Source organism: Xanthomonas sp. 4461 (genome assembly GCF_024806475.1).
In the GTDB taxonomy this organism is placed as follows: Bacteria; Pseudomonadota; Gammaproteobacteria; order Xanthomonadales; family Xanthomonadaceae; genus Xanthomonas; species Xanthomonas arboricola_F.
On record NZ_JANTYV010000002.1, the window covers coordinates 789,868 to 847,538 of the forward strand.

A 57,671-nucleotide genomic window follows, 5' to 3' on the forward strand; every position below is an offset into this window, starting at 1 on the left:
GCACGCAAGCCGGCATCGTCCACGCGCCCCAGGGTGTCGGCGTGCAGCCGGTTCGATCCGATCGCCGCCTCTACCCGCGCCACGATCGTGGACGCGGCCTTGCCGCTCAGTTGCTGGAACAGGATGGCACGCGCCAATGCGTCTACCGGGTCGAACGGTTTGCGCCAGCCCGGCTGCGGCGCGATGGGGCCGATACGCTTCATCCATGCGCCCAGCGCGCGGTCGCGCCGGCTCAACTGCGCGAACGCCGCCTCCACATCGAATCCGCGGATATGACGTGGCATCTCAGCGCCGCAACGCGCCGATCGCCAGCACCACCCAGCCCAGCATCAGACTGATGCCGCCGATCGGTGCCAGGCCGGTCGGCCAGTGCAGCAAGGCACCACCGACCAGGCTGCCGGCAAACAGCAACGTACCGAGCAGCAACAGGTACAAGCCGACCCGTCCGAACGCACGTGTCTCGGTGGCACCCAGCACAACCAGCACGGCGCCATGACCGAAGGCGTACAGCGACGCCAGTTGCAGCCGCGACTGCACCAGCGCGTCGGTTACGCCATGCGAGGCATAGGCCGACAACCCCACGGCGACGGCGGCCAGCAAGCCGCCAAGAAAGGCCAGCAACGAGGGATGTTTCTTGCGACGATCGAGCAAAGACATACGGGCAACTTCCTGGCAGCGCCGTGGCGCAAAAAAAAACGCGCCGCAAGACTGCGGCGCGTTTTCGTCTGGATCACATCATCGTAGTAAAGCGATTACTTGATGGCCCAGTAGACGTCGTAGGTACCGTCCTGCGTAAACGACTTGTCCACGCCGCCCTTCCACGACTCGTACGGACGCTCGGTCACGTCGTTGCCGCTGGTGGCAGCCCAGGCACGCAGGGAACTACGCACTGCGTCCAGGCCGGCCATGTGACCTGCGTAGGTTGCAAATGCCGAACGGTGCGCCTTGGTGCGCTCGTACTTCACCGGCGCTTCGGACGGGATGTTGAGCTTGAGCTCTTCGCCCGTTGCGGCAACCGGCGTCGCGTCGACCGGCGCAGCAGCAGCGGCGTCGTCCTTCTTGGCATCGGTCTTGGCGGTGTCGGTCTTGGCATCGGCCTTCGGCGCACCACCGGCACGCTTGCGGACCGGCTGCACGACGTCGAACGCGTACTTGTCGGTGGCAAAGTCGGTGGTGACGATCCGGACCGGACCAGCAGCTTCCAGGCCGTTGGCGTCCATCACGCGCTTGATCCACTCCTGGTTGTCCTTGATCGACTTCTTGATCGTCTCGTTGTCACGATCGATGTTGCCTGCGGTGACGACCAACAGGTCCTCGGCCGGCACATCGACGAGCTTGAGATCGCTCAACACCGGCTTGCCGTCCAGCTGCGCGCGGTAGTCGAAGTTCGGCACGGTGGCCAGTGCGGTGGCCAGACGCGACAGACCCAGCTTCAGGTCGTCGCCCACGTGGCGGCTGACATACAGGCCGGCATAACGACCGAACAGGTTCCAGCCGTACTTGACGCTGTAATCCTGGGTGATCTTGACGTTCTTGTTGTTCTTGCCGGTCGGAGCCAGGGTGAAATTGGTGACCTTGTCGTAGCCCTTGGTGGGATCTTCGATCGCGATCTCAACACGCTCGTTCTTGACGGTGTTTTTGATTTCCCAGCTGCCGTTGCCGATATAGCCCTCGGTGGAGCTGTATTCGACGCGTGCACCCTTGCCCTCTTCCGGGCCGGCCAGCTTCAGCTGGATCTTCGGGTCACGCAGCACAAGCGGGTTCCAATCCTTGAAACGACGGAAGCTGTTCACGGTGTCGTAAACAATCGTCATTCTGCGGTTGGTCTCAACACTCTCGGACATCTGCCGCTCCGAGGGCAACACCAAGCCCACCACGACAAACAAGCCAGCCACGATCCCCAAGGCGATCAGGAACTCGATAATACGGGTCATTCAGGAGGTCTCCGGGGCCGATCCCACGGCCGGGTTGAGTGAAGCGAAGCCACCATCCTAGCAGGCTTCGAGAAAGATGTTCAGTTGTGCGACGGGTAGCGCGGTCTTGCGGTGTCATCCAGCGCGCGCAACGCCGTTGCGAAACTGCGCAATCCCAGCCTGCGCAAGGGTTTGCGCCGATCGCGCGCAGTCATCATGCACATCGTGCGCTGCGTGCGTGTGATGCCGCATCAGTCAGAGGTACGAACGGCCGTATCGCCGTGCGCCCGGCGCGGCGCAATCGCGTCACGAGGATCTAGGACCGCGACGCCACGTCAGGCCGCAATCTCCTTGAACGTCAGCGCATTGCGACGGCCCGGCCGTCAGACCAGCTGCAGCTCGAACGCCTTCAGCACCGCGCGTGTACGGTCGCGCACGCCGAGCTTGGACAGGATGTTGGACACATGATTCTTGATGGTGCCCTCGGCCACGCCCAGCGAATTGGCGATCTCCTTGTTGGAGAAGCCGCTGGCCATCAGCCGCAGGATCTCGGTCTCACGATCGGTCAGCGGATCGGGCCGGTCCAGGCTGACGAATTCGTTACGCATGTGCTCCAGGCCCGACAGCAGGCGCTGGGTGACCGCCGGCTGCACCAGCGAGCCGCCGTCGGCCACGGTGCGGATCGCGCCGACCAGCTGTTCCAGCGAGACATCCTTGAGCAGGTAGCCCTTGGCGCCGGCCTTGAGCCCGGCCAGCACCAGCTGGTCGTCGTCGAAGGTTGTCAGGATGATGGTCGGCGGCAGCGTGCCGTTGCGCGACAGCATCTGCAGGGCTTCCAGACCGGACATCACCGGCATGCGCATGTCCATCAGCACCACATCCGGCTGGATCTGCGGAATCTGCTCCACCGCCTGCTTGCCGTCCGAGGCCTCGGCCACCACCTCGATGCCGTTATCCAGCGCCAGCAGCGAGCGGATCCCCTGGCGCACCAGGGTTTGGTCGTCGACCAGGCAGACACGGATCATCTAGAACACTCCTTGGGTAACGGCCGCAGGCATCAGTGCCGGCGCGCCTGGAACGCAGATGCGCAGGCCGAAGCCGTCGCCGCGCCGGGTTTGGATTTCCAGCTTCCCACCATACTGGCTGAGCCGCTCACGCATGCCGCGCAGGCCGTTGCCGGGCGCCACCGCATCGGCGCCATGGCCGTCGTCGCGGGCGTCGATCAGCACGGTGTCCGCGTCGCGCCGCACCTGAATCCACAGATTGCGCGCGCCGGCGTGGCGCACCGCGTTGGTGATGATTTCCTGGGTGCAGCGCAACAGCACATGCGCCCGCTCGGGGTCGTCCAGGGTCAACGGCTGGGCGATATCCAGGTGGATGTCCAGCGAGGGAACCTGGGTCACCAGCGGGCGCAGCGCTGCCTCCAGATCGATGGCCCCGCTGTCGCGCAAATGGCTGACCGCCTCGCGCACGTCGGTGAGCAGCAGCTTGGCCAGGGTGTGGGCCTGGCGCACGTGCTCCTGCGCCTGGCCTTCGGTGATGTGACCGGCCACCTCCAGGTTGAGGCTGAGCGCGGTGAGATGGTGGCCGAGCAGATCGTGCAGCTCGCGCGAGATGCGGGTGCGCTCGTTGATACGCGCGCTTTCGGCCAACAGCGCGCGGGTCGCGCGCAGTTCGGCGTTGAGCCGGCGCTGTTCTTCGCGTGCTTCGGTCTGTTGCCGGGCGACCAGGCTGGTGACGAAGATGAACATCGAAAACCCGCCATACAGCAGCGACTGCATCAGGGCGCCGGAGACCGGGAACCCGAGCAGCAGATGGTAGACCGGCAGCACCGCCAACTGGCTCAGCACCAGCCACACCACGCCCACACGGAGCGGCAGCAGCCAGGGGATCACCCCGGCAGCCACCATCATCAAAATACTGCCGAGGCCGGTTCGGGTGAGATAGCTGACCGCCAGCGCGCAGACCGTGAGCAGCAGCAGGATCAGCCGGTCGTACCAATGCGCATGGCCGCCGCTGCTCAAGCCGCGCGTCAGCCAGAAATAGCTGCCCCCAAAGCCGACGAAGAACGCCGACATCGTGGCCGCCTCCAGCACGCTGCGGTGATCGCCCTCTTCGGCGGGCGCCCAGTAGATGAACACCAAGGGCATGGCGATCATCGCCCAGGTGAACAGGCCGGCGAAGCGCAGGACGCGCGTATGACTGAGGTATCCCAACATGCTGGCATCTTAGGCCCAAGCGCCGGCGTTGCCCTCTTGCCGGAAGTCATGCATGCACGTGTGCGCCTGCACGCGCCTGCCGGCAAGGCCGGGTTTGCGCCTGCGCGCCGCCTTGGCGCGCTTGGCGCGAAGGCGACTTGCCCGCCGTGGTCACGCGGCGGGTCGCCGCTTCAGGCCACGCATGCAATAATCCGACGCAGATCCGATTTCGGGTCGAGAGCGTTACCCCACGGAGTCCCAATGTCGATCGTCATCCGCGACGTGCGCGAGCACGAGCTCGATTCCGTCCTGGCCCTGAACAACAATGCCGGACTGGCGATCCTGCCGCTGGATTCAAACAAGCTGCAACGCTTCTACGAGCATGCCGAATATTTCCGCGTCGCCGAGCGCGACGGCAACCTGGCCGGTTTCCTGGTCGGGTTCGGCAGTGGCAGTGCCCATGACAGCAGCAATTTCGCCTGGTTCCGGGACCGTCACCCGGAATTTTTCTATATCGACCGCATCGTGGTCGCCAGCCGCCGTCGCGGCGGCGGCGTCGGGCGGGCGTTCTATGCCGATGTACAGAGCTACACCGAGCTGCGCTACCCGCAGCTGGCCTGCGAAGTGTTCCTGGACCATGGCGCCGATGCGGCGCTGCTGTTCCATGGCAGCTTCGGCTTCCGCGAAGTGGGCCAGAACACCATGCCCGACGTGGAGGTGCGCGCGAGCATGCTGATGAAGGACATGAGCAGCTATCCGTGGGTCAAGGAGACCTATGGCGGCAAGTTGCCCGAGCACTTGCCGTGGGTCGGCCGGCCGCGGCATGCCGCCGCCACCGACAATCCATCGACGGGGGCCTGAGCGTGTCGAGTGTGAATGTGGATTTTGAACAGGCCGGCGAACTGAAGATCGGTCAGGTGGGCATCGCCAACCTGCGCGTGCGCACCCTGGATGTGCCGCGCCTGGTGCAGGAAATGCGCGAGCGCGTGACCCGGGCGCCCAAGCTGTTCGGGCGGGCGGCAGTGATCCTGGATTTCGGCGGCCTGTCGCAGGTGCCGGACGTGAGCACCGCCAAGGCGCTGCTGGATGGCCTGCGCGCTGCGGGTGTGCTGCCGGTGGCGCTGGCCTACGGCACCAGCGAGATCGACCTGCTCTCCCAGCAGCTCGGCGTGCCATTGCTGGCCAAGTTCCGCGCGCAATACGAACCGACTGCGGTCAGCCCGCCACCTCCGCCGCCGCCGGCACGCGCCGAACCCGCAGCGCCGGTCGCGCGCCCGGCGCCGGGTCGCATGCAACGCAACGCGGTGCGCTCGGGCCAGCAGCTGTATGCGGAAAACTGCGACCTGACCGTACTCAATACGGTCGGCGCCGGGGCGGAGGTCATCGCCGACGGCAGCATCCATATCTACGGTACCCTGCGTGGCCGCGCGTTGGCCGGCGCCCAGGGCAACCCTGACGCGCGCATCTTCTGCCGCGACTTCCACGCCGAACTGGTTGCCATCGCTGGCCACTACAAGGTGCTGGACGATGTTCCCATGGACCTGCGTGGCAAGGCCGTCCAGGTCTGGCTGGAGCAGGATCAGATCAAGATCGCTGCGCTGGATTGACGCAGCCCAACCACAGAAATATTTCGGAGAAATCCTTTGGCTGAAATCATCGTAGTCACCTCCGGCAAGGGCGGCGTTGGCAAGACCACCACCAGCGCGAGCCTGGCCTGCGGGCTGGCGCGGCGCGGCAAGAAGGTCGCCGTCATCGACTTCGACGTCGGTCTGCGCAACCTGGACCTGATCATGGGCTGCGAGCGGCGCGTGGTGTACGACTTCGTCAACGTCGTGCACGGCGAAGCCACGCTCAAGCAGTCGCTGATCAAGGACAAGCGCTTCGACAACCTGTACGTGCTGGCCGCCTCGCAGACCCGCGACAAGGATGCGCTGACCCAGGACGGCGTGGAGAAGGTGCTCAAGGACCTGGCCGCCGACGGCTTCGAATACATCGTGTGCGACTCGCCGGCCGGTATCGAAAAGGGCGCGTTCCTGTCGATGTACTTCGCCGACCGCGCCGTCGTGGTGGTGAACCCGGAAGTGTCTTCGGTGCGCGACTCCGACCGCATCATCGGCCTGCTCGATTCCAAGACCCGCAAGGCCGAGGAAGGCAAGACGGTGCCGGCGTTCCTGCTGCTTACCCGCTACAGCCCGGGCCGCGTGGAAGGCGGCGAGATGCTCAGCATCACCGACGTGGAAGAAGTGCTGGGGCTCAAGGCCATCGGCGTGATTCCCGAATCCGGCGACGTGCTCAACGCCTCAAACAAGGGCGAGCCGGTGATCCTGGATGCCGAGTCCCCGGCCGGCCAGGCCTACGACGACGCGGTCGCCCGCATCATGGGCGAAGAGCGCCCGATGCGATTCACATCCGTGGAGAAGAAAGGCTTCTTCAGCAAGCTGTTCGGAGGCTAAGCATGGGCCTGCTCGATTTTCTCAAGAGCAAGAAGAACACCGCCGAGACGGCCAAGAACCGCCTGCAGATCATCATTGCGCAGGAGCGCAACCACCGTGGCGGGCCGGATTACCTGCCGCTGCTGCAGCGCGAATTGCTGGAAGTGATCAAGAAGTACGTCAACATCGACGCCGATGCGGTGCGGGTTGATCTGGTCAAGGACGGCGAGCACGACGTGCTGGATATTTCTGTCGCCCTGCCGGAAGACGGCGACAAGTAACGCGGTCGTTGCCGCCAGCGTGCAGGCCATCGACGCTCGCGCGCTGTGTGGCGATGGCCGCACCATCATTACGACGGTACCGTGTTCGCACGGTACCGTTTTGGTATCTACCCCATGGCGCGCCCTGTAGCGCGCCCGACCGCGAGCGACTGCGCGTGACTTCTCATCCTGCTTCCCCATCCGATGCGTCCGCGGTGCTGTGCGTAGCCGATATCGGCCTGGACGCCCCGGCCGCCCTGCTGGGCCGGTATGGCCTGCGCCTGCATCGCGTGGACGCGGGCGCTGCGATCCCTGGCAGCTTCTGGGGCGAACCGGAGGCGGGCATCATCGGCTGCGATGTCTATGTGCGCGACGACACGCCGGTACACTCGATGCTGCACGAGGCCGGGCATCTGATCGTGCTGCCCGCCGACAAACGCGCCGCCGTGCATACCGATGCCACCGATTCGGTGGATGAGGAAGACGCCACCTGCTACCTGCAGATTCTGCTGGCCGAGCAGCTGCCGGGCGTGGGCAGCGCGCGGCTGATGGCCGACATGGATGCCTGGGGCTATACCTACCGATTGGGATCCACCCGCGCCTGGTTCGAGCAGGATGCCGAGAACGCACGCAACTGGCTGAGCGAACGCGGACTGCTGCCGGCCTGAGTTGGCCGCTGGTTGCCCTGGATGGCAAGGCAATGGCTTGCCTGATGCCAACCGGGATGCGCAGCGTCTGTACGGCCGCGTGGCGCACGTCGACGGGCTGCGCCTGCGCTGCGCTAGGCGTGTGTCGGCTCGATTGCTGTCGTGGCACCGACCAGATCCAGCGTTGCGACCGTGCCCTGCCCTGCATCGGATTCCAGGCTGAGCTTCCAGCCCAGGTGTTCGCAAAGACGCCCGATCAGCTCCAGGCCGATGCCATTGCCCTGCCGTGCATCGCCGCGCGCCAGGCGCGCATAGATCGCGCTGATTTCTTCCGGCGTCATGCCGTGGCCCGGGTCGGAAATGCGCACCATGCCCGGCGCCGATAGCGCGATGCGGATGATGCCGCGGTCGCTGTTTTCGATCGCATTGCGCAGCAGATTGCCGATGGCGGTCTGCACGATGGCGACCGGCGCGGCGAGGCTGCACGGCGGCAACGGCTCGATGACCAGCTGCAGATCCTTGTCTGCGCACAGGTGCGCGTGGTCGGCGACGATATCCGGAATCAGATGGTCCAGCCGCACTGTGTCGCTGCTGCGTACCAATCGGCCGGGATCTTTCGCCAGTACCAGCAACAAGGCGATCAGTTGCTCCACCGCCGCGCTGGTCTGTGCGATGCGCTGCAACTGATGGCGCACCGCCGGCGGCGTGCCGGGCTGCTCCAACGCCAGCTCCACCGCATTGCCGATCACCGCGATCGGCGTGCGCAGCTCGTGACTGGCGCTGTCGATGAAGGCGCGTTCGCGCTCGACGAACTGGCCGTTGCGCTCCAGGTAATCGTTGAGCGCATCGGCGATGACGTACAGCTCGGCGCTGCCCTGCGCCCCCACCGCAACCTGTTGCGCGCGCCGTTCCGGACGCAGCGCGCCGATATCGCGGGCCAGCTCCACCAACGGGCTCACCAGTCGGGCCATGGCATAGGCGCCCATCAGCAAGGTGATGCCGATCAGGGCCACGCCGGCGGCCAACATCCAGCGAGTGAGGAATTTCTCCAGCGCTTCGAAATCGGTGATATCCAGCACCAGCGCCAGACGACCGGCCTGCGCGGTGTCGCGCACCATCACCGCACTCGGGCGGCCATCGACGTCATGCTCATGCAGGCCGGGATGCAGCGTTCGCAATACCGGCGGTACGGCCTTGCCGCCGTCCAGGCGATACAGCCGCAAGGTGTCCGAATCCTGCCAATGGTAGCCGGGACTTTGCGCGCTGCTGTCCAGGATGCTGTCCAGTTCCGAGTTGAGCAGCGAGCGCCATACGCCATGCTCGGCGCGCTCGTGCAGGTATTGCGCGGTGCCGAACACCGCCAACGTCATCAGCAAGGTGTAGCCGAACAACCACACCATGACCCGACGTCCCAGCGGGCGCGGCTTAGCCATCGGCGCAATCGCTGCTCGTCGGTTCGCTGGCGCCTTCGAGTTCTGCCAGACGGTAGCCAAGCCGCGGCAGGGTATGGATCAGCTTCTGCGCGAACGGGCCGTCCACGCTGCGACGCAGCTCGTAGATATGCGAGCGCAGCATGTCGCCATCGGGCGGGTCGTCGCCCCACAGCGATTGCTCCAGGCGCTGCCGGGTGACGGCGGCAGGGCTTGCCTGCATCAGCACTTCCAGCAACTTGCGGCAGGCCGGATACAGGTGCAGCACCTGGCCGGCGCGGGTGGCCTCCAGGGTGGACAGATCCAGGCGCAGGTCGGCCACCTGCAGCAGCTTGCCGCGGCGGCGGCCGTGCGCGCGCGCAAGCAAGGCCTCGATACGCACCTCGAGCTCGGGCAGCGCGAACGGCTTGGTCAGGTAATCGTCCGCACCGGCGCGGAAGCCGGCGATCTTGTCCGGCAATTCGTCGCGTGCGGTGAGCATGATCACCGGCAGCTCGGAGTGGTGCTGCTCGCGCAGGCGGCGCAACACCTCCGGCCCGTCCATGCGCGGCATCATCCAGTCCAGCACCAGCACGTCGTATTGCTGGGTGGTGGCCAGATGCAGGCCGGTGACGCCATCGGGCGCCGCATCCAGGGTATGCCCGCGCGCTTCGAAATAGTCGAACAGGTTGGCGACCATATTGCGGTTGTCTTCGATGACCAGCAGCCGCATGGGGCGGTTTCCAGAGCGGCCCGACAGGGACGGTGTGCGCATCCTAACCGAGGCGAGCCGAGCCCGACCGCTCCCGGCGGCTTTGCGCGCATTCCGACAAAATTCCGACCTGCTTGCCGGCTATGGTTCTGCCCCTTTGACCGGGGCATGCACGTGTCGCCTGCCAGCTCTGCCTCTCTCTCCCGTCGGCGCGCGCTGCTTGCCGCGTTGCTGCTGATCGTTGTCAGCCTGCTGGCCGGGCTCGGGCTGCGCCAACCCAATCCGCCGGACGAGCCGCGCTTCGTGCTGGCCGCACGCACCATGGTCGAAAGCGGGCATTGGCTGCTGCCGCACCGTGGCAGCGAGTTGTACGCGGAAAAGCCGCCGGTGTTCATGTGGCTGCAGGCGGCGAGCTACGCGCTGGTGCCGCAATGGGCGGTCGCGTTCCTGCTGCCCTCGCTGCTGGCCGCGCTGGCAACGCTGTGGCTGACCTGGGACATGACGCGCCGGCTGTGGAACCGGCGCGTGGCCGGCTACGCGGTGCTGGCGTTGTTTGCGGTGCTGCAGTTCGGCCTGATGGCCAAACGCGCGCAGATCGACATGGTGCTGGTGGCGCTGACCACGCTGTCGCTGTGGGGGCTGCTGCGGCATGTGTTGCGCGGGCCGGATTGGCGGGCGTGGACGCTGGGGGTGTTTGCCGCCGGCGTCGGCACGGTGACCAAAGGCGTTGGTTTCCTGCCGCTGCTGCTGTTGCTGCCGTGGATGGCGCTGCCGCGCCGGCACTGGAGCGTGCTGCCGGCACGTGCGCAAGCCGGGCGCAGTTGGCTGCTGGTGCTGCCGGCCTTTCTGGCGGGCACTGCGGTGTGGTTGGGGCCGCTGGGTATCGCGCTGCTGCATGGCGATAACCCGCAATTGCACGCCTACGCGCACGAGTTGTTGTTCAAGCAGACCGGCACGCGCTATGCGCACGCCTGGCACCACGTCAAACCGTTCTGGTACTACCTGCAGGTGATCGCCACGCTGTGGCTGCCAGGCTGCCTGTTGCTGCCGTGGCTGCTGCCGGCATGGTGGCGCCGGCTGCGCCGCGGCGACCCGCGCTATGTGCTGCTGCTGGCGTGGAGCGTGCTGGTGCTGCTGTTCTTCAGTGCCAGCCCGGGCAAACGCGAGGTCTACATCTTCCCGATGCTGCCAACGCTGTGCATGGCGGCGGCGCCGTTGCTGGCCGGGCTGCTGCGCCGTCGCGGTGTGCGTGCGCTGCTCACCGGCTATGTGTTGCTGCTTGCGCTCGCCGGCCTGAGTCTGGGTGGCGGCATTGCGCTGCATCTGCATTGGGCCGAAAACACCGCGCTGAAACGCGGCATGGAGCTGGCGTCGTTGCAGTCGGTGGGGTTCTGGCTGATCGGCCTTGGCATCGTCGGCCTTGCCGTGGTGGCCTGGTCGCGCGGCCGGCGTGCGGGCACCGCAGTAGTGGTCATGACGGCGGCGCTGTGGATCGTTTACGGCCTTGGCTTGATGCCGGCACTGGATCCTTACAGTTCGTCCGCGCGGCTGATGCAGCGCGTTGGCCAGCGGATCGGCCCGGACGCCGAGTTGGGCATGCTGGCCTGGCGCGAGCAGAACCTGCTGCAGGCCGACCGCGCGGTGACCGACTTCGGCTTCAAGGCGAGTTGGCAGCAGCAATGGGACAAGGCAGGCCCGTGGCTTGCGCAGGAGCCGGAAAAACGCTGGCTGTTCGTGCTCAAGCAGGCTGTACCGACATGCATCGATCAGGCACAACGCATCGATATCGGCGAATCCAATCGCAACCAATGGCAACTGGTGCCGGGCACCGCGTGGCATGCCGGTTGCACCGCCACTGCGTCCGACACCGAACAAACCGGTAGCGACGGCGATCCAGACTGAATGCTCGGTGTCGATTAACGGCTGGGCAACTCCGGTCCGACCGCTCTCCGACATCCGGGTTTCGAAGATGCCGGGCAATGACACAGGCCGACATCCCGATGAGCACGCTTCCCGTCCATGCGCCCGTCCTGGCGCACACCGCCCCCGATGTGCGGGCGCGATTTCTTGCGCGCCATCTGTGGATGCCGCTGACGGGTGTGCTGCTGCTCAGCGCGTTGTTGATGGGTGCCGGCGGCGACCAATGGATCGCCGATGTGCTGTACCGGCTGGAAGGCGGGCACTGGCTGCTGAAGGACCACTGGTTCACCAGTGGCGTGATTCATCGCATCGGCAGAGGGCTGAGCACGGCGGCGGGTGTCAGCGTCGTGATTCTGGCAGTGGCTGCCTGGTGCAGGCCACGCCTGCGCAAACTGCGCTGGCCGCTCACCTATCTGGCCGCATCGGTCGCCTTGTCGACCTCGCTGGTGTCGTTGCTCAAGTCGTGGACGGCGATGGATTGCCCTTGGGATTTGAGCCGGTATGGCGGCACCCAGGCAATGATCGGGCTATTCGAATCGCGCCAGGGCGTTGCCGCGTCCGGTTGTTTTCCGGCCGGCCATGCCAGTGCCGGATATGCGTGGGTTGCGCTGTATTTCTGCGCGTTGTCGCTGCGTCCTGCGTGGCGCGTCCCAGGTTTGTTGACCGGGTTGCTGGCAGGTCTCGTTTTCGGCATTGCGCAGCAACTGCGTGGCGCGCATTTTCTCTCGCACGATGTATGGTCGTTGGCAGTGTGCTGGCTGACGGCACTGGCGTTGTACTGCGTGATGCTGGCACGGCCGCATCGCGCGTCTGAGTCGATGTTGCCATCGGGGGATGCAGCATGAGCACCTGGTTACCGGAACCGCGCGGGCGCACCAGTGCGCGCGTGCTGACATGGAGTACCCGGCCGACCGTGTCGACCGAAGCGCTGGTATTGCTGTCGAGCCTGTTTTTCGCGTTGGTGTGCAATCAGTTGTTCTGGCGCACGGCGATGGCCACCCACCCGGGCAGTGTCGGGTTTGCGATTTCGTTGATGGCGCTGCTGGTCGCCGTGCACGCGCTGTTATTGGGTCTGCTGGTGTGGCGCTGGAACGCCAAGCCGCTGCTGACCCTGCTGCTGTTCACCACCGCGCTGGCTGCGCACTACATGGACAGCTACAACGTCTATCTGGATGCGGACATGCTGCGCAACGTGCTGCATACCGACCACAAGGAATCGCGCGAGCTGCTGACGCCGGGGCTGATCTTTCCGCTGCTGTGCTACTTCATGATTCCCACCATACTGCTGTGGCGTACGCGCCTGCGTGCGCGCAGTGTCGGCAAGTCGCTGCTGGTACGGCTGGGATTCCTGCTGGCGGTGGCGGTGGTGGGCGCCGCCGGCACCATGTTGTCGTCGCAGGACATTTCGGCGCTGATGCGCAATCACCGCGAAGTGCGTTACCTGGCCACGCCGATCAACTACATCGTCGCATTGCGCCAGAACCTCAAGTCCGAGTCGCCGATCAAGCGCGCACCCAAGCAGCCGATCGAACACGATGCCAGCGCGACGCCGCGCGCTGCCGGCAGCCGCCCACGCCTGTTGCTGCTGGTGCTGGGTGAGACCGCACGCGCGCAGAACTGGGGCCTCAACGGCTATGCGCGCCAGACCACGCCGGAGCTGGCGCAGGCAGGGGTGATCAATTTCCCGGACATGCATTCGTGCGGCACCAGCACCGAAGTGTCGGTGCCCTGCATGTTCTCGCCGTTCGGCCGCCGCGATTACAACGAAGACATGATCCGCGGCCACCAGTCGTTCCTGCACGTGCTTGAACATGCCGGTATTTCCACGCTGTGGCGCGACAATCAGTCCGGCTGCAAGGGCGTGTGCGAGGGGCTGAACATGCAGAAGCTGGACGATGCCACCACGCCAGGCCTGTGCGCCGATGGCCGTTGCATGGACGAAATCCTGCTGCGCGACCTGGCGGCGCAAGTGCGTGCCAGGCCCGGCGACCGCGTGGTGGTACTGCATCAACTCGGCAGCCACGGCCCCAGTTACTTCGAACGCTACCCGGCGCAGTTCGAGCGCTTCAAGCCGATGTGCAGGACCGCCGACCTGGGCAGCTGCAGCCGCCAGGACATCGTCAACGCCTACGACAACTCCATCAGCTATACCGATCACTTCCTCAATCAGGCCATCCATGCATTGCGCGGCTTGTCCGACTACGACACCGCCATGATCTATCTCTCCGATCATGGCGAATCGTTGGGCGAGAAGGGCCTGTATCTGCATGGCGTGCCGTATGCCATCGCGCCGAAGGAGCAGACCCACGTGCCGATGGTGATGTGGTTCTCGCCGGAATTCGCGCGCGACCGCGGCCTGGACGAGGCCTGCCTGCGCCACCGCGCCGGGCAATACACCGACCAGGATGCGCTGTTCCCGTCGGTGCTGGGCCTGATGCAGGTCAAGACCAGCGCGTATGCGCGCGAACGCGATGTCTTTGCGCAGTGCACGGGGAAAGGCTGAGCGTTTTGGCACCGCCAGCGGCGGGATCGGCCGCCGCTGCGTGGTGTCGGCGGCGGCACCGTTTGCCGTGAAGCACTGCTTGCCCTGAAGCCCCGCGCGCTCTAGCCTTCGCCGGACTTCACCGCAAGGACCACCCGTGAATCCTCGTCTGCTGTTGCTGGCACTGGCTGTCGCCGGCACGTTATCGCTGTCGGCCTGCCGCAAGGACGCCGCGCCGCCGGCCACACCGGCCGCGACCAAGGCCGCGCCTGCCGAAAGCGCCGACCAATTCGTTGCGCGCATCAGCGCCGAGTACAAGGCCGCCTACCCGGAAGTCACCGCCGCGCAGTGGCTGTCCTCGACCTATATCAACGGCGACTCGCAGCTGCTGGCGGCCAAGGCCAACGAGCGTTCGCTGGCGCAGCTGGATCGCTGGATCGAACAATCCAAGCGCTACGCCGGCACGCCGATGTCGGCCGACAGCGCACGCGCACTGCAGCTGCTCAAGCTGATGAGCGCCCTGCCGGCACCGCGCGACCCGGCCAAGCTTGCCGAACTCACCCGCATCGCCGCCAAGATGGAAGGCGACTACGGCGCAGGAAGCTACTGCGTGGGCGATGGCGAACAACGCCGTTGCCGCCAGCTCGGCGAGCTGGAACAGGTGCTGGCCAGCAGCCGCGACTACAACGAACAACTCGATGCCTGGCAGGGCTGGCATGGCACCGCCCAGCCGATGCGCAAGGATTACCAGCGCTTTGTCGAGCTGGCCAACGAAGGTGCGCGCGGCAATGGCTTTGCCGATGTCGGGGTGATGTGGCGCAGCGGCTACGACATGCCGCCGGCACAACTGGCCAGCGAGACCGACCGGTTGTGGGAGCAGGTCAAGCCGCTGTATGCGCAGCTGCAGTGCTACGCGCGCGGCAAGCTGGATACGCAATACGGCAAGGACAAGGGCGAGCTGGCCGGCGGCCTGTTGCCCGCGCATCTGATGGGCAATATGTGGCAGCAGGACTGGAGCAATCTGTGGGATTTGCTGCAGCCCTACCCCGGCGCCGGCGATCTGGACATCACTTCTGCGCTGGAAAAACAGTACCAGGGCAACCTGAGCGCGGTGCTGGCGCGCAACACCGGTGGCGACGGCGGGACGGCCGCACGCTTCAATGCCGAGCGCGAGGCGCAACTGCGCACGGCCCGACAGATGACCGAGCGCGCGCAGGATTTCTACACGTCGCTGGGCATGCCCAAGCTGCCCGACACCTATTGGCAACGCTCGCAGTTCATCAAGCCCCTGGACCGCGATGTGGTCTGTCATGCCAGCGCATGGGACATGAACATGGGCGGCGAACCGAACCAGAACATCGGTGCCGATGTGCGTACCAAGATGTGCATCAAGCCCACCGAAGAAGACTTCACCACCATCTATCACGAGCTCGGCCACATCTATTACGACCTGGCCTACAACCCGCTGCCGCCGCTGTTCCAGAACGGCGCCAACGACGGCTTCCACGAAGCGATCGGCGACACCATCGTCTTGGCGATGACGCCCAGGTATCTGCAGTCGATCGGCATGGTCGGCGAACAGCAGGCCGGGCGCGAAGCTTTGATCAATTCGCAGATGCGCATGGCCTTGAGCAAGGTCGCCTTCCTGCCGTTCGGTTTGATGATCGACCGCTGGCGCTGGGGCGTGTTCGATGGATCGATTCCGCCCGAGCGCTACAACCAGGCCTGGTGGGAACTGAAAGCCAAATACCAGGGCGTGGCGCCGGTCACCCCGCGCGGCGAAGAGTTCTTCGATGCCGGCGCCAAATACCACGTGCCGGGCAATACGCCGTACACGCGCTATTTTCTGGCGCATATCCTGCAGTTCCAGTTTTACAAGGGCCTGTGCGATGCGGCCGGGCAGCAAGGCCCGTTGTACGAGTGCAGCTTCTACGGCAACAAGGACGCCGGACAGAAATTCTGGTCGATGTTGCAACGTGGATCGAGCCAGCCCTGGCAGACCACGCTGAAGGAACTCACCGGCAACGAAAAACTCGACGCCGGCCCGATGCTGGAATATTTCGCACCGATGAGCGAATGGCTCAAGCAGCAAAATCAAGGCCAATTGTGCGGCTGGCAGGCAAGCGCGCCCATCAACGCCGATGCAACTGACCTGACCGATAAACACTGATCTTTTGCCGCGCTTTGCGTGCGGCCACTCTGTCCCGCAGCAGCACGATCATGCGCTCGCGGCGGACCTTCGTCTTTCGCCGGCCCCGCCCGAGATTACGCATGAAAGATCTGCTTCAAGGCACTGCAGATGGACATCGCAAGCTCTTCCTGCTGCTGGATACCGAAGGCAATGGAGCGGTCGAAATGCCTGGACCACATGATCCTGCGCAACGAAGAGTCGACAATCCGGATCGATGCCCGAATCCGTTCGGCATCGATCCGTAAGCTACCCTCGATCGAATGTTGCACCTGCGCGCGCGCGTGGAGCTCCACCGATGAGACCAGTGGCACGGTGAAGACTTCACCGAACGCCTGGAACAATTGATCGAGCAACTCTTCGTAAAGACCATCGGCGAACGCCTGCCCCTCATCGCGCTCCGCAATGTAGTGAATTGGCTGGATTATGAGACGGCTACTGGCCACACAAGGAGCTGCATTCTGCCGAACGACCACTGGCATATAGCGACCCACAGGAATCTTAATCACCAGCGCAGCGCCCGCACCCTGCATGCAGTAATAAGCAGCTAGGCGCTGGCGCAGACGTCCGACCTGCACCCTCACCACGGGATCCTCCGCCGGCAGATACTGCGCGGGATCGCGATCGAAGACCTCGATTCCGATGGCGTACTCGTTGGTATTTCGCACGTCACCAGAAATGAATTGCTCGACCAGATACCGGAGAAGTCGCCCCATCCGCGGAGCTTTGAGGAATGCATCACTCTTGAGCAGGGCCTCACAAGCAGATCGAATTTCCTGCGCATCAATTCCATCGCCCCCCTCGATCACGGCACGCCCTCGTCATTCCCAGTTACTCCTATCACGAAGTCCGCGATCAGCAGTCCCAATGCAATGGCCCTTCGGCAACCACAAGCACCGATGCAGCTTGATTACGCGCCACCTATATCACGGCGACACCTGGACACCGCAGAAATCCAGCGACCAGTAACCGGCCCGGGACATGCCCATAGAATCCGAAGCCACCTCATGAAAACACCCTTTAAGCAAGCACATCTGCTTCAGACTGAAGTAAATCCGCAAGCAAACCCCGTCAATTTGGCTCAAACGTCTGGAAAAAAACTCCCGGACCAGCCGTATGACAGATGTGACCGATATCGCGAATTGAGGCGGTGTTACTGGCGAAGATACTGCAAAGCTACGGTAACGATACTTGTTTACCTGCCAGACGGCGACCTAGGATTGGCCCATCGCATCGCACACCACAGCCGCAGAAAATCGCGTTCATTATGGAGAGCTAAATGGCTGACTCACTCCCCGCAGACATCATCCAGGCCATCGCCATATCGAATGCGAAATCCATCGGCGAGCAGCCGGCGGTGTTGGCCAATCTCGCGCTTGCCCAACAGATCTTCAATCAGAACATGCAGCAGCAGATCTCGCTCAGTCAGCAGCAGGCGATGAATCAGGTGCAGATGGCCGCCGCAGCCAGATGTGTCGCCATGATCGAGCGCGCTGACGATTGCAAGAATCAGACAACCATCGACCAGATGGTCAAGGACATTGAAAGGCTCATCAAGGATATGGGTGCCATACAGACGGTACGCGACGCTGTTCAATAAGAGTCAGCCAGCGCGCGAGTGCATCCATCACGCATGCAGCTCATCCGGGACAATCGATCCTGCGATGAAGGCATCCTCCCCAAACCGGGGCTGCGGTAGGCAAGCCGCTTCCACCCTCGTCCATTCCCTGCTAGGAGAATCACCATGCCTTTACCCGATGAAGTCGTGAGCGCCGTCGCAATCGGTAACCTGAAAGCGATCTCGGAACAGCCCGCAATGCTGTCCAACCTGGCCTATTCCAATACCGTAGCCAACACCAATCTGTCCCAGCAGAACGCAGTGGCCAACCAGCAGGCAATGAACGAGCTTGGCATCTCCATCGTAGCCAAGGCGTCCAACACCATCAGCAACCTGGGACCGCTGGAAGCGCGCTCGGCAGTGGACATTCTCACCAATGACGAACTCGCACAGACCATCGCCGATATGAAGGCCACGCTGCAGGCGTTCGGCGCACGCTCGTAAGGGCTGGTTTGGTCATAGAACGGAGCACGGACCATGCTAGAAGAAGAGGTAGTGAGCGCAGTGGCAATCGGCAACTTGAAGGCGATCTCTGAACAGCCTGCAATGCTGTCCAATCTCGCCTATTCAAACGTACTGGCCAGCAACAACCTCGGGCAGCAGAATGCCGTTTCCAATCAGCAGGCTGTCACCGAACTTGGCATACCTGTCGTTGCCAAGGCCACCAACAGCATCAGCAACATCGGCCCACTCGAAGCCCGCTCTGCAGTTGACATCCTGACTTCAAACGAGCTCTCGCAGACCATTGCCGATCTGAAAGCGACAATCGCCGCGTTCAGTAAGTCAAACGGAGGGAAGCTGCCTTCCGGTTGGTGGCAGAAGTTGATGGCGTTGCTGGAAATGAAACTGAGTGTCGACCCGCAAGGACGGCTGGTCATTCCACCGCCGGTACCTGCGATTTTCATCCCCGGAAGCTTTGCCAAGGAAGACATCCAGATCAACCTCGATAGTGGTGGCGTCACCATCAAGGTCTCTTCATCGAGACGATGAAAGCGTAGTGGCAAGGGTGGCGGCACTTGCACGTGTCTCCACCCCCTCTTCGGGTGAAAAATCATGCAGATCGATATCACAGTAACCGACAAAACGTCCCAATCAGATCCGATCATCTCCTCACTCGCATTGACCGGATTGGCTGCATCGCAACAAGCTTCCCTGTTCTCCAATCTGGCCTATTCCAATCAGGTCGCCAGCAACAACCTGGCAGCGAAAGCCCAGTTGTCCCATCAGGACGCGTCGAATCGACTGCGCCAGTCCATCCTGGCAAATGCAGTCAGGAGCATGCAAAGCACCAATCCGTCTACCGCCAGATCCGCCGTCGCGTTATTGACCTCCAATGCAGTAGCAGAGAACATCGCCGACCTCAACGCGGCAGTGGCACGTGCGCAAGCTCCACGGGAAGTGGCGGTGCAAGCATGAGCAACGATCCGGCCGTTATCGGCACTCCCATGGAGCAGCACAACATCCAGGTACTGGCGTTGCTGGAAAGCCGCTTGATCAGCGGCATGCAAGCGGCACTGCAGTCCTGCGAGTACTACGTGATCCGGCACCAAGAAACCGGCGTCATCGCCACCACCGCCTCGACCACGGTCGGCAATGCGCAGGAGGTAGTGTTCGGCCCCGGCACATTTCCTGCATGCAACGCGTATATCAATTCGGCAATCGTCACCCAGCTGGCTCATACCAGCCCGAAGTTCCACACGCACCAACCGCCCACGACAGCATCGCCATCAGAAGGAGCACTCACATGAGCCAAAAGGAATCCATCGAGCAACTTGGGCAGACCGTGACCGAGATCGCGGATTCGATGACCAAGGTCGCCACCAACGTCGCACTGCTGGGCGTTGATGGAAATGCAGACGAACAGATGCGCATCATCACCGAGGAAAACAACAAGGTCTTGAACCGTATTCGCCAGCTCTACAACCTGCCGCCAGTGCCGGAGAAATAGCGTGGCCGCGAACGGTTCGATCGTGACAGCTCCGCTCGCGGCTGCCGCTGCGCTGAATGCCGCCGCGATCCCGAGCGCGCAGGCAGCCTATGCACTGATGACCCAAGTGCTGCAGGACGAACCATCGCCGTTGATCTTTGGCTCTCTGGCCTTGAGCGCAGGTGCGATCGTGCTTGGACTGCAGGCGTACGAGGCAACCAACGCAGCAGCTGTCGAGGTCGGGCTCGCACATGGAGCGATCGAACAGTAGGAGTCGGCCATTGCCGGCACAGGTGCTGGTGGTGGCTTTCCCGACCGCATACAAGCAGTACCCGCAATCGCAGCCAGCGGACACGCACTGTTTTTTTCTTGTCCAGGCAAACGCCACGCAGGTCCGGATTGCCTCTTACGACACCCGATGGTTGTCGCTCGAGGATCCGTCACCGATCGCGACGGGCCTGACCAAGATCAACTACCGGGCAACCGACAATACATTGGCGCGCCGCCAAGTAACGGTTCCGATCCAGGTGAATGGAACGCCCTACGAAGTGGAATTCGTGCAACAGGCCGGGGAGTTGCTGCAGATCCAGATGGTCCAGGTATTGAACTGCCCATTGAATCTGGAATGCCTGATTGCCGTTATTTTTATCGCGAACCTGATCAAGAAGATTCCACTGCTTCCGATCAAGTTACTGGTCGCCTTGATCGCAGCGCTGGCGCTTGCGGCGCTGGGCGTGATCATTGCCCTGATTAGACACAGCTTCGTCGACGTGCCGGAACCAAGGCCTTTGTCTACTGACACCAATGGAATTCCCATTGTGCTGCTCCCCGGCATGTCATTGTCGCATGGGCTTCCACTCCAGGCCATGCGTGCGGAAAGCCAGACCATCGCATTGCAGACCATCAAGGAAATTTACTGGTTGGTCAAACATGTTTCCGACGCCTGAAAACCGATTCGGTCATCGCACCGTCAACAGCGCGATGACCTACCACCGCCTCCCACAAGGGGAGTTCTTACTGCATTCCGGAGCACACACCATGGAACTCAATGAAATCCTCATGCAGCAATCGACATGGACCTGGAACGTCATGGCAGGATCGGCGCATCTGGGGGAGATGATTCGCGAAGATGCGCTGACCTCGGTCAACCTCACCACGATCAATCAGCTTGCCCGCGAAAACAACATCCCGCTGCAGACAGTCAGTTTCCAGGGCGCTCATCTAGAGCGGGAGTATGGCGCCGACTGGATGTGGCGCTATCGCGAAGGCAATGCGTGCCTGATCCAGGCCAAACGCCTGGATGTGGTGCGCCGTCTCGACCTGATGTCGTATACCTTCGACATGCAGCAGATGGCGGAACTGATCGACTGCGCCAACATCCTCGGTACCACCCACAACATCGATGCGATCCCCTACTACGTGCTCTACAACTCGATGATCCCTGGCATGGAAACGCGGGAAAAGTTCATCGGCTGTACCTGCGTCAATGCCTACCTGCTGTTTTCCTATATCGAAGGCAGCGGTCTGCGTACCGGGCAGAAGGAAAAGACCATCTCGTTTCAATCCTTGATGACAAGGAAAGAGCTGAACATCGGGCCCTGGCTCGGCATGTTTCCCTGATAACACCCCACCGACCGCTTACCACTGCACCGGCCGCTGGGCGGGCGCAGCCGGCACCATGGAGGCTCGTGCCTCTCCTCTGCGCGCCCTGGCAACGGCAAGCTGTACGTTGCGCCCGCTCCAGCTCGGGCGGGGCCGCGCGCAGTGCCGGTAGTGCGCGCATCAATTGAGCTTCGCGCCGCCCTGCAAGCGTTCGCTCAACCTGGCCTTGAACTGCTCGAACTCCATGCCACCGGCCTGGGCCTCCGCATGCGCGGCATCCTTGAGCGCGTCCGAATAGGTCAGGCGCACGGGAGTGCCCTGGCGCTCGTGCAGTTCGGCGGCGCGCATGATCAGCGTCAACACCTGCGCGGCGCTGGTGCTCTCGCCAGCGATGCGGCCGTCCATGCCCAGCACCCATTCGCCGTCGCGGCGGACGATGCCGGCCAGCAGCGTGCGTTGCTGGTCGCGCAGTTCGGCATGCGCCTCGATCGGCGATTCGGCCGGGGCCTTGGCGGCGGCCTGGTTGCGCTGGCGCTCGGCGGCACGCTTGCGGGCATCGCGGCGCAACTTGGAATCGGTGGACATGCGGGCTCCTGTATAAGGTCAAAGATGGTCGGCCGGCTCCAGCGGCACTGCCTCGGTGGCCTGGCGGTGCCGCAGACGGCGGCCGCTGCGGCGCTCCCAGCGCCAGAATAGCCAGCCCAGCAGGAAAAAACCGGTCATACCGATCGCCAGATGCCGCGGGTGTTCACTCAGCAGCGGCGACAGCACCCCGGCCACCACCGTATTGGTCATGAGCTGGGTAAAGGCCTGCAGCGACGAGGCCAGGCCGCGCTGCTGCGGGTACATGTCGAGCACCGCCAGCGCCAGGATCGGGAAGATCAACGCCATGCCGACACCGGCCAGGAAGATCGGCAGCACCGCCCACGGCAGCGCGATCTGCGCCGCCGCCAGGGTGTAGCCCAGGTTGGCCAGCGCCGCCACGCCGCAGCAGATGAAGCCGATGCGGATCTGCCGCACCGGGTTCATCTGGCCGGCCATGCGCCCGGACAAAAACGAACCCAGCGTCATTCCGCCGATGGTGGGAATGAACAACCAGGCAAAGTCGCCTTCGCCCAGATGCAGGTGCTGCATGATCAACACCGGCGCGGAGGCGATGTACAGGAAGATGCCGGCGAAATTGAACGCACCGGCCGCCGCCAGGCGCTGGAAGCGCGGGTTGAAGCCGATCCGTACGTAGTCGTGCAGCAAGCGCTTGAGCTGCAGCGGCGTGCGCGCCTCCACCGGGTGGGTCTCCGGCAGCCAGGTCATCGTCGCGATCAGCAGCACCAGTCCAAACACCACCAGAAACCAGAAAATCAGCGGCCAGCCAGCGCCGCTGAGCAGGATCCAGCCGCCGATGATCGGCGCGATCGCCGGCGCGATGCCGAAGATCATCGAGACCTGGCTCATCAGCCGCTGCGCATCCGGGCCATGGAACAGGTCGCGGATCACTGCCCGCCCGACGATCATCCCCACGCCGGCCGACAGGCCTTGCAGCGCGCGGAATGCCAGCAGCGTAGGCAGATCCTGCGACAGGGCGCAGCCGATCGAGCCGGCGATGAACAGCACCAGCCCGCCCAGGATCACCCGCTTGCGGCCCCAGGCATCTGACAGCGGCCCGTGCGCGATGCTCATCACCCCGTAGGCCAGCAGGTAGATGCTGATGGTCTGCTGGATCGCCACCTGGTCCACCGCCAGGCTGCGGCTGAGCCGCGAGAACGCCGGGAAGATGGTGTCGATGGAAAACGGACCGAACATCGCCAGCCCGGCGAGCAGCAGCGCCATGCGACGGGTGGAAGGCGTGGTGGGGGTCATGCAGGGATCCGAAACGTGGTGCATCGGGGGACGCACGCCGGCGCTGGCCTGGGGCCAGTGTCGGGATGGGCACAAGGGCGTCGATGATAGGCGCTCGCCGTTGCAAGGTTAAGCGAACGCAAGTGCGGCAGCCTGCGCAGGCCTGGCCCGCTGGATGCGCCGGCGGCATGCACCCACGCTATAATCGCCCCGGCAACACGGTGGGAGAAGCGGCACTGCCGCTGCCGAAGGCGCAACAGCCCGTAATCGCTCAGGCCCGATACCATCCGCAGTACAACTCTGGAGAGACCGGCCGATGCCGGCGCCGAAGGGGCACGGAACGCAGGCAGGCCCAGCGCCATGCCGCATTCTTAAACTCTCAGGCAAAAGGACAGAGGGGCGCGAGGAAGACTGTCGCTGCGACAGGAGGTGATGCGCTGCGCGCGTCACCCCGGTTCGGTGGCTGTCGACCATTCGTCTGCCCCCTGCCCCGGATGCCCGCCATGTCCCAGACCACGTCTTCCCTGCGCGACCTCGAACACCACAGTGCGTTCGTCGAACGCCATATCGGCCCCAACGACGTAGAAATCGCACAGATGCTGGGCGTGGTCGGCCACGCCTCGCTGGATGCGCTGACCGACGCCATCGTGCCCGGCAACATCAAGTCGCCTGAGGCGCTGGCGCTGCCCGAGGCGATCACCGAAGAAGAGGCGCTGGCCAAGATCCGCGCCATCGCCAGCAAGAACCAGGTGCAGCGGACGTTTATCGGCCAGGGCTACTACGGCACGCATACGCCCAAGGTGATTCTGCGCAACATCCTGGAAAACCCGGCGTGGTACACCGCGTATACGCCGTACCAGGCGGAAATTTCGCAGGGCCGCATGGAAGCGCTGATCAACTTCCAGACCCTGTGCGCCGACCTCACCGGCATGCAGATCGCCAACGCCTCGCTGCTGGACGAAGCCACTGCCGCGGCCGAAGCGATGACGCTGGCCAAGCGCTCGGCCAAGTCGAAGTCGGAGACCTTCTTCGTGCACGACGCGGTGCACCCGCAAACGCTGGAACTGCTGCGCACCCGCGCCGAGCCGCTGGGCATCGTGCTGCGCGTCGGCACGCCGGAGGAAGCGCTGCAGGCCGAGTGCTTCGGCGTGCTGCTGCAGTACCCGGACAGCTTCGGACACATCGGCGATCACGCCGCGCTGGCCGATGCGGTGCACGCGCAAGGCGGGCTGGTCGCGGTCGCGACCGACCTGCTGGCGCTGACCCTGATCGCCGCACCCGGCGAATGGGGCGCGGACATCGTGGTCGGCAATTCGCAGCGCTTCGGCGTGCCGTTCGGTTTCGGCGGCCCGCATGCGGCCTTCATGGCCTGCCGCGATGCCTACAAGCGCTCGATGCCGGGCCGGCTGATCGGCGTGTCGATCGATGCCGCCGGCAACCCGGCCTATCGCCTCACCCTGCAGACGCGCGAACAACATATCCGCCGCGAGAAGGCCACCTCCAACATCTGCACCGCGCAGGTGCTGCTGGCGGTGATGGCCTCGATGTACGCGGTCTACCACGGCCCCGGGGGCCTGACCCGCATCGCGCGGCGTACCCATCGTCTTGCCGCGATCCTAGCCGCCGCGCTACGCGGCGCCGGCGTCACTGTGGGCGAGCGTTTCTTCGACACCTTGCACGTCAAGGCGGTCGATGCCGATGCCATCCACGCCAAAGCACGTGCGGCCGGCATCAACCTGCGCGCGATCGACAGCGAAGCGGTCGGCATCAGCCTGGATGAAACCAGCACGCGCGCCGACGTGGTCGCACTGGCCGCGCTGTTCGGCGCGCAGGCGGATGTGGACGCGCTCGATGCCGCCACCGCCGACGCATTGCCGCAAGGCCTGCTGCGCAGCAGCGCGTTCCTGACCCATCCGGTGTTCAACACCCACCACAGCGAACACGAACTGCTGCGCTACATGCGCTCGCTGGCCGACAAGGACCTGGCGATGGATCGCACCATGATCCCGCTGGGAAGCTGCACGATGAAGCTCAACGCCACTGCCGAAATGATCCCGGTGACCTGGCCGGAATTCGGCGCGATCCATCCGCTGGCGCCGGCCGAGCAGTCGGCCGGTTACGCGCAGTTGATCGACGAGCTGGAAGCGATGCTGGTCGAATGCACCGGCTACGACGCGGTGAGCCTGCAGCCCAACTCCGGCGCGCAGGGCGAATACGCCGGCCTGCTGGCGATCCGCGCCTATCACCGCTCGCGCGGTGAGGCGCACCGCGATATCTGCCTGATTCCCGAATCGGCGCACGGCACCAATCCGGCCTCGGCGCAGATGTGCGGCATGACCGTGGTCGTGACCAAGTGCGATGCCAACGGCAACGTGGACGTGGACGACATCCGCGCCAAGGCAGAGAAGTACTCAGAGCGTCTGGCCGCGTTGATGATCACCTACCCGTCCACGCACGGCGTGTTCGAAGAGGACGTGGTGGCGATCTGCGAAGCCGTGCATGCGCATGGCGGCCAGGTCTACACCGACGGCGCCAACATGAATGCCCTGGTCGGCGTGGCCAAGCCCGGCAAGTGGGGCTCGGACGTGTCGCATCTGAACCTGCACAAGACCTTCTGCATTCCGCATGGCGGCGGTGGCCCGGGCGTGGGCCCGTGCGCGGTGAAGTCGCACCTGGCGCCGTTTTTACCGCGCACGCTGGGCGGCGAAGGCGACGTCGGCATGGTCAGCGCGGCCAGCTACGGCTCGGCCTCGATCCTGCCGATCAGCTGGATGTACGTGACCATGATGGGCAGCGCCGGCCTGCGCAAGGCGACCCAGGTGGCCCTGCTCAACGCCAACTACATCGCCAAGCGCCTGGCGCCGCACTACAAGACGCTGTACACCGGCCGCAACGGCCTGGTGGCGCACGAGTGCATCCTCGACATCCGCCCGCTGGAGAAGACCAGCGGCATCGGCGCCGAAGATGTCGCCAAGCGCCTGATCGACTTCGGTTTCCACGCACCGACGTTGAGCTTCCCGGTCGCCGGCACCTTGATGGTGGAACCGACCGAAAGCGAATCGCAGCACGAGCTGGACCGCTTCATCGACGCGATGATCCAGATCCGCGAGGAAATCCGCGCCATCGAAGACGGCCGTCTGGACCGCGACGACAACCCGCTCAAGCACGCCCCGCATACCGCCACGCAGGTGTCGGCCAGCGAGTGGACCCACGCCTACCCGCGCGAACTGGCCGCCTTCCCGCTGCCCAGCCTGAAGCAGCAGAAGTACTGGCCGCCGGTGGCACGCGTGGACAACGTCTACGGCGACAAGAACGTGATGTGCGCCTGCATCCCGGTGGATGCGTACAAGGAAGACGCCGAGGCCTGACTGACAGACCAGAGACGGTCACCATCGAACCCGGCTGGTGAGACAGCCGGGTTTTTTGTTGCGTCATGCGATGCGAGCCACAGTCGCGAGAGGGCGACATCGACGGCCACCGAACGCCGGTGGCAGCACCACCACCGAACGCGCTGCAGCGACATGCTGGCAGCGACACGGTCGCTACCAGAACCGCCGCTGCAGCGGCCAGCATGTATCGACATCGCATTTGCAGAGGGTGTGCGCCTGCACTGGCTTGTTTCAGAGCCATCGCAGAACGCGGCTCCCAACGCATGCCGCGCACGCACGGCGCGTGCGTTTGCCTCGCCTACACGTGCGATGGGCATGATGGCCAACGCCCTCCCCACATGGCAGATCCCTGCACATGCCTGCACTGAAACATCTCGGCACCTTGCTGTTGGCAACCGGCCTGCTGATCGGCTGCGCACCGCGCCGCCCCGGCGAAGTGCCGGCACTGGTGCATGCGCCCGATGCGCGTGCCGAGCTGGTGCGCACCGATGCGGGCGTGGTGCGCGGTGCGGCCAGCGCACAAGGCAAGGCATTTCTGGGCGTGCCGTTCGCCGCGCCGCCGGTGGGCGCGTTGCGCTTTCGCGCGCCGCAGCCGGCAACGGCCTGGAAGGATGTACGCGAGGCAACACAAGCCGGACCAGCCTGCCTGTCGCGCTATCGCTTCGGGCAAAAGAACCTCTCCGAAGACTGCCTCACCTTGAACATCTACGCCCCGCCCGGCCCGGCGCCGGCACATCCGCGCGCAGTGATGGTGTGGATCTACGGCGGCGCGCTGGAGCTGGGCAGCAATGTCGACTACGACCTGAGTGCACTGGCGGCGCGGCAGGACGTCATCGTGGTGGCGCCCAACTACCGGCTGGGGGTCTTCGGATTCTTCGCGCATCCGGGTCTGCGCGAAGAAGGCGAAGGGGCATATGCATTGCTCGATCAACAGGCCGCATTGCGCTGGGTGCAACGCAATATCGCCGCCTTCGGAGGCGACCCGCACAACGTCACCGTCTTCGGTGAATCCGCCGGCGCATGGAGCATCTGTTACCAGCTCGCCTCGCCGGGCGCGCGCGGCCTGTTTCAGCGCGCGATCCTGCAGAGCGGCAGCTGCCTGGCCGCCGATTCGAGCGTGGCACGCCAGCAGGCCGAAAGCGGCGGCACCCGCATGGCGCACGCGCTGGGATGCACAGATGACACAGATGCTGCAGCCTGCCTGCGCGGGCTTCCTGCCGACGCATTGGCCGATGCAACACCGCAACGCCGCGGCCTGACCGGCAGCGACGCCTGGGCGCCGATGGCAGGCGGCGATGTGCTGCCGCTGGCGCCCGCCGAGGCGATTGCCGGTGCGCAGCATGTGCAGGTCCCGGTACTGCTCGGCAACAACCGCGATGAGGGGCGTCTGTTCGCCCAACTGCTGTCCTACATCGGCAAGCTGACGCTGCGCAGCGGCTATGAGGCGCGCATCCAGCGCATGTATGCGGCACCGGCGCCGATCATGGCGCACTATGCGGATGTCGCGGCGCAATCGCGCTGGGAGGCCTTTGCCGACATCGTCACCGACGGCGGCTTCGCCTGCCCCACGCGGCGCCTCGGGCAAGCGTTGCGCACGCATGTGGCGGTGTATGCGTATGAGTTCGACGACCCACAGGCGCCATACGGCCTGTGGCGCCTGCCGTTCTCGCGCCCATTGGGCGCGTATCACGCCTCCGAGCTGGTGTACCTGTTCCAGCGCCCCTGGGTGCTCAGTGGCGACCCGCAGTTCAGTGCCGCGCAACAGGCGTTTTCCAACACGTTCCAGGACTATTGGGGTGCGTTCGCCCGCACTGGCGATCCCAACGGTGGCGGACGACCGCTGTGGCCGCGCCTGGAGGGCGACATGCCGTTGACACTGTCCCCGCGCAGGATCGGCACCACACCCGACTTCGTACAGCGGCACCGCTGCGCGTTCTGGGATGCACATGCACAGGCTGCTGCACTCCCGCTACCGTCGCGTATGCAACAGCATCAGCCGGACCTCACAGGCGATGGTCAACGATGAGGGTCTCGTCGCCGCAGCGAAATGCGTCGGCGACGCAGATGCGGGTGTCGCAGTGTCGGCGTCGCTCAGTTGCCTGCAACCAACGTTACGGGAGTGTTCCATGTCCACATCCATCTCATCCCCCTGCCCCGAGGTGCTGCTGCGCACCGGGCGTCGTGTCCCTGCACTTGGCCTGGGCTCGTGGAATCTGGGCCAGGGCCGGCATCCGCCACAACAGGAGATCGAGGCGTTGCGGACCGGCCAGCAGCTTGGCATGCGCTTGATCGACACCGCCGAGATGTACGGCAACGGCCGTTCCGAGCAGTTGATCGGCCAGGCCATCGACAGCGCACAGGCACCGTATCTGGTGTCCAAGGTGCTGCCGGGCAATGCGAGCGCGCGCGGCATCGCACGCGCCTGCGAAGCCAGCCTGCAGCGGCTTGGCGTACGTACGCTGGATCTGTACCTGCTGCACTGGCGCGGCGGCAGCGATCTTGCCGAGGTGGTCGCGGCGTTTGAAGCCTTGCGCGACGCCGGCAAGATCCGCGATTGGGGCGTGTCGAATTTCGATGTGGACGATATGCAGGATCTGTGGCGCATCGATGGCGGACAGCGCTGCCTGGTCAATCAAGTGCTGTATCACGCCGGCAGCCGCGGGATCGAATTCGATCTGCTGCCGTGGTGCGCCGACCATGAGGTGACGGTCATGGCGTACTCGCCGCTGGGTAGCCGCGCCTTGCTCGGTCATCCGGTGCTGCATGCCATCGGCGCACGACGTGGCGTGGCAGCCACCGCAGTGGCATTGGCGTGGGCGATCCGCAGCGGCCAGGTGATCGCCATCCCCGAATCGGGCACGCCCGCGCATGTGCGTGAAAACGCCGCGGCGTGCACCTTGCAGCTGGATGCGCAGGATCTTGCCGCCCTGGATAGCGCGTTCCCGCCACCCACGCGCAAACAGCCGCTGGATCTGTTGTAGATCCGCACGCTGGGTCGTGCATCGCGTGGATGTGGCGGCGTTCGCATCACGCACGTGGCCCGCCTGGCACTGCACAACGCGCGGTCGCGCACGCTTGGCCATGCATAGCGTGCGCGTGTGAGTGTTTGCTCGCATGTAGACACATCCGTTTAACAGCGCCACTCCCAGGCTCGGTTGGATAGCCCGCATCCTCAAGCCCGCCAACGTGGAGTCCCCCATGGCCAGATCCCCAAGCAAATCCGCACAGGTTCCTTCTGTCGGTAGTTCCGCCAACGCGCACGAGTTGCGCGGCACCGGCGACGAACTGCATCAGAAAGCCGGCGGCTCGCATCCGCAGTTGACCACCAACCAGGGCATTCCGGTTGGCGACAACCAGAATTCGCTGCGCGCCACACCACGCGGGCCGACGTTGCTGGAAGACTTCATCCTGCGCGAGAAGATCACCCACTTCGATCACGAGCGCATTCCCGAGCGCATCGTGCATGCACGCGGCAGCGCGGCGCACGGCTATTTCGAGCTGACCAAGTCGCTGAGCCAGTACACCACCGCCAAGATCTTTACCGAGGTTGGCGAAAAGACGCCGTTGTTCACGCGTTTTTCCACCGTTGCCGGTGGCGCCGGCTCGGTGGACACGCCGCGCGACGTGCGCGGGTTCGCGGTCAAGTTCTATACCAAGGAAGGCAACTGGGATCTGGTGGGCAACAACATCCCGGTGTTCTTCATCCAGGATTCGATGAAGTTCCCGGACCTGATCCATGCAGTGAAGATGGAACCGGACCGCGGCTTCCCGCAGGCAGCCAGCGCGCATGACACGTTCTGGGATTTCATCTCGCTCACCCCCGAATCGATGCACATGATCATGTGGGCGATGAGCGACCGCACCATCCCGCGCTCGCTGCGCATGATCGAAGGCTTTGGCATCCACAGCTTCCGCTTCCTCAACGAAGCCGGCGAGAGCACCTTCGTCAAGTTCCATTGGCGCCCCAAGCTGGGCCTGCAGTCGACCATCTGGGACGAAGCAGTGAAGCTGGCCGGCGCCGATCCCGACTTTCAGCGACGCGATCTGTTCGAGTCGATTCAAAACGGCGACTTCCCGGAGTGGGAACTTGGCGTACAGCTGTTCACCGAGGCCGAAGCCGAGGCATTCCCGTTCGACCATCTGGATTCGACCAAGGTCATTCCCGAGGAACTGGTGCCGCTGCAGATCGTCGGCCGCATGGTGCTGGACCGCTGGCCGGACAACTTCTTTGCCGAGACCGAGCAGGTGGCCTATTGCCCGGCCAACATCGTTCCCGGCATCGATTTCAGCAACGACCCCCTGCTGCAGGGCCGTTTGTTCTCGTACCTGGATACGCAGCTGAGCCGTCTGGGCGGGCCGAATTTCCATCAGATCCCGATCAATGCACCCAAGTGTCCGTTCGCCAACAACCAGCGCGATGGGCATATGCAGATGGGTGTACCGAAGGGACGCGTTGCCTACGAGCCGAGTTCGCTGCAGGCCGATGCGCCGCGTGAGGCGCTGCGTGGATTCCCCAGCCATGCCACGCCTGCGGAAGATGGCGCGAAGGGCCGCGTGCGCGCAGAGAGTTTTGCCGACCACTACAGCCAGGCACGGCTGTTCTATCGCAGCCAGACGGCACCGGAGCAGGCGCATATGGCGTCGGCGCTGGTGTTTGAACTGTCCAAGGTCGAAACCGCGCACGTGCGCGAAGCCATCGTGGGTCATCTGCGTCATGTCGACCCCGCATTGGCACAGCGCGTGGCCGACGGCATGGGGATGACCAAGCTGCCGCCCGCACCTCCTGCAGCGGTTGCGCCCACCGACATGCCGCTGTCGCCTGCGCTGCAATTGATCGGCAAGATGAAAGACACCTTGCAGGGGCGCACCGTGGGCATCCTGATCCACGACGGATCGGATGCCGCGGCGATCAAGGCCGTGCGCAAGGCCGCCGAAGCAGCCGGCGCAACGGTGAAGATCGTCGCACCCAAACTCGGCGGCGCCAAACTCAGCGATGGCAAGCAGCTGGCCGCCGATGGCCAGTTGGCCGGCACACCGTCGATCGTGTTCGATGCGGTGGCCGTGTTGCTGTCGTCGGAAGCGGCAAAACTGCTGACCAACGAATCTGCGGCATTGGATTTCGTCAGCAATGCCTGGGCGCATTTGAAGGCGATTGCCTTCGACGATGGCGCGCAGCTGCTGCTCAAGGCAGGCAATGTCGGCAAGGATGCCGGTATCGTCCCGGCTGCAGACACCAAGGCCTTCATCGCCGCAGCCAAGACCCGCCAATGGGCACGCGAACCGAAGGTGCGCATATTGGCGTAATCGCATCCACATAGGCTGCACAGGCTTGGGCGCGAACGACTCTACGTCGTCCGCGCCCAAGTCGTTTATGCGGGCAGCAATTCATCCTCAACGGAACACCAACGCATCCTCTACAACGGCCAGCCTTCAACCAGTCTTTTGGCCGCGTCCGATAAACGACGCTGCGATTTGGAATCCCGGCTTTCTTTACGTCGTTATGCGGTCGGTCTTTGGAGTATCGGCGCGCGGCCAGGTCGGCAATAGATCGGCAGGCTGCGACTCGGCTGCAAGGCCCTTGCCCGCCCACCATCGCGGGACACGCCGCACACTCAACGAACCAGACTTTTGACTGCATCTACCAACCGAGACTGCAACCCGGAATCTCGGTGGATTCACGCAGTACTCGGCAAACAGTAGGAGGACCGCGTGCTCGACCAACTCAGCTGCTGAGCAGTCGTCTTGTCAGACCCACTAAGCCGGTTCGGCAGGAAACTGCGCAGCGTTCGCCAGCGCGCGGTACTCGCGCGGCGTCATGCCCACCGCTTGCTTGAACTGCCGGGCAAACGCGCTTTGATCGCTGAAGCCGCAGGCATGGCCGATTTCGGTCAGGCTCTTGTTCCCATGCAGCAAATGCATGGCCATCTGCAGGCGCAACTTGGCCAGCACCTGCTGCGGCGTGAGCTGGAACACCTTGCGGAACGAGCGTTGCAGCTTTGACATCGAAAAACCGGTGATCTCCACCAGTGCCTGCATGCGCACGTTCTGCGCATAGTTGGCGTTGAGGTACGCCAGCGCCAGCCGCAGTTTTTCGTACTGCGATTCGTGCCCGTCCTGCGGCCCCAGATCACGCGAGATGCCGATGATGCCCTGCACCTTGCCGTCGACCAGCAGCGGGCGTTTACAGGTGAGGCACCAGCCCGGCTCGCGATTGGCGAACAGATGCAGTTCCAGCAGGTTGTCGATCACCTCACCGGCCAGCACCTGCTCGTCCTGATTGGCGTAGTTTGCGCCCAGTCCGCTCGGGTAAACCTCGGCAACGCGCTTGCCGATCAATTCCTTGCGCGACTTCAGGCCCAGGCGCCGCAACATGGTCTGGTTGACGTGGGTGTAGCGACCCTCGCGGTCCTTGACGAAGAACAACACGTCCGGCACCGCATCGAACAGCGCTTCCAGATCGGCAGGATCGATGCTCTTCATGCGGGAGGATTCATGCGGTACGAGGGACTCGGGGCCAGGAGAGGCGCAACGGTGCAGTGACGCACCGGCGTCTGCACGCACCACCGATGCGCAACCGCATGATACGCCGCGCCTGTCGCTACGCTGGCAGACGCTCAGCGCGGCTGTTCGGCCACAGCGCCGCTGACTGCAGCCGGGGCGTCCTTCGGAGCGTCGATGGACGCACTGGTGGCGCCCATGCGATCGGCCGGCGTCCGCCGCGCTGCCCAGGCCTGCACCACTGCCGCACCCGATTGCGAGCCCACCTGCACGCGCAGACGCGCACCGGCAGTAGGCGCTACGAATTCGATTGCGCAGTCGCCCGCGGCCATGCAGCTATCTGCCGCCAGCGGGTCGACCGGCTGCCAGCCCTGCGCGGCGATCGCCTGCGAAAATGCGCGATAGCTCATGCCTGGCTTGAGGGTCGCCGGCAACGGCACCAGCAGCTCGCTGTTGTCGGCGTCCGTCGCGTTGGCAACGGCGGGCGCCGCAGTCACAGGCGCACGTGCAGTCACCGCCGCCGCAGGCCGCGGTGCGGCGCTCCAGGCAGGGCTGAAGATGAGGGCAAGCCCAAGCAAGGCTGGGCGGACGAACGTGCGCATACAAAAGACCCTTGCGATCCTGGCAGGGATGGGGAAAGTTAAAGAAGCGCTATTTTGACACGCCGACATGACGACAGGGCGATGCTGCCCGCAGGCGCTCAACAGCCATTTTGTCACCGGTTATCCAGCAGCGAGCCGCAAGCGCACTCGACTGCGACCCTATCGGCGGAGCACCGTGTTGCTTGAGCGAGCGCTGCAACCACCTGCCTTTCCAGCATCGAACCGCAGCCAACAAGACGTGGCGAGCAGTTGTCGGGGGACGGCGCGGAGAAACCGGCGTTTACGAGTGGGACATGCTGCCCCTTGCGCCGGCGGCGCCCACCTGGCGGTAGCACAGCAGGTTTATCAGCGGCTTTAATTCGACACCAGCCATTCCCGGGCAATACGCAGTTGCCGAGTCTTCGATCGGCAGCGGCACCCGTCTGTTGCGGCGACTGACCGCGACACAAAAAAACACCGGCACGCCGCGGTAAGGCGGCATGCCGGTGTTTTAAAGCACTACTGGCCGATATGCTGTTTCAACCAGGCATTGACCGTGTCGTGCCACAGCACGCTGTTGTCCGGCTTGAGCACCCAGTGGTTCTCGTCGGGGAAGTACAGGAACTTGGAGTCGATGCCCTTGCGCTGCAGCGCGGTGAACGCGGCCAGGCCCTGTTCGACCGGGATGCGGAAATCCTGCTGGCCGTGGATGACCAGCATCGGCACCTTCCACTTGTCCACGTGCAGCACCGGGTTGAACTTCTCGTAGCCGGCCGGGTTCTGCCACGGCGTGCCGCCGTTTTCCCATTCGCTGAACCACAGCTCCTCGGTGGCGTAGCCCATGGTGCGGTTGTCGAACACGCCGTCGTGGTCGACCAGGCACTTCCACGGCTGATTCCAGTTGCCGGCCATCCAATAGACCATGTAGCCGCCGTAGCTGGCACCCAGCGCGCAGGCCTTGTCGCCATTGAGGAAGCCGTACTGCTTCTGCGCGGCGGTCCAGCCCTTCTGCAGGTCTTCCAGCGGGCGGTCGCCCCAATGCTGGCTGATTGCGTCGGTGAAGTCCTGGCCGTAGCCGGTGGAGCCGTGGAAGTCGATCATCACCACCGCGTAGCCCTGGCCGGCATAGGTCTGCGGATTCCAGCGGTTGCTCCAGCCGTTGCCGAAGCTGCCCTGCGGCCCGCCATGGATCAGGAACGCCACCGGGTAGGTCTTGCCTTCCTGGTAGTTGTACGGCTTGACCACGTAGCCGTGCACGGTGTTGTTGTTCCAGCCCTTGAACTGGAACTGCTCGTAGTCGCCGAACTGCACATCGGGCAGTTGCTCGCCAGCAGTCTGCGTGATGGCGCGCAGGTTCTGGCCCTGCACATCGCTGACGAACACCTGATCGCCGCTCTTGAGCGAGTTGCGGGTAAACGCCAGCGTGCTGCCGGCCAGCGTCGGTGCATGCACGCTGCCCTCGCCCACCAGCTTGGTCGCTTCGCCGCTGGCGATGTCGATCTTGAACAGCGGATGTTCGCCCAGGTCATCGGCACTGGTGTAGATGCTGCTGCCGTCATCGGCAAGGACGATTTCACCGGCCGAGCGATCCCACTTCGGCGCGATCTCGCGCGTCTTGACGCTGGCCACATCCATCGCCATCAGGCCGAAACGGTCGGCCTCGAAACCCGGGCGCTTCATCGCGCGGTAGTACAGCGTCTTGCCGTCGGCACTGAACACCGGGCCGGCGTCCCAGGCCGGGTTGGCGGCAGTCAGATTGACCGGCGCGGACTTGCCGGTGGCATCCAGGCGATATAGATCGAAGTTGGTCTGCCACGGCTCGTCGTTGCCGGTGGACTTGGCGGCAGCCTTGGCGTTCTTGCCCGCTTCCGGGCCATGCGGCTGCGGGATGCGCACGCTGGCAACCACGCTGCTGCCATCGGGCGACCAGGTGTAGTCGTCATTGCCGCCGAACGGCTTGGACGGTGCATCGCCCGCCAACGTGGCGCTGATCGCCGAGGCACCAACCACCGGTTTGGCGCCGGTTGCGGGCAGCTCGGAGACGAACAAGGTGTTGCGACGGCCATCGTTCCAGGTGTCCCAATGGCGCACGAACAGCTGGTCGTACACCACGCCGCTGGCCTTGGCATTCTTTACGCTGGCGAGCTTTTTCTTGGTGCACTCCAGGTCCGAGCCGCAGTCCTGAAACACGCCCGCACTGAAGGCGATGCGCTTGCCGTCCGGGGAAAGCTTGTAGCTGTCCACGTCCACCGCAAACGCGGTGAGCTGCTGCGGGGTGCCGCCGGCCAGCGGTTGCGCGTACAGCTGCTGGCTGCCGGATTTGCTGCTGAGGAAGTACGCCGTCTTGCCATCGGGCGACAGCGCCGGGCTGTTGACGTTCCAGCCTTCCGGGGTGAGCCGCTTGGGGGGCGACAGATCGCGAGTGCGCAGATTGCGCACCCACAGGCTGGTGGCCGGCTTGCCATTGGCGGTCTTGGCCTGGCGTTTGGCGAACAGCACCACGCTGCCATCGGGGCTGAGCGTGGGCGAGGACACCCGATCCAGCGCGACCATGTCGCGCACATCGAAACCGCGCGCAGCGGCAAGGGTTGGCAAGGCGGCCAACAGACATAAAGGCAGCACGGCGTGACGCAGCTTCATCGAGATTCCTGCAACGGCAAAACGCCGATGGTAGGCGTTGCTGCAGCGCACGCGCAAAGGCTTGCGCTTGGGTCTGCCTGTGCGGTCGCGTGGGCATCGCCTCGTGCATGGGATTGCGCGCCTGGGCGCGACGACCAGACGCCAAGCCAGGTGACGTCAAACGCGAATGGCTGGCGCGCATGACGGCATGGTTCATGCGGGCAGCGAGGCCGGTCACGCCGCCCAGGTCCGCTTGCCTCCTGCGCGCTGCGTTGGAGAGGTGATTGCCACGGTGGGCGCACTGGCGGTCGCTACATCGAGAAAGGCTTCCCCTGCGGCAGGGCACCGCAGCCTTGCGCGACGATCGGCAGCGCCTGGCGTGACGCGGACGGACGTTGCGAGACGCCGGTCGATCTGGCGCCTCGCACCCTTGGCCATGCACGACGAGACGGGGTGTGCATGGACGGCAGCCCACCCTGCCCCTGGCCCGTCCTGCGGCGAAGAACCGCCAACAACACGACTGTGCTCACCGCCAGACGGGCGTGGCCAGTGTTCGGAACCCTCATGTACCACTCGTACACTCCGGTTCCTCCGCGCTGTCCACACCCACCTGAAAACCGCTCGCCACGTTTTGTTGGCCACTCCTAGAAGCGGTGCGACATGCCCACATACACCTGCGCGTCCGGGGTGCGGTCGTTGAGGCCGAAGTTGGCGCCCACGTCCAGTTGCAACAGCGGGTTGATCAGATACGCAGCGGCGATGTCGGCCGAATACTGCTCGATGGTGTCGGCGGGGTCGCGATTGATCGAGGACCACACTTCCACCGCCATCGACAGCTTCGGCGTCAACGGGCGCGCAAGGTTGATCGCATTGATCACCGCGACGTGCTTGCCGCTGCCATCGCTGTCGGCCAGCCAGTCGACCTCCGGGCCGAAGGTCAACGAGAAGCTGTTGGGCAAGGCGAAGTTGATCGGCAGAGCGACGCCGCCTTCCCATTCGTCGTTGCCCAGGCCGGTGCGCGCGGTCGGCGCCTTGACGAACGGCAGCACCGCAACGGTAGCGGTATCGCTTTCGTAGAAGCGCGCCTTCATGCGCAGATAGATGTCGCCGCCGCCACTCAGGCTGCTGCGTGCACCGGTGGCGCGATCGGTGGTCTTGACCTGCAGTTGCGGCGCCCAGTTGAGCTGCAGATCGATGCGGTCGCTGACGCCGTACTTGAGCGTGGGATTGGTGAACACCGAGGTTTCGATGCGCGTGCCGGGCTGGCTGTCGCGGGTGTAGCTGCCGATGTCGGTTTCCAGCTGCCAGGCGCCGGTCGGCACGGTACAGGTGGAATTGGCCTTGGTCGGCCGATCGGTGCACAGCGGCGCATCGGTGGCGTCTTGCGCCTGCGCTTGAGTGGCCAGGCCGCACAACACGCCGGCCACGGCGATGGCCAGCAGAGGGGTGCGCCGTACGCGGGACGAGGAACGGGGATTAACAGTCAGCATTGCAGTAACTCCATGGCAGAGCGCTGGATCGATGACACGACAGACCAGCAGTGAGTGAGGGGGAATGCACGTGGAGAGGTGGATCGACTGCACGACGCCGGAATGGCAGCGTCCGGTCGATCCTATCGAACTGTCGAGCTCGTATGACAAAAAGCGACCGCAACCGCGCGCCGGAAGAGACGCAGTGTGATTGGGCTAACAGTTTTGCCAGGCAGCAGCGGCGGCGCGATGGCCTACGGCGCGGAGATCAGCGGGGTCGATCGAGGCATGCGGCAGCCGTAACGCATCATCCGTGCGGGAGACGGCACGATACGGAGCGGCGGCATAAAGGCGCTATGCATGCGCGCCGGAGTTGGCATAAAGCCGGCGCAAAGGCTGGCTGCAGACCAGCTAGCGCCATCGTGGACGGCCGAGGGGGCTGCCGCGGCGGTGCGTGGCTAGGTTGCAGAGGGCAGCGGCAGGCGCTGCGGGCAGGTCGCCTTGCGCGCCCGCCAGGACGGCGCATGCATCGCATGTGCCGTGTCTGTAACAGGCTCAGGCCGCCTGTTCGCCACGCTTGCCGACGCGATACAGCAGCCAGCCGACCACGGCGAGGATGGCCAGGCCAACCCACTGATTGAGCTGCAGGGCAGCCGGCAGCGCCAGCACGTCGGCGCGGCTGGACAGCACGATCGGCACGGCGATGGCGATTCCCATCAAGGCCTCGCCGGTGATCAGGCCGGCCGCAAACAGCACGCCCGGACGATGCACCCGATCGCGGCCGTCTTCGTCGTCGGCGCGGATGTTGTGGAAGCGCTCGACCAGATGCGCGATCAGGCCGCCGATGAAGATCGGCACCATCAGCTCCAGCGGCAGGTAGATACCGATCGCCGCGGCCAGCACCGGCACGCGGAAGCGCTTGCCGGTGGCCTTCAACCATTCGTCCAGCGCGATGATCGCAGCACCCACCACCGCTCCGATGGCGATCATGGTCCACGGCAACTGGCCGCCGAACAGGCCCTTGGCCACCGAGGCCATCAAGGTGGCCTGCGGCGCGCCCAGCGAATTGGGGTGCTGCGGGGTGGCCGGGCCGATGCCGTAGGCCTGGGCCAGCAGGTTCAACACCGGCGCCATGATCAGCGCGCACGAGAACGCGCCGATGCCCAGCATCAGCTGCTGCTTCCACGGCGTGGCGCCGACCAGATAACCGGCCTTGAGATCCTGCAGGTTGTCGCCGCCCACCGCGGCCGCGCAGCACACCACCGCGCCGATCATGATCGCCGCCACCGCGCCCAGCGGTGCGGCGCCGATGCCGACCGGCACCAGACCGTCCTTGCCCAGCAACAGCACCAGCACCGCCGAGGCGAACAGGATGGTGGAGATGGTGATGCCCGACACCGGGTTGTTGGACGAGCCGATCAGCCCGGCCAGATAGCCCGACACCGACACGAACAGAAAGCCGGCCACGATCATGATGATGGTCATCGGGATCGACACGTGCCACTGCTGCACGATGGCCTGATACAGGCCCAGCAGCGGCAAGGTGCACAGTACCAGCGCCACCAGCATCCACTTCATCGGCAGGTCGCGCTCGGTCTCGGCGACCACGCCGCCACCGCTCTTGCGTGCGGCAGCAAAGCCGCTCTTGACGCCGGAAAACAGCGATTTGCGCAGCGAGAACAAGGTCCACACGCCGCCGATCAGCATCGCGCCGACGCCCAGGTAGCGAATCTTCGCACCCCAGATACCGAACGCGGCATCGGCCGCCGGCGCACCGGCCAGGCTCTGCGCCAGCGCCGGGTCCGAGCCCATGAAGAACTGCTGATACAGCGGGATGGCGATGTGCCAGGACAGGATGGAACCGGACAACACCACGATGCCGACGTTCAAGCCGACGATATAGCCCACGCCCAGCAGCGCCGGCGACAGGTTGGTGCCGATATAGCCCACCAGACGGCTACTGCCCAGGTAGGTGGCCTGCGCCCAGGTGTCCGGGATCACGCGCAGGCCGCTGGCGGCGGCGAGCTTGACCAGCGCGCCGATGGCGCCGGAGGCCGCCAGGATCTTCAGGCCCGGGCCGGGATTTTCGCCGGCCTTGAGCACCTCGGCCGCAGCCTTGCCCTCGGGGAACGGCAGAGGGTCCTCCACGATCATCGAGCGCCGCAGCGGCACCGAGAACAGCACGCCGAGCAGCCCGCCCATGCCGGCGATGCCCAGCACCCACCAGTACTTGAAGTCCGGCCAATAGCCCATGATCACCAGCGCGGGGATGGTGAAGATCACCCCGGCCGCGATCGACGAACCGGCCGAGGCACCGGTCTGGACGATGTTGTTCTCCAGGATGGTGCCGCCGCCGAGCAGGCGCAGCACGCCCATCGACACCACTGCCGCCGGGATGGCGGTGGCGATGGTCAAACCGGCGAACAGGCCGAGGTAAGCGTTGGCGGCCGAAAGCACCACCGCCAGCACGATGGCCAGCACGACGGCGCGGAAGGTGAGCTGGCGCGGTTGCGCGTCGTGGCTCATTGGGCATTCCCCCTGTGGGCAAAAAATCCGTACCACGCTAGCGCCTGGGCGGGTTTCCGTCCAGCTGCGCCGCGGCGTGACAGTGTGCCCACTGTGGCGGGTGGAACACCATCCATGAGCACAGGCGCAGCGGGCATGCTCCGGACTACGCCATCGATGCGTTGGCCTGGTGCAGCGAGGCCAAGTCGGTACGCCGGTGTGGACATCGATTCGCCTTGAACGCCGGCCGGGAGCGTGGCGATCGGCATCCTCGCTCTAAGGCCCCGCCCTAGCGGGAGCGCGCTCCCCACAGTCGGCCGATGCTGTTTGCGCTGGCCGATCTCCATCGACACGCCACCCGCACCAGCACGCAGCCGCGTGCCGAGAGGTCCCGACAATGCACCATCCATTGAGCGCTTCCCTGCTGGCCGGCATGCTGCTGTCGCTGCCAAGCGTCGGCGCATTCGGCAACGAGCCTGCTGCGCACGGCATGCGGTGCCCCGCCCCTGCAGCGGTGCGTTACGCGGACGGCCGCTACCGTGCCCATGCGCGGATCGAAGTGGCTTCCGGACGTGGCGAGTGGTCCAGTACGCCACAAGCCAACGCCGGCAAGCCGCGCCATCTGTCCTCGGTGCTGTACTACGGCAAGCGGTCCGATACAGCGACCAGCACGGGTGTGCTGGTCAATTGCAGTTATACGTTGCCCACCGGCGAGGATGTCGACCTGGCCTACTTCGACCAGCAAACGCCACAAACGCCACGCAACCTGATCGTCGCGCTCCAACATCCCGCTGTTTGGCTGCTCGATCAACCACCGGCACCCGGAGAAGATCAGTTCTACGCTTGTACTCGCAGCCTCAAGGACTGCACGTTCGAGCCGCTGCGCCTGGAATGACGCAGCGGCGCGCGTGCGCAGCCCCTGACGGGGCCGATCCTCAGTGCAGCAGCTCGGCAAACGCGCGATCGGCTTCGATCACGTCCGGCAGCGCCGCGAACAATGCATCCAGATCCACGCTATCCATCAACGGCCCGCGCAATGCTTCCAGTGCGGCCGGCGTGGCACCGGCATGCGCATGCAATGCATCCGACACCTGGGCTGCCTGCGCAACCACCAGCGCCATCGGCGCACCGTCCGGAGCGGCGGCTGGGCGGACCTGGAAGGCGATCGCCTGCTGGATCACCGCAGGCAACTGCCAACGACGCGCCAGTTCGGCGCCCACCTCCGGGTAGCCGAAACCCAGCTGCAGGGTTTCCTCGGCGGCGTGGCCGGCCGATGAGGTCTCGTGATTGATGCGGCCGGCATACTCCGGCGCGCCGGACTGGATCAGCAACTCGCCGATGTTGTGCATCATGCCGCAGGTGAAGGCGGTTTCCGGATCCAGGCCGTGCTGGCGCGCCAGCAGGCGGCAGATGCCGGCCACCTCGAAACTGTGGCGCCAGAAGGACTTCAGATCGAAGCCGGGGCCGGCGCGAAAGGCGCCGGTCATGGCCGAGGCCAGCACCAGGGTGCGCAGCGTGTTGAAGCCCAGGCGCATTGCGGCGTCTTCCACGCTGGTGGAATCGCGCAAGCCGTGGAAACGCGCCGAATTGGCCAGGCGCAGCACCTTGGCAGCGATCACCGGATCGCGCTCGATGGTGTGCGCCAACACATCGATGTTGGTATCGGGATTGTCGAACTGGGCAATCAGTTCCTGCGCCACCTTGGGCACGGTGGGCAAGGTGTGCAACTGGTCGAACAACGCCTCCAACTTCATGATCGCCTCGCAGGTCAATGGTGATGAGTGTGGCTGACAACGGGAGTGCGGGTCGGCCCGGTGCGGACGGCGCGCAAGCCACGAAGTGTACGTCCGATGCCGCCGATCCCGAACACTGCGCCTGCCGCCGCCGCACAGTCGGTTGCCAACGGTTTCGTTCCGGCCAGGCGGGACGTCCTCCCTGGTGTAACACGGGCCGGTTCCGCGGCGATGACCGCCACCGGGCCGAGCTGAAAAGCGGTATCTGCAGCAACCTCGCCAATCCTGCCCGGCGTTACCCTTGCTTGCGACGCGTCGCTGGCAGGCGGCGACATCCGACCGACCGACGCAGGTACTGCGATTGCGCGCTGGCGCCCACCTCGATCGGTCCTGGCATCACCTGGCACCACCTGGCGGTTAGCTTGGATGGGCGAGCGAGTGCACATGCATCGCACCGCCAGCACGCAGCGGCCCTCGGCGCTTGCACCGAGCAGCGCCGGGCGTGGTCACGCGACATGCGGCCTCTGCCGCCCTGCCTCAATGGAAGTCGCGCGAGGGCAGCTGCATCTCGCCGAGCAAATCGCTGAGGTCGTACAAGTTGCCGGCAATCAGATGCTCCACGTCGTCCACGCGCTCCCAGCGGCCACGTACGGCGAGCAGGCGCGATTCGAGCAATGCACGGCGGCGGCGCAGCGCCAGATGCGACCAGACGATGACGTTGATCATGCCGTGTTCGTCTTCCAGGGTGACGAAAATGGTGCCCTTGGCGGTGGCCGGGCGCTGCCGTTGGGTGACCAGCCCGGCCACATGCACGCCGCTGCCGTGGCGACGGCCCTGCAGGTCGCGCAGGCCGAGGATGCGCCGCTGCTGCATCTGCGGGCGCAGCAGCGCCATCGGATGCTGGCGCAGGCTCAAACCGACCGAACGGTAATCGGCCAGGATCTCCTCGCCTGCGCGCGGTGCTTCAAACTCCACCTCGCGTTCCTGCGGGCTGCCCGGCAGCAGCGGCCGGCGCGCTTCCACGCCGGCCATCGCCCAGCGCGCGGCATTGCGGTTGCCGACCAGGCCCTGCAAGGCGCCGGCTTCGGCCAAGGCCAGGCGCGCCTTTTCGTCGAGTGCGGCGCGCAGGCACAGATCGCCGATATCGGCGAAGGCCCGCTGCGCGCGTGCGGCGACAATGCGGGTGGCCACCACTTCCGATAACCCGGCGACCTGGCGCATGCCCAGCCGGATCGCCGGTTGTTCGCCAGGGTCTTCGTCGCTATGCCAGGGCCGGCCACCGACCAGCGTGTTGTCCCACTCGCTGTGCAACACATCCACCGGCAACACCTCCACGCGCGCGCGCTCGGGACTGCCGCGGCGCGCGTCCTGCACGATCTGGCTGGCCGAGTAGAACCCCATCGGCTGCGCATTGAGCAGCCCGCAGGCAAAGGCTGCCGGCTCATGGCGCTTGAGCCAGCAGCTGGCGTAGACAAGCTTGGCGAACGAGGCGGCATGACTTTGCGGGAAACCGTAGGAACCGAAGCCCTTGATCTGCTCGAAGATCTGGTCGATGAAGGTGGAGGCGTAGCCTCTGTTCTGCATGCGTTCGCGCACACGCGTGCGGTGCTGTTCCATGTCACCGCCACGGCGCCAGGCGGCCATCGAGCGGCGTAGATTGTCGGCTTCGCTCTCGGTGTATTCGGCGGCGTGCATCAGCAGCTCCATCACCTGCTCCTGAAACAACGGCACCCCCAGTGTTGGCTTGAGGATGTCTTCCACCTCCGGCGATGGATAGTTCACTTCTTCGCGGCCCTGCCGCCTGCGCAGATACGGATGCACCATATCGCCCTGGATCGGCCCGGGACGCACGATCGCCACTTCGATCACCAGGTCGTAGAACACCGCAGGCTTGAGCCGCGGCAGCATCGCCATCTGCGCGCGCGATTCGATCTGGAATACGCCGACCGTGTCGGCGCGCTGGATCATCTTGTAGGTCGGCTTGTCGTCGCCTGGCAGCGTGGCGATGGTGTATTTGCGCCCGCGGTGGCCGCGCACCAGCTCCAGCGTCTTGCGGATGCAGGTCAGCATGCCCAGCGCCAGGCAATCGACCTTGAGCAGCTTCATGGTTTCCAGATCGTCCTTGTCCCACTGGATGATGGTGCGGTCGGCCATGGCCGCGTTTTCCACCGGCACCAACAGCGACAAGGGTTCGTCGGAGATGACGAAGCCGCCGACATGCTGCGACAGATGGCGCGGGTGATCGCGCAGCTGTTCGGTCACCGCAAGAATCTTGTTGATCAGTGGATTGGCCAGATCGAACCCGGCCTCTTCGATGCGCTGCTCCATCGGGGTGTCGCCATTGCCCCAGCCGTAGCAATTGGCCAGCAGCGCGATCTGGTCCGGCGGCAGGCCGAAGGCCTTGGCCACGTCGCGCACGGCGCTCTTGCCGCGATAGCAGATCACGGTGGCGGCCAACGCCGCGCGTTCGCGCCCGTATTTGCTGTAGACATACTGCAGCACCTCCTCGCGGCGTTCGTGCTCGAAATCGACGTCGATGTCCGGTGGCTCGTCGCGTTTTTCGGAGAGAAAACGCGCCATCAGCAGGCGGGTTTCGTCTGGATTGACTGCGGTGATCCCCAGCGCATAACACACCGCCGAATTGGCCGATGAGCCGCGCCCCTGGCAGAGAATCTGTCTGGAGCGCGCAAACCGCACTACGTCCTGCACGGTCAAGAAAAACGCCTCGTACCGCTTGAGCGCGATCAGCGCGAGCTCCTTTTCGATGTCTTCGCGCACCTTGGTCGAGATGCCGTCCGGCCATCGCTCGCGAATGCCTTCCTCGGTGAGCTGGCGTAGGTAGCTGGTGGGCGTATGCCCTTCCGGCACCAATTCTCTGGGATAGCTATAGCTGATCTTGGAAATATCGAAGCTGCAGCGCTGCGCCAGGTCCACGGCGGCCTGCAACAGCGCATCGGGATAGATATTGCCCAGGGCGTGTCGCGTGCGCAGGTGGCGCTCGCCATTGCGGAACAGATGCGCGCCACACTCGGCCAACGGCAAGCTGTGGCGGATGGCGGTCAAGGTGTCCTGCACGATGCGCTCGCGTCGCTGCGCCATGTGCACATCGCCGCTGGCCAGTGCAGTCATGCCAAGTTGCTGGGCCAGCAGCTGCAAGGCAAGCAACCGCGCTGCGTCGTCCTGTTCGCGATGCAGCTCCACCGCCAGGAATGCACGCTCACCGAACACCTGCTGCAGCCAGACGCCCTGCTCGGCCTGCGGCTGCGCACCGGGCAACCACAGCGCGAACACACCGGGGACGACATCGCGAAACTGCGCCTGGACCTCGGCACGCCCGAGTCGATACGCGCCCTTGCCTGCCGCACGCCGCGCGGTGGTGATCAGCGCGCACAACTGCGGATAGCCGTGTGCGTTTTCCACCAGCAGGACGAAGCGGGTGCCGTCGACGAGCGTGAATTCGCTGCCGACGATCAACCGCACGCCGGTGGCACGCGACGCTTCCAGGCCACGCACGATGCCGGCCAGCGAGCATTCGTCGGTAATCGCCAGTGCGCTGTAGCCGCAGTGTTGCGCACGCGCGAACAACTGCTCGGCACTGGAGGCGCCACGCAAAAACGAAAAGTCCGACAGGCAATGCAGCTCGGCATAGCCAGGCAGGCCGTCGGCGTGCTGCGCATGGACGATGTCGTCGTTGGCCGCGCGCAGCCGTGCCGCCACATTCCAGCCGCGCGGCATGCGCCCGCCCGGCGTGTCGCGGTCCACGCCATCGACAGCGTCGTCCCAGCTCATGGGCGTATACCTGCAAAAACGCGCCGCCACCGCGCCGTCTTTGCAATGCGCGGCAGATCGCATGGTTGCAGCAGCCCCTTCGCATCATGGTATTGGGCGCTGGCGGCAGCGCTGCGATGACCAGCCAGGCACCCCACGCCCCACTCTGGCAGTGGCCTACGCCGGATCACGCAAACCACCCATGCAGCATCCAGCCATCCACACGGCCGGGGGCGGCGAACGCCCAGCCGCGCCGGCCGCGTGCGGTCTCCACCACGTAGTAATCGCGTCGCGCCTCGTCGTCGTCCCACCAGCCGCTTTCCAGTCGTTCGGGACCGGAGACGATGCGCAGGTGCGGATCGTGCAAAGGCACCGGTTGCGGCAGCAACCAGGTGGGCCGCGGCGGGCGTGGCGGCGCCGCAGCTTCGCGCACTGCATCGCCGATGGCGCGACGCCAGGCGCGTTCCGGGCGCGGGTCGTCGGCCGGCAGCACGCGGTACACCGCCTCATCACCCAGGCGCGCACGCAGCCGCTCGCGCAGTTGCGGCCAGTCCACCGACTGCTGCGCACGTTGGTCGAACAAGTCGCGCATCGCCGGCACGAACGGTGGCAGCTGGCGCGCCAACAGCCGCATCGCCACCACCGGCCGCGGAATCTCCACCCGCTCCAGCCGGTTGCGGGCCAGCTCGAACAACAACGTGGGCGCACGCTCCGGCGTCAGCAGACCGATCTCGACATCGGTGGCGCCTTGTTCGTGCTCCAGACGCAGCAAAAAGCGTTGCACGCCGCCATCGCGGATGGACAGATACGTGCACAGATCGCCGATCAACCGGCGCAGCGGGAACAACAGGGCCGGATGGGTTTCCACCTCGTAGCCCAGCTCCACGCGTTGGTCGAAGTGGTCCGGGGGCGCGTAGCACTCCAGCGTGTCATCGACACTGCCATAGAGGCGGTCCAGATGATCGAGCAGGGCCGCACCGAAACGCCGTTGCAGCCCGTCGCGCGGCAAGCCACGTACTGCGGCGAGCGTGCGCACGCCCATGTGCTGCAGACGCTCGCCGGCATCGCCCGGCAAGGCGGCCCGGCGCACCGGCACCTTGTCCAGGGTGCTGTGCAAGGCCGGCACCTGGGTCAGCACCATGCCATCGCGCAGCCCGGCCAATACGCGCGCCGCGCGTGGGGTGGGCGCCAGTGCAAGCCGGTGCTGGAAACCCAATGCCTGCAACTCATCGCGCAGGCGTCGCTCGAAACGCGGCCATGGACCGAACAGACGAAAACTCGCACCGGCCTCCAGCACGATGGCGCGCGACCATTGCTGGCTCACCAACGAACTATGCCGGTACGCCCAGGCCGCAAGAAACCGCTGGGTACGCGCTTCGTTCTGCGCGTCGTAATCGACCGTGCGCACCTGTGCCATCAAGGCATGCGCCGCAGACAGGCGCATGCCCGGTTTCAATCCAGCAGCGGCAGCGGCGGGGTTGGCCGAATGCAGGCTGCGCAACTGCGCCGGCCCCTGCACCAGCACCAGCGGCGCGTCCGGCTCTTCAAGCCGCCGTAGAACGGCGTCCAGTGCCAGCTGCGGCAATAAGATGCAGGCCCACAACATGCGCGCGGCTCAATGCGCCAGCCGCAACGGCTGCGAAGGCACCTGGCCGCCGCGGCACTTGCGCACCTGCCAGGCATCGCGCTCGGGCAGGAATTCCAGCCGCAAGGCCGCCGGCGATGCATTGACCGCATGCCTGCGATCGCGCAACGCGAACGCGCAGCAATTGCCGCTGTCGGCCGCCACCTGCAGCCGCCGCAAGGCGCGCGCATCGCCGGTTTGCGGCCACCCCAGCACTGCGGCGCAGGCGCCGCTGCGCAGGCATTGTTCGAATGCCCACAGGGCGTCGCGCGGCTCGGCCTGCACCACTTCCAGATGTTCCAGCACCACCCCGCCCGCCTGCCAGGCCGGTGCGTACGGGATGAAGGGCGGTGCCACCAGCACCACCCGGCTGCTGGCGCCGGTCATCCGCGCCAGCGTGGGCAGCAACAAGGCGATTTCGCCGATGCCATGTGCGGGCAACAACAACTCGGTGAGCGCACGCCGCGGCCAGCCGGCATCGGGCAGCAGCGCATCCAGTACGGCATGCCCGGTGGATTCGCCCCCATTGGCCGTGGCGGTGCCGTGGCCTGCGCGCCATACCGTGCGCGCAGCCAGCAAGGCGTCCAGCGGCATCGCCAGCGCGGCATTGCCGGGTTGTCGCAGCTGCACGGGCTCGCTCATCTCAACCCTGCCGGATCAGGCCGCAGTACAGCCCTTCGATCGCGAAGTCGGCGTCGGCCGCCACCACGATCGGCGCATGCGCGCGGTTGCGCGGCAGCAGGCGGATGCGTTCGGCACCGCGCTCCAGGCGTTTGATGGTGATTTCGCCATCCACCCGCGCCACCACGATCTGCCCATCGCGCGCGTCGTTGCTGCGATGCACGCCGACCAGGTCGCCATCCAGGATGCCGTCGTCGATCATCGAATCGCCCTGCACTTTCAGCAGGTAATCCGGACGCAACGAAAACAGCGTGCGGTCCAGCCACAGCTGCCGCTCCAGCCCGATATCCGCCCCGATCGGCACACCGGCAGCCACCCGTCCCAGCACCGGCAAAGCCAGCAAGGCATCGCGCCCGGCGCCGCCTGGCACGCGGATGCCGCGCTTCTGGTTGGGCAACAGTTCGATCAACCCCGCCTCGGCCAGCGCCTGCACGTGCTTTTGCGCGGCATTGCGCGAGGCAAAGCCGAATGCCTGCGCGATCTCGGCCAGACTGGGAGACACCCCTGTGCGGGCCTGCTCCTGCAGGAAAGCCAGCACGGCCAGACGCTTGGGAGAGAGAGGTTGCATGAAAGTGCGGCGGCCGACAGGACGAGGTGTACATTTGTACACTTTTCAATCGCAGGAGACGAGACTGGCTTGCTGAGCCGCTTCAGCACAGCGCTTGCGGGCGGGTGACGACAGAGTTATAACCTACGTACTAACGCGAGGCATTACCATGAAGCTCAAGATCACCTCCATCGGCAATTCCGCTGGCGTCATCCTGCCCAAGGAACTGCTTGCCCGTTTGCGCCTGGGCAAGGGCGACGAGCTCTATGCACTGGAGACCCCCGACGGCATCAAGCTGACCGCGTTCGACCCGACCCTGGCCGCGCAGATGGAGGTGGCCGAGCAGGTGATGCGCGAAGACCGTCAGGTGCTGAACAAGCTGGCCAAATGAACACGCGCATGCTCGTGTGGATCACCCGCGCGCTTGCCCTGGCCATCCACGAACGTCAATTGAGCGAACACGGTGGCGCTGCCGGCATCCGTGATGAGGCCTTGCTGGACTCGGCGCTGGCCCGTCCACAGCAATTGTTTTCCTACGGCGATCCTCCGCCCGATCTGGTGGAGTTGACTGCAAGCTTGGCCTACGGACTGGCGCGCAACCACCCGTTCGTGGATGGCAACAAGCGTACCGCGCATGTCTGCTACCGCGTTTTTCTTGTGCTCAATGGTGCCGAGCTCATGGCCTCGCAGGAGGAGAAGTATGTCGCCATGATGGGATTGGCCGATGGCGCATGGAGCGAGGAGGAGTTTGCCCAGTGGCTGCGTCCACGGGCGCGCTTGCGTGCAGATACGCATCTGCATGAGCCACGGGGGCATTACGGTTGATGCATCATGTCGCCGCGCTGGCGACGGGTCGTGGTGCATCCGCAATGACGCAGGATGTCTACATTCTTTCCCGCACAACGTTGCGGCTGCACGGATGTCTCAACACATCGCCAGGTTCGATACTGCGTGGTTTGGCGCTTTAGCGTAGTGGCCATCCATGGCCGTGCGTCGCTGCCGTGCAGCGCATGCTGAAGGCTGCGATGGATCTGAGTCACTGCTAGTTCGCTACGCCCTCAGTCCTTTGCATACACCACGCCCAACTTATCGATCTCCTCACCTGCGCGGCCGGTGAAACCGGCGATATGCCAGCCGCTGGGAGCGGTCAGCGTGTAGGTCTCGCTGGTCGGGCTGCCCACCTGCACGCTGCGGCCTTTGTTGGTGCGCAGACTCAACGAGAACAGGCGGGTGCGGTCGTTGTACCTGCCAACGCTGAAGGTGGCCGAGGACAGCGTTTCGTTGGCACCCAGCGACAATGTGGTCGCCTGCCCACCGCTGCCGCCATGCGCGAGCAGCTTGCCGCTGTCCAGGATCACGCCGACGCCATCCAGGCGCGCACCGCCGCGCAGGGTCACGCCACTGAGCCGGCGCACGCCGGGGTTGCCGGCCAGATCGTTGAACGGAACGCCGTGCGGACCACCGAACTGGTCGCTGGTGCGCAGTCGATCGCCCACCGCCCATCCGAACTGCGTAGACAGCGGGTAGTGGTCGGACAAGGGCTTGCCGGCGCTGTCGTAGAAGCCGCCGCCATCGAGCTGATAGCGATTGGCCACCAGGGTCAGTTGCGGGGCGTCACGGTACAGGATCTTGTCGACCACCTCGCAGCTATTGGTGGGCGGCGTGCCGCAGAGCAGCGGCGGGGCACCGGCCGCCGGTGCGCTGCCCTTGATCAGTTCCACCCACGTATCGGTCAGCCCATTGGAGGCGATCAGCTCGCGGATGTTGTCGTCACTGCGGGTGTAGCGCGTATTGGAATCCATCATCACCAGCACCGCGTTGCCGGCCGACCAGGTCTGGATGAATTGCGAGAGCTGCCCGATATTGGCGCGACGCGCCGACAGATCGCCCGCTTCGACACCGGCATTGGGGTGCGCGTTGTAGACGTCCAGCAGCACGCCATCGGCCAGGCGCACGCGCATGTAACTGAACCCCTTCGGGGTCAGGCAGTCGGTGCCGTTGCACTGGTTCCACTTGATCCGGGTGAAGTCGCTGAAGGGATAGTTGCTGAGCGTATTGAGCCCGTCGCCGAATGCGGCACCGCCGCTGGTGGCGGTGCGGTAGGGATGCGCGTCGCCAGCGTACAGCGTGGCGTGGTAGTTGAAGTCTTCCTGCACGTTGATCAGCCCGTAAGGGGCCAGTTTTGGTGCGAGCAGTACGGTGTTGGTGGCCGGCGTTCCGCTGGACAGGCCTTCGGGCAGGCCGGCGATGTTGTAGGTCAACACGTCGAGTACGCCGACGTCCGTTTGCGCCTGTGCGATGCCTGCGCAGGCAAGACCAAGAGTGATTGCGAGACTGACGAGAGTACGTCGCTGGTGGAGCATAAATCGCCTCTTGCAGTGATGAGAAACAGCGGCTGGCACGGTGGCCAGGGATACGGCGCTCAAACGCCGATGCAACCACACGCGCCGGCGGAGACCGGCGCGCGCAGCGTCATTCGCTCAGGTAATGCGGGTCGATCGCGGCGTCGATCAATGTCGCCAAGGCTGGTAGCGGGCAGTCGTACTCCGGGGTGGCGCTGCTGCAGCCGGGAATGAACACCGGCGAGGACGGTGGCGGCGCCTGCGGTGTCAGTGCGCGGCGTTCGCGCAGTTGCGCCAGCGTCTGCGCGGTGTAGCGCAGGCGGATCACGCGCTGCCCGTCGGCACGCAGCCAGCGTTCGAAGACCAAGGCACCACCAGGCACGGTCTGGTCCGGCTGGTACCCCGGCAACTGCCAATGCAGATCGAACATGCCAGCCAGCAAGGTCAGCGTGCCGTCGTGTCCGGACAGCACCACCAGCCGTGCATCCCCACCAATCGGCGTGGCACGCGCTGCAGTGGCGTTTGCACTGCCGTTGGCCTCGCTGCCTTGCTGCAAGGTTGCCAGCAGCCGCGCCGCCAATGGCGAACTGGCCATCCGCGCGACCGTCGGCTCACGCAGGCGCAGCGCGAACTCGGCCTGGTGCGGTGCGAACGCGCGCAGCAGGCTGGCCTCGTCCAGGCCTTGCCACCCCAGTGCGGCAAAGTCTTGGCCGTCGGCCCAACCCATCAGCAGGCTCTCGCTGATGCCCGATGCGGCCGCTGCCGGGCCTTCGACCCCGGCAATGCCGTGGTGCGCATCGCCCATGCGTGCAGGTACCGCATCCAGGCGTTGCTTGCCGGCAACGGCCTGCGCCGGGCACGGCCGTTGCGTGCATTGCAACAGCAGTTGCTGCAAGGTGTCGATGGCATCGCGCTGCGCCGCATTCCAGCTCGCAACATCGCCGCCGACGCGGCCGGCGATGGCTGCGCGCATCAATGCGGCGGCAGCGGGTTGGCGCAATGCCGGCGCGCCATCGAACAGTGGATCGGATGCATCGTCGGCAACGTGGTGCACCGTGTTCGTGCACCCGGGCGTAAGCGTGCTTGCCAGCGCCTGTGCCGAGGCGATGGTGCGCTGGGTGCGGTTGGCCCAGTAGTACACCTTGTCGCAAGCATCGCCATCGAACAGGCCGAGCGTTGCGTAATGGGCGCGATAGTAGCGGCCGAACAAGGCTTCCAGACGTGCGCCGTTCTCGGTGAGGTAACCGGCAGGCACGCCGAAGCGTGGCCAGGAACGTGCGGAGTACCTGCCCAATGCTTCCGGGCTGGACATCGCCGCGCGCACGCCATGGCGCTTGAGGATGACGACTTTTTCAAGCGTGTCAGGCGTTGCTGCGGCGGCGTGCGCGGTTCCCGGCGGAATCAGCGCAGCAACGACAGCAGCAAAATATCCAAGACACAGACGCGGTAGTGATGACATGCCTTCGATCTCGATCATGGCGCCACCCTGTGTTGCGACAGGGCGCGACCGGCAGTTGGCAACAACGCCACAGCGGGCGCCGTTGCAGGTGCAGATGACGCCCTGCTGGAAGGCGCCCTGTTGTGGCCTTTGGCTGTTGTCGGCAACGCTGGAGCGGCTATCGCAGCGGCTATCTCCCAAAAGACCGCGGTTGCAGCATGTCGCGCTACACGCGTGCAAGATGGAGCGCACCGCCCTCGCCTGACGGATCCCCGCCTACCGGCTTGCCTTGACCCCACTCAGAACCGCGCGCGCACTCCAAGCGACCAGGTGCGGCCGTAGTCGGTATAACCGCCGAACAGGTGATCACCGACGAATTGGCGCTGCACTTCGCCGGTAAGGTTGATCGCATTGACGAACACCGACAGCGTGTCGTTGACCTTGTAGGCCACGTTGGCATCCAGGCTGCCGAACTTGTCGCTGTTGAGCGTGGCGACATTGGCAGTGCCCACCGCGTTGAGAATCTCGTCGCTCCAGCTGTAGCTGACCCGTGCCATCAACGGCCCCTTCTCGTAGAACAGCACGGCGTTATAGGTGTTCCTGGCAACGCCTTCCAGGCTGTCGGTAAAGCTGCTGGTGCCGTCGTGATAGGTCGCCTTGCTGTCGGTCCAGGTGTAGTTGAGCTGCATGCCCAGGCCGTCCAGCGGCGACGGCAGGCTGCCAAAAACCTGCTGATACGCCACTTCCGCGCCCTGCACCATCGCCTTGCTGCCGTTGGTCTTGGACGACAACAGATAGGTCTGGCCTTCGTACACCAGGTTGGACATCTGGGTCTGGATGAAGCTGGAGATGTCCTTGTAGAACAGCCCGCCGGTCAGCGCCGACGTCCCATCGATATACCACTCGAAGGTCAGGTCGTACTGCCACGCTTCGAACGGCTGCAGCGCAGGGTTGCCGCCGCTGGCGGTGAGGCGTTCGCCACTGGAATTGAAGGTGAGCTTGGACGACAGATCGGTGAGGTCCGGGCGCGTGATCACCTTGGCTGCGGAGGTGCGCAACACCATGTCATCGTGCACGTCCCAGGCGGCGTTGAACGAGGGCAACACGTTGGTGTAGCTGCGCTCGAAATGCACCGGCTGCGCGCTGCCGTTGACATCGGCATGGCCATCGGTGGCCTGTTCGGTACGCACCACGCGTGCACCGAGATTGCCGCGCAGTTCGCGGCCCGCCAGCTGGGTGCCGAAGTTGGACATCGCATACGCCGAGGCAATCTTTTCCTGCACTTCATAGGAATTCTGCAGGTCGGCGCTGTTGGGGGTGTTGCTCAGATCGGCGCTGGTCGGCCAATTGCCCCAGAACGCGGATTCGATCGGCGCCAGCCATTGCCGCGGCAGGTTGCCGTTGGCGTCGGCCAGCATGTCGCCCACCGGCAATGCGGTGAAATAGCTGCCCGGGAAACGGACGCCGGCGATACTGTTGAGCAGCAGGTCGGCGCGATCGTAGGTGCGCGAGCGCTGGCGATACTTGGCGCCCAGCTTGAAGTCGCGGAAGAAGCTGCCGTCGAGTGCGCGCCTGGCATCGAACTGCAGTGCGTCTTCCTTGTCGCGCGCATCGATCTCACGCCATTCCAGCCGGCGCCCTGCCACGGTGGCCGGGTTGGTCGGATCGAAGCCGTTGCTGAAGCGCCAGTCCGGCACGTTGTCGCCGTCGGCTTGCGGCATGTCCACGCGCATCGACAGGTTGGTGCCACTGCGCAGGCGCGTGCGCCGGATCGGGTCCGAATCGTAGCTGTGCGCCTGCGAGTGGAAGGCCACCGCGCCCAGCGCCCATTGGTCGCCGCTCCAGGTGCTGGACAGGCGTGCACTGCGATTGTCGTCGGTGATGCCTGAGGTCTCGCGCGAGATCTGCACCTGCCCATTGCGATAGTCGAAGCCGGTGATGCCGCCGTTTTCCACGCGCAGATTGCTCAGCTTGGCCAGGCTATCGAAGCCCACGCCCATGCTGTATTCGTCGTAATGCACGGTCTGCCTGGCGTAGAGCAGATCCAGATTGGTTTCCCATTGTGCGCTAGGCTTCCACTGCAACGAGGCGGCCACGCCGGTGCGTTCGCGCTCTTCCAGCTCCAGCGTCGGCCGCAGGCCCGTCGGCACGTAACTGGCGCCGGGGACGCCCGGCACACCGTTACGGTAGTAGTCCCAGCTCACCTCGTTGACGCGGTCCTGGCGCAAGCTGCGTTGCGCATATGCGCCAGAGATCAGCATGCCGAAGGTGCCCTCGGCATTGACCCAGTTGAACAGCCCCGACACGCGCGGATCGTTGGCATGCGTGCGTTGTGCCTGGCTCGATTCCAGCGATACGTTGGTCAGGGTCTTGCCCAGCTCCAGCGGGCGGAACGTGCGCACGTTGACGATGCCGCCGATGGCGCCTTCGTCCAGGTCGGCGGTGGGGCTCTTGATCACGTCCAGGCCGGAGACCAGTTCGGCCGGCAGCGTGTCGTAACGGAACTGGCGCCCGGTCTGGCCGGAGGTGCGTACGTTTTCGTTGACCGCCATGGTCTGGCCGTTGAGCGTGGTGACCTGGAAGTTCGGCCCCAGGCCGCGCACGCGGACGTACACGCCTTCGCCGCGGTCGCGCACGATCGAGACACCAGGCACGCGCTGCAGCGCCTCGGCCACGTTCTGTGCCGGCAGCTTGCCAATGTCTTCGGCGGCGATCACATCCACCACGCTGTCGGCGTAGCGCTTCTGGCGCAGCGCGGCGCTGAGGCTGCCGGCGTAACTGCCGAGCACCTGGATACTGTCCAGTTCCTGCACCGGTGGGTCTGCGCGCGGTGCTGGCACTGTGACGGTCGTTGCGACTGCGGCCGTTGCAGGAACCTCCTGCGGCACGCCGGGCGCTGGTTCGGCGGTTTCGATCGTCACCGTGGTCGCATTGAGATAGCGGTAACGCAGGCCGGTGCCATCGAGCAATTGCTGCAACGCCTGCTCCGGTGCGATGCCTGCAGGGGTGGCACGGGTCTGCGGGTTGCCGGCCACGCCGGCGGCATACACGAACTGCAGCCCGGTCTGACGCGACAGCGCATTGAGCGCGCGTGCCAGCGGTTGTGCGGGAATCGCATCGACCGACACCGCCGCAGGCGTGGTCTGGGCACCGGCAGTACCGGCATGCAATGCGAGAGCGATCGAAAGAACCAACGTACGACGCATCGTGGAATCCAGTAGGGGAGGAAGCAATGCGCAGCGCCACGCTTGGGCGGGAATGCTGCGTTGTACCCGGACTACGAGGGACGACAGCGACGATCGGGCACCGTTTTTTGATGAATTTTCTGTGACACGTGCGCGCCGGTAGCGCGCATGCAAGCAGGCGTACTGCGCTGCCCGCACGATGCGGGTGCATCTGCACGCGTGCGCACGCCGGCCAGTTGCCGCAGGGTCATGGCTGATAGCAGAGCGCGGCGCGCACACGATGCCGCCCAGCGGTGCGCGCCCATGTCGGACATGTCGCCTGGCACAAGATGGCGTCGTTCACGCCGCGGTCGTCAGTGCGCGGCGGCGCCCAGCGCTGGCCGGCTGCTCACGCGCAGCACGCCCGGCGCATCGACCACGCGCAGGTCGGGTTGGTCGTCGAGAAACGCGCGCAGCGAGGCGACATCGTCGCCGCGCAGGTTACCGGTGAGCCGCAACGCGCCGGCGGCGGCATCGTCGATGAGCAGGCGGGTGCGATTGAGCCGATTGAAATCCTCGGCCACGGTGGTCAGCGGCGCATCGCGGAACACGATGCGTCGCTGCCACCACGCATGCATCGCGGCGACATCCTCGCTGGACACCTCGACCCGGCCGGACACCGCGTCGATCCGTGCGCTCTGCCCGGCGCCCAGGTTTGCCAGCATCGGCTGCTGCTTGCGGTCTTCGCGCCACACGTGCACGCGACCTTCGGTGACCTCGATGCGTGCCTGCTGCCGATACAACGCGATATCGAAGGTGGTGCCGATATCTTCCACACGCAGGCGGCCTGCATACACCTGCAACCGACGGCGGTCCTGAGCCACTTCAAAGCTGGCCTGACCCTGCAGCAATTGCAGGCGACGGCTCCACGGCGTCATGGTCGCGCGCACGCTGCTGAGCGCATTCAGATGCACCACGCTGCGATCGGCCAGTTGCACGCGGCGCTGCTCGCCATGCGCGGTGGCATAGGTCTGGGTACGCGGCCAGGCCCAGCCGGCCAAGACCGCCACGCCGCACAACGCCGCGGCCAGGCCCAGGCTCCAGCCGCGTAGACGCGCGCCGCGCTGGCCATCGTGACGGCCCACAGGCGCCGCATGCCGAGGCGGTGGTGGTTGCGGCAATCGCGACGGCAACGGCAACGCGATCACATTGGACGATGCTGCAGCCGCATGCGTGCGGCGATCGCCATCGAGCAAGGCATCCACATCCAGTTCCATGCCACGCATTACGTCGCCCAGCTCGCCGGCGACGCGCAGCACGGCCATGTACTCGCGCACATGCAGCGGCGATGCGGTCAGCCATTGCATGAAACTGGCTTGCTGCTGCGCGTCCAGCGCCTGCATGCGCTGCAGCGCATGCCAGTGCGCGGCCTCGCCGGCAGCGCTGCGGGCGGCCAGAATGCGCGTGCTCACCAGCTCTCCCCGCTGTCGGCAACCGCCTGCCTGCAAGCCGACAACCCACGCACCACATGTTTTTTGACCATGTGCGCAGACACGCCCATGCGCTCGGCGATCTGCTTGTAGCTGAGCCCATCGCGGTACTGCATCACCAGCACCGCGCAGGTGCGTTCCGGCAAGGTGGCCAGCAAGGCCTGCAGACGTTGCTGGCGCTGCTGACGGTGCGCGGCATCTTCCACATCCTCGCCGGCGGCCAGCAACTGCGAAAACTGTTCCATTTCTTCGATCTGCAGCGGCGCCTGCTTGCGCCGCACCGCCTGCTCGCGCGCAAGATTCAGCGCCACCGTGTACAGATAGGCTTCCGGGTTGGCGATTCCCTCGCCCTGGTCCTGCTGCGCACGCAACAGGCGTAGATAGGTTTCCTGCACCAGGTCCTCGGCGTCCTCCTTGGCGCCGCGGCGCACAAAGAAACCGCGCAGCACAGATCCGTGCTGCGTGAACACCTGGCTCCACGCGCGGGTGGCATTGGCTTTCATCGTGCGCGCTCCCCTTGCGCTGGGCGCGCTAGCCTGGCCAATTCAGGTGACACCACGATGACGCGCCGCGCATATCCCCTGCACCGCATGCCGCTGGGTTGCGCAACCGATCGCCCATCGCGCGATACCAAAGTGCAGTCAAGCGAACGCCACAGCGCAGCTGTTTGCCCGCGCGA

General features: G+C 65.1%; 50 protein-coding genes, 2 other RNA genes and 1 riboswitch (1 of these 53 running past the window's edge). Of the genes, 26 read left to right on the forward strand and 26 right to left on the reverse strand.

The genetic code is table 11. The annotated features are described in order from the left end of the window. The 5 genes from FHY19_RS11130 to FHY19_RS11150 all read right to left on the reverse strand — a co-directional run. Positions 1-284, reverse strand: the beginning of a protein-coding gene (locus FHY19_RS11130) for a DNA-3-methyladenine glycosylase (protein WP_259166107.1). Its footprint begins 391 nt before the window's first position; the window shows 284 of its 675 coding nt (coding positions 1-284); the start codon lies at positions 282-284; the stop codon falls past the left edge of the window. 1 nt (position 285) lies between these two features. Next, positions 286-657, reverse strand: coding sequence for a DUF423 domain-containing protein (locus FHY19_RS11135; RefSeq protein WP_259153209.1), 372 nt, complete (start codon positions 655-657; stop codon positions 286-288). A gap of 95 nt (positions 658-752) precedes the next feature. After that, positions 753-1,934 (reverse strand): SRPBCC family protein, encoded by a 1,182-nt coding sequence (locus tag FHY19_RS11140; RefSeq protein WP_046964735.1) that lies wholly within the window; start codon positions 1,932-1,934, stop codon positions 753-755. Positions 1,935-2,296: 362 nt separating this feature from the next. Next, positions 2,297-2,938 (reverse strand): response regulator transcription factor, encoded by a 642-nt coding sequence (locus FHY19_RS11145; protein ID WP_005990002.1) that lies wholly within the window; start codon positions 2,936-2,938, stop codon positions 2,297-2,299. Then, positions 2,939-4,132, reverse strand: coding sequence for a sensor histidine kinase (locus FHY19_RS11150; RefSeq protein WP_046964733.1), 1,194 nt, complete (start codon positions 4,130-4,132; stop codon positions 2,939-2,941). A 240-nt stretch (positions 4,133-4,372) separates the two neighbouring features. Between FHY19_RS11150 and FHY19_RS11155 the strand changes: the two genes are divergently transcribed. The 5 genes from FHY19_RS11155 (at position 4,373) to FHY19_RS11175 (ending at position 7,471) form a co-directional block, all read left to right on the forward strand. Further along, positions 4,373-4,972 (forward strand): GNAT family N-acetyltransferase, encoded by a 600-nt coding sequence (locus FHY19_RS11155; protein WP_259153208.1) that lies wholly within the window; start codon positions 4,373-4,375, stop codon positions 4,970-4,972. 2 nt (positions 4,973-4,974) lie between these two features. Next, positions 4,975-5,718, forward strand: coding sequence for a septum site-determining protein MinC (minC, locus tag FHY19_RS11160; RefSeq protein ID WP_259166109.1), 744 nt, complete (start codon positions 4,975-4,977; stop codon positions 5,716-5,718). Between the two features lie 36 nt (positions 5,719-5,754). Next, on the forward strand, positions 5,755-6,564 hold the full coding sequence (gene minD, locus FHY19_RS11165; RefSeq protein ID WP_046964730.1) for a septum site-determining protein MinD: 810 nt from the start codon (positions 5,755-5,757) through the stop codon (positions 6,562-6,564). A gap of 2 nt (positions 6,565-6,566) precedes the next feature. Continuing rightward, positions 6,567-6,824 carry a cell division topological specificity factor MinE gene (minE, locus tag FHY19_RS11170; RefSeq protein ID WP_005994583.1) on the forward strand — a complete coding sequence of 86 codons (258 nt, stop codon included), beginning with the start codon at positions 6,567-6,569 and terminating at the stop codon, positions 6,822-6,824. 155 nt (positions 6,825-6,979) lie between these two features. Further along, positions 6,980-7,471: a hypothetical protein gene (locus FHY19_RS11175; protein WP_046964729.1), complete on the forward strand. Its 492-nt coding sequence runs from the start codon at positions 6,980-6,982 to the stop codon at positions 7,469-7,471. A 113-nt stretch (positions 7,472-7,584) separates the two neighbouring features. On the opposite strand, the gene FHY19_RS11180 is transcribed toward FHY19_RS11175, so the two are convergent. Continuing rightward, on the reverse strand, positions 7,585-8,883 hold the full coding sequence (locus tag FHY19_RS11180; protein ID WP_259166110.1) for a HAMP domain-containing sensor histidine kinase: 1,299 nt from the start codon (positions 8,881-8,883) through the stop codon (positions 7,585-7,587). After that, positions 8,876-9,592, reverse strand: a complete 717-nt coding sequence (locus tag FHY19_RS11185; RefSeq protein WP_259166112.1) for a response regulator transcription factor — start codon at positions 9,590-9,592, stop codon at positions 8,876-8,878. Before FHY19_RS11185 ends, FHY19_RS11180 begins: the two co-directional genes overlap by 8 nt. A 147-nt stretch (positions 9,593-9,739) precedes the next feature. Here FHY19_RS11185 and FHY19_RS11190 point away from each other — a divergent pair, with 147 nt between their 5' ends. The 4 genes from FHY19_RS11190 (at position 9,740) to FHY19_RS11205 (ending at position 16,143) form a co-directional block, all read left to right on the forward strand. Continuing rightward, complete coding sequence (locus tag FHY19_RS11190; RefSeq protein WP_259166113.1) at positions 9,740-11,473, forward strand: glycosyltransferase family 39 protein; 1,734 nt, start codon at positions 9,740-9,742, stop codon at positions 11,471-11,473. A gap of 98 nt (positions 11,474-11,571) precedes the next feature. Next, entirely contained in the window at positions 11,572-12,336 is a 765-nt protein-coding gene (locus FHY19_RS11195; protein WP_259166115.1) for a phosphatase PAP2 family protein, read from the forward strand. Further along, positions 12,333-13,994 (forward strand): phosphoethanolamine transferase, encoded by a 1,662-nt coding sequence (locus FHY19_RS11200; RefSeq protein WP_259166116.1) that lies wholly within the window; start codon positions 12,333-12,335, stop codon positions 13,992-13,994. Before FHY19_RS11195 ends, FHY19_RS11200 begins: the two co-directional genes overlap by 4 nt. A gap of 136 nt (positions 13,995-14,130) precedes the next feature. Beyond that, positions 14,131-16,143: a M2 family metallopeptidase gene (locus tag FHY19_RS11205; protein ID WP_259166117.1), complete on the forward strand. Its 2,013-nt coding sequence runs from the start codon at positions 14,131-14,133 to the stop codon at positions 16,141-16,143. Between the two features lie 95 nt (positions 16,144-16,238). Here FHY19_RS11205 and FHY19_RS11210 read toward each other — a convergent pair whose 3' ends face one another. Then, a complete protein-coding gene (locus FHY19_RS11210; RefSeq protein WP_326521123.1) occupies positions 16,239-16,913 on the reverse strand; it encodes a hypothetical protein in 675 nt (224 codons plus the stop codon). A 527-nt stretch (positions 16,914-17,440) separates the two neighbouring features. Here FHY19_RS11210 and FHY19_RS11215 point away from each other — a divergent pair. The 9 genes from FHY19_RS11215 to FHY19_RS11255 all read left to right on the forward strand — a co-directional run bounded on the left by FHY19_RS11215 (position 17,441) and on the right by FHY19_RS11255 (position 21,326). Beyond that, complete coding sequence (locus FHY19_RS11215; RefSeq protein WP_259166119.1) at positions 17,441-17,761, forward strand: FAD-binding monooxygenase; 321 nt, start codon at positions 17,441-17,443, stop codon at positions 17,759-17,761. 144 nt (positions 17,762-17,905) lie between these two features. Then, positions 17,906-18,223, forward strand: a complete 318-nt coding sequence (locus FHY19_RS11220) for a R body protein (RefSeq protein ID WP_259166120.1) — start codon at positions 17,906-17,908, stop codon at positions 18,221-18,223. Between the two features lie 33 nt (positions 18,224-18,256). Next, positions 18,257-18,769, forward strand: a complete 513-nt coding sequence (locus tag FHY19_RS11225) for a hypothetical protein (protein WP_259166121.1) — start codon at positions 18,257-18,259, stop codon at positions 18,767-18,769. A gap of 63 nt (positions 18,770-18,832) precedes the next feature. Continuing rightward, positions 18,833-19,195 (forward strand): hypothetical protein, encoded by a 363-nt coding sequence (locus tag FHY19_RS11230; protein WP_259166122.1) that lies wholly within the window; start codon positions 18,833-18,835, stop codon positions 19,193-19,195. Then, positions 19,192-19,527, forward strand: a complete 336-nt coding sequence (locus FHY19_RS11235; RefSeq protein ID WP_259166123.1) for a hypothetical protein — start codon at positions 19,192-19,194, stop codon at positions 19,525-19,527. Before FHY19_RS11230 ends, FHY19_RS11235 begins: the two co-directional genes overlap by 4 nt. Continuing rightward, positions 19,524-19,727, forward strand: coding sequence for a Ras family protein (locus FHY19_RS11240; RefSeq protein ID WP_259166124.1), 204 nt, complete (start codon positions 19,524-19,526; stop codon positions 19,725-19,727). The genes FHY19_RS11235 and FHY19_RS11240 overlap by 4 nt, the downstream gene beginning before the upstream one ends. 1 nt (position 19,728) lies before the next feature. Then, positions 19,729-19,977: a hypothetical protein gene (locus FHY19_RS11245; RefSeq protein ID WP_259166125.1), complete on the forward strand. Its 249-nt coding sequence runs from the start codon at positions 19,729-19,731 to the stop codon at positions 19,975-19,977. A 10-nt stretch (positions 19,978-19,987) separates the two neighbouring features. Then, positions 19,988-20,653, forward strand: a complete 666-nt coding sequence (locus tag FHY19_RS11250; protein WP_259166126.1) for a hypothetical protein — start codon at positions 19,988-19,990, stop codon at positions 20,651-20,653. Positions 20,654-20,744: 91 nt separating this feature from the next. Beyond that, positions 20,745-21,326, forward strand: a complete 582-nt coding sequence (locus FHY19_RS11255; RefSeq protein WP_259166371.1) for a hypothetical protein — start codon at positions 20,745-20,747, stop codon at positions 21,324-21,326. A 162-nt stretch (positions 21,327-21,488) separates the two neighbouring features. Here the strand turns inward: FHY19_RS11255 and FHY19_RS11260 are convergent, their stop codons facing one another. Both FHY19_RS11260 and FHY19_RS11265 read right to left on the reverse strand, forming a co-directional pair. Next, a complete protein-coding gene (locus FHY19_RS11260; RefSeq protein WP_259166127.1) occupies positions 21,489-21,893 on the reverse strand; it encodes a hypothetical protein in 405 nt (134 codons plus the stop codon). 18 nt (positions 21,894-21,911) lie between these two features. Then, complete coding sequence (locus tag FHY19_RS11265) at positions 21,912-23,165, reverse strand: multidrug effflux MFS transporter (protein WP_259166129.1); 1,254 nt, start codon at positions 23,163-23,165, stop codon at positions 21,912-21,914. A 269-nt stretch (positions 23,166-23,434) separates the two neighbouring features. Further along, positions 23,435-23,549: riboswitch (glycine riboswitch) on the forward strand. A gap of 89 nt (positions 23,550-23,638) precedes the next feature. Here FHY19_RS11265 and gcvP point away from each other — a divergent pair. The 4 genes from gcvP (at position 23,639) to FHY19_RS11285 (ending at position 31,837) form a co-directional block, all read left to right on the forward strand. After that, complete coding sequence (gcvP, locus tag FHY19_RS11270) at positions 23,639-26,512, forward strand: aminomethyl-transferring glycine dehydrogenase (RefSeq protein WP_259166130.1); 2,874 nt, start codon at positions 23,639-23,641, stop codon at positions 26,510-26,512. Between the two features lie 376 nt (positions 26,513-26,888). Continuing rightward, positions 26,889-28,559, forward strand: coding sequence for a carboxylesterase/lipase family protein (locus tag FHY19_RS11275; RefSeq protein WP_259166132.1), 1,671 nt, complete (start codon positions 26,889-26,891; stop codon positions 28,557-28,559). Positions 28,560-28,659: 100 nt separating this feature from the next. After that, on the forward strand, positions 28,660-29,514 hold the full coding sequence (locus FHY19_RS11280; protein WP_259166133.1) for an aldo/keto reductase: 855 nt from the start codon (positions 28,660-28,662) through the stop codon (positions 29,512-29,514). Positions 29,515-29,731: 217 nt separating this feature from the next. Further along, a complete protein-coding gene (locus tag FHY19_RS11285; protein WP_259166134.1) occupies positions 29,732-31,837 on the forward strand; it encodes a catalase in 2,106 nt (701 codons plus the stop codon). Positions 31,838-32,287: 450 nt separating this feature from the next. Here the strand turns inward: FHY19_RS11285 and FHY19_RS11290 are convergent, their stop codons facing one another. From FHY19_RS11290 to FHY19_RS11305, 4 genes are all read right to left on the reverse strand, one after another. Then, the gene (locus FHY19_RS11290; RefSeq protein ID WP_259166135.1) at positions 32,288-33,013 is read right to left on the reverse strand and encodes an AraC family transcriptional regulator; all 726 of its coding nucleotides are present in this window, start codon (positions 33,011-33,013) and stop codon (positions 32,288-32,290) included. 134 nt (positions 33,014-33,147) lie between these two features. Next, positions 33,148-33,633: a hypothetical protein gene (locus FHY19_RS11295; RefSeq protein ID WP_259166137.1), complete on the reverse strand. Its 486-nt coding sequence runs from the start codon at positions 33,631-33,633 to the stop codon at positions 33,148-33,150. 226 nt (positions 33,634-33,859) lie between these two features. Further along, positions 33,860-33,928: non-coding RNA, sX9 sRNA (locus FHY19_RS11300), on the reverse strand. Positions 33,929-34,131: 203 nt separating this feature from the next. After that, positions 34,132-36,252, reverse strand: coding sequence for a S9 family peptidase (locus FHY19_RS11305; RefSeq protein ID WP_259166138.1), 2,121 nt, complete (start codon positions 36,250-36,252; stop codon positions 34,132-34,134). Between the two features lie 543 nt (positions 36,253-36,795). Here FHY19_RS11305 and FHY19_RS11310 point away from each other — a divergent pair. Beyond that, positions 36,796-36,871, forward strand: a non-coding RNA gene (locus tag FHY19_RS11310) — sX9 sRNA. 4 nt (positions 36,872-36,875) lie between these two features. Here the strand turns inward: FHY19_RS11310 and FHY19_RS11315 are convergent. Together FHY19_RS11315 and FHY19_RS11320 are read right to left on the reverse strand one after the other, a co-directional pair. Further along, positions 36,876-37,721, reverse strand: coding sequence for a transporter (locus tag FHY19_RS11315; protein ID WP_259166139.1), 846 nt, complete (start codon positions 37,719-37,721; stop codon positions 36,876-36,878). 534 nt (positions 37,722-38,255) lie between these two features. After that, positions 38,256-40,226, reverse strand: coding sequence for an oligopeptide transporter, OPT family (locus tag FHY19_RS11320; protein WP_259153187.1), 1,971 nt, complete (start codon positions 40,224-40,226; stop codon positions 38,256-38,258). 412 nt (positions 40,227-40,638) lie between these two features. Here FHY19_RS11320 and FHY19_RS11325 point away from each other — a divergent pair, with 412 nt between their 5' ends. Beyond that, positions 40,639-41,100, forward strand: coding sequence for a DUF3757 domain-containing protein (locus FHY19_RS11325; protein WP_259166140.1), 462 nt, complete (start codon positions 40,639-40,641; stop codon positions 41,098-41,100). Positions 41,101-41,140: 40 nt separating this feature from the next. Here FHY19_RS11325 and FHY19_RS11330 read toward each other — a convergent pair whose 3' ends face one another. From FHY19_RS11330 to lexA, 5 genes are all read right to left on the reverse strand, one after another. After that, on the reverse strand, positions 41,141-41,959 hold the full coding sequence (locus tag FHY19_RS11330; RefSeq protein ID WP_259166141.1) for an HDOD domain-containing protein: 819 nt from the start codon (positions 41,957-41,959) through the stop codon (positions 41,141-41,143). 516 nt (positions 41,960-42,475) lie between these two features. Beyond that, positions 42,476-45,727 (reverse strand): error-prone DNA polymerase, encoded by a 3,252-nt coding sequence (locus tag FHY19_RS11335; protein WP_259166142.1) that lies wholly within the window; start codon positions 45,725-45,727, stop codon positions 42,476-42,478. A 166-nt stretch (positions 45,728-45,893) separates the two neighbouring features. Further along, positions 45,894-47,312 (reverse strand): DNA polymerase Y family protein, encoded by a 1,419-nt coding sequence (locus FHY19_RS11340; protein ID WP_259166144.1) that lies wholly within the window; start codon positions 47,310-47,312, stop codon positions 45,894-45,896. 9 nt (positions 47,313-47,321) lie between these two features. Then, complete coding sequence (gene imuA, locus FHY19_RS11345) at positions 47,322-47,972, reverse strand: translesion DNA synthesis-associated protein ImuA (protein ID WP_259166146.1); 651 nt, start codon at positions 47,970-47,972, stop codon at positions 47,322-47,324. A gap of 1 nt (position 47,973) precedes the next feature. Further along, complete coding sequence (gene lexA / locus FHY19_RS11350; RefSeq protein ID WP_259166149.1) at positions 47,974-48,579, reverse strand: transcriptional repressor LexA; 606 nt, start codon at positions 48,577-48,579, stop codon at positions 47,974-47,976. Positions 48,580-48,727: 148 nt separating this feature from the next. On the opposite strand from lexA, the gene FHY19_RS11355 reads away from it, so the two are divergent. Both FHY19_RS11355 and FHY19_RS11360 read left to right on the forward strand, forming a co-directional pair. Further along, positions 48,728-48,949, forward strand: coding sequence for an AbrB/MazE/SpoVT family DNA-binding domain-containing protein (locus FHY19_RS11355; RefSeq protein ID WP_104532761.1), 222 nt, complete (start codon positions 48,728-48,730; stop codon positions 48,947-48,949). Positions 48,950-48,957: 8 nt separating this feature from the next. Then, on the forward strand, positions 48,958-49,383 hold the full coding sequence (locus FHY19_RS11360) for a type II toxin-antitoxin system death-on-curing family toxin (RefSeq protein WP_259166372.1): 426 nt from the start codon (positions 48,958-48,960) through the stop codon (positions 49,381-49,383). 233 nt (positions 49,384-49,616) lie between these two features. Here the strand turns inward: FHY19_RS11360 and FHY19_RS11365 are convergent, their stop codons facing one another. The 5 genes from FHY19_RS11365 to FHY19_RS11385 form a co-directional block, all read right to left on the reverse strand. After that, entirely contained in the window at positions 49,617-50,921 is a 1,305-nt protein-coding gene (locus tag FHY19_RS11365; protein WP_259166150.1) for a jacalin-like lectin, read from the reverse strand. Between the two features lie 109 nt (positions 50,922-51,030). Then, positions 51,031-52,359: a histidine-type phosphatase gene (locus FHY19_RS11370; RefSeq protein WP_259166373.1), complete on the reverse strand. Its 1,329-nt coding sequence runs from the start codon at positions 52,357-52,359 to the stop codon at positions 51,031-51,033. Between the two features lie 278 nt (positions 52,360-52,637). Further along, the gene (locus tag FHY19_RS11375; RefSeq protein WP_259166151.1) at positions 52,638-55,544 is read right to left on the reverse strand and encodes a TonB-dependent receptor; all 2,907 of its coding nucleotides are present in this window, start codon (positions 55,542-55,544) and stop codon (positions 52,638-52,640) included. A 332-nt stretch (positions 55,545-55,876) separates the two neighbouring features. After that, positions 55,877-56,974 carry a FecR domain-containing protein gene (locus FHY19_RS11380; RefSeq protein WP_259166152.1) on the reverse strand — a complete coding sequence of 366 codons (1,098 nt, stop codon included), beginning with the start codon at positions 56,972-56,974 and terminating at the stop codon, positions 55,877-55,879. Next, a complete protein-coding gene (locus FHY19_RS11385; protein ID WP_259166154.1) occupies positions 56,971-57,495 on the reverse strand; it encodes an RNA polymerase sigma factor in 525 nt (174 codons plus the stop codon). Before FHY19_RS11385 ends, FHY19_RS11380 begins: the two co-directional genes overlap by 4 nt. Between the last annotated feature and the right edge of the window lie 176 nt (positions 57,496-57,671).

Excerpts from the sequence above, each read along its gene's own strand:
- FHY19_RS11155 (WP_259153208.1), top strand. The coding sequence starts at position 4,373 with ATGTCGATCGTCATCCGCGACGTGCGCGAGCACGAGCTCGATTCCGTC.
- FHY19_RS11335 (WP_259166142.1), bottom strand. The coding sequence starts at position 45,727 with ATGAGCTGGGACGACGCTGTCGATGGCGTGGACCGCGACACGCCGGGC.
- lexA (WP_259166149.1), bottom strand. The coding sequence starts at position 48,579 with ATGCAACCTCTCTCTCCCAAGCGTCTGGCCGTGCTGGCTTTCCTGCAG.
- FHY19_RS11325 (WP_259166140.1), top strand. The coding sequence starts at position 40,639 with ATGCTGCTGTCGCTGCCAAGCGTCGGCGCATTCGGCAACGAGCCTGCT.
- FHY19_RS11320 (WP_259153187.1), bottom strand. The coding sequence starts at position 40,226 with ATGAGCCACGACGCGCAACCGCGCCAGCTCACCTTCCGCGCCGTCGTG.
- FHY19_RS11230 (WP_259166122.1), top strand. The coding sequence starts at position 18,833 with ATGCAGATCGATATCACAGTAACCGACAAAACGTCCCAATCAGATCCG.
- FHY19_RS11140 (WP_046964735.1), bottom strand. The coding sequence starts at position 1,934 with ATGACCCGTATTATCGAGTTCCTGATCGCCTTGGGGATCGTGGCTGGC.
- FHY19_RS11370 (WP_259166373.1), bottom strand. The coding sequence starts at position 52,359 with ATGTCATCACTACCGCGTCTGTGTCTTGGATATTTTGCTGCTGTCGTT.
- FHY19_RS11360 (WP_259166372.1), top strand. The coding sequence starts at position 48,958 with ATGCTCGTGTGGATCACCCGCGCGCTTGCCCTGGCCATCCACGAACGT.
- FHY19_RS11220 (WP_259166120.1), top strand. The coding sequence starts at position 17,906 with ATGCCTTTACCCGATGAAGTCGTGAGCGCCGTCGCAATCGGTAACCTG.
- FHY19_RS11305 (WP_259166138.1), bottom strand. The coding sequence starts at position 36,252 with ATGAAGCTGCGTCACGCCGTGCTGCCTTTATGTCTGTTGGCCGCCTTG.
- FHY19_RS11195 (WP_259166115.1), top strand. The coding sequence starts at position 11,572 with ATGAGCACGCTTCCCGTCCATGCGCCCGTCCTGGCGCACACCGCCCCC.
- FHY19_RS11225 (WP_259166121.1), top strand. The coding sequence starts at position 18,257 with ATGCTAGAAGAAGAGGTAGTGAGCGCAGTGGCAATCGGCAACTTGAAG.
- FHY19_RS11150 (WP_046964733.1), bottom strand. The coding sequence starts at position 4,132 with ATGTTGGGATACCTCAGTCATACGCGCGTCCTGCGCTTCGCCGGCCTG.
- minE (WP_005994583.1), top strand. The coding sequence starts at position 6,567 with ATGGGCCTGCTCGATTTTCTCAAGAGCAAGAAGAACACCGCCGAGACG.
- FHY19_RS11235 (WP_259166123.1), top strand. The coding sequence starts at position 19,192 with ATGAGCAACGATCCGGCCGTTATCGGCACTCCCATGGAGCAGCACAAC.
- FHY19_RS11180 (WP_259166110.1), bottom strand. The coding sequence starts at position 8,883 with ATGGCTAAGCCGCGCCCGCTGGGACGTCGGGTCATGGTGTGGTTGTTC.
- FHY19_RS11280 (WP_259166133.1), top strand. The coding sequence starts at position 28,660 with ATGTCCACATCCATCTCATCCCCCTGCCCCGAGGTGCTGCTGCGCACC.
- FHY19_RS11215 (WP_259166119.1), top strand. The coding sequence starts at position 17,441 with ATGGCTGACTCACTCCCCGCAGACATCATCCAGGCCATCGCCATATCG.
- FHY19_RS11265 (WP_259166129.1), bottom strand. The coding sequence starts at position 23,165 with ATGACCCCCACCACGCCTTCCACCCGTCGCATGGCGCTGCTGCTCGCC.
- FHY19_RS11275 (WP_259166132.1), top strand. The coding sequence starts at position 26,889 with ATGCCTGCACTGAAACATCTCGGCACCTTGCTGTTGGCAACCGGCCTG.
- gcvP (WP_259166130.1), top strand. The coding sequence starts at position 23,639 with ATGCCCGCCATGTCCCAGACCACGTCTTCCCTGCGCGACCTCGAACAC.
- FHY19_RS11185 (WP_259166112.1), bottom strand. The coding sequence starts at position 9,592 with ATGCGGCTGCTGGTCATCGAAGACAACCGCAATATGGTCGCCAACCTG.
- FHY19_RS11340 (WP_259166144.1), bottom strand. The coding sequence starts at position 47,312 with ATGTTGTGGGCCTGCATCTTATTGCCGCAGCTGGCACTGGACGCCGTT.
- FHY19_RS11290 (WP_259166135.1), bottom strand. The coding sequence starts at position 33,013 with ATGAAGAGCATCGATCCTGCCGATCTGGAAGCGCTGTTCGATGCGGTG.
- FHY19_RS11190 (WP_259166113.1), top strand. The coding sequence starts at position 9,740 with ATGCACGTGTCGCCTGCCAGCTCTGCCTCTCTCTCCCGTCGGCGCGCG.
- FHY19_RS11315 (WP_259166139.1), bottom strand. The coding sequence starts at position 37,721 with ATGCTGACTGTTAATCCCCGTTCCTCGTCCCGCGTACGGCGCACCCCT.
- FHY19_RS11255 (WP_259166371.1), top strand. The coding sequence starts at position 20,745 with ATGGAACTCAATGAAATCCTCATGCAGCAATCGACATGGACCTGGAAC.
- FHY19_RS11260 (WP_259166127.1), bottom strand. The coding sequence starts at position 21,893 with ATGTCCACCGATTCCAAGTTGCGCCGCGATGCCCGCAAGCGTGCCGCC.
- FHY19_RS11295 (WP_259166137.1), bottom strand. The coding sequence starts at position 33,633 with ATGCGCACGTTCGTCCGCCCAGCCTTGCTTGGGCTTGCCCTCATCTTC.
- FHY19_RS11330 (WP_259166141.1), bottom strand. The coding sequence starts at position 41,959 with ATGAAGTTGGAGGCGTTGTTCGACCAGTTGCACACCTTGCCCACCGTG.
- imuA (WP_259166146.1), bottom strand. The coding sequence starts at position 47,972 with ATGAGCGAGCCCGTGCAGCTGCGACAACCCGGCAATGCCGCGCTGGCG.
- FHY19_RS11365 (WP_259166150.1), bottom strand. The coding sequence starts at position 50,921 with ATGCTCCACCAGCGACGTACTCTCGTCAGTCTCGCAATCACTCTTGGT.
- FHY19_RS11145 (WP_005990002.1), bottom strand. The coding sequence starts at position 2,938 with ATGATCCGTGTCTGCCTGGTCGACGACCAAACCCTGGTGCGCCAGGGG.
- FHY19_RS11135 (WP_259153209.1), bottom strand. The coding sequence starts at position 657 with ATGTCTTTGCTCGATCGTCGCAAGAAACATCCCTCGTTGCTGGCCTTT.
- FHY19_RS11285 (WP_259166134.1), top strand. The coding sequence starts at position 29,732 with ATGGCCAGATCCCCAAGCAAATCCGCACAGGTTCCTTCTGTCGGTAGT.
- FHY19_RS11200 (WP_259166116.1), top strand. The coding sequence starts at position 12,333 with ATGAGCACCTGGTTACCGGAACCGCGCGGGCGCACCAGTGCGCGCGTG.
- FHY19_RS11355 (WP_104532761.1), top strand. The coding sequence starts at position 48,728 with ATGAAGCTCAAGATCACCTCCATCGGCAATTCCGCTGGCGTCATCCTG.
- FHY19_RS11375 (WP_259166151.1), bottom strand. The coding sequence starts at position 55,544 with ATGCGTCGTACGTTGGTTCTTTCGATCGCTCTCGCATTGCATGCCGGT.
- FHY19_RS11385 (WP_259166154.1), bottom strand. The coding sequence starts at position 57,495 with ATGAAAGCCAATGCCACCCGCGCGTGGAGCCAGGTGTTCACGCAGCAC.
- FHY19_RS11240 (WP_259166124.1), top strand. The coding sequence starts at position 19,524 with ATGAGCCAAAAGGAATCCATCGAGCAACTTGGGCAGACCGTGACCGAG.